Genomic DNA, 57,671 nt, shown 5'->3' on the forward strand with positions numbered 1-57,671 from the left:
TAGAGTGCCCAAAATTGTGACCCATTGAGTGGCTATGTGTTGACATGTGGTGAGAAGAAGTAAGAGGGGTGTTGTCTTTACTCGAATCTCTTTGTGTATGCTCCTCTCGAGATAATGTAGAAAGGTTATCGGGATTCGACAGGGCTTCTACTTTTTTATGCGAATGATCTATATCCGTTGGTTCGCTTGAATCGTCATTGGTATGAGGAACTAAATCTTGTATCGCGCTCGCTTGTGTGTCTGATGGCTTAAAAAGCAAAGAAGGGAGAATTAGCATTGGGTTGTTAGGTAAAAGTGTTCTAACCCTAGATATAGAGAACAGCTTTATATTTTTTTTCTTACTCTTACTTGGTTTGTGATCTGTTTTAAACTTAGTTGACTGCTTGTCATCAAGAGCCTTTTTATTAATCATTTTCTTTTCCATAAACCTAACCTAACCATCCACATATCTTTTTGATTAAAGTACAGGAATCGTGATTTTTCTACTTTAAGCTAGCTTTTTGAAAGGTATTTAGAACTTCACCAAATTTTGCTGAAAATGCCAAAGATAAATATTCAAAAAAGGGAGGGTTCTACGTTTCTCATGCAGACTTTAGCGTGCAATGTTATAGCGATTAGCAGTTGATATATTCTCTGAATTTAGTCTTTTTTGGGTTGGTTTTTCGTCTGCGGGTACATTCGAAATTAGTAATGATTAATATCGATAGCATCTTTAGATTTGAATTCACCATTTATCAGACAGTAAACGACTTGGTGAATCACACTCGGCTCAGATCCTAGTTGGTGGTGAGAGATATTTACTTCCCAATAAGTATCCATCGTTGATATTTTTGTTGAATCTACGTTGACGAGAGCATCGTTCGTTTTATCGAAGTACTTATGTGTCCAACGGTAGGTTTTGGTACCAGCAACAACAGCGATAGGATAGTTCGGCACATTAAGATTTTGCGCCACTCCGGTGTCATCTGTCGTTAGAGATTTAGGAACTTCTCCAAGCCATCTAGCCCAGAACTTTTTACTGTAGTGATCGGCAACTTCTCTGCCTGATTAGGAGTTCATATCATTACAACTCTGCCTAACCTTCCTTCTCGTTCTAATACATCGTCTGTTTCAAGGTGATGACGGAAGAGCAATCTGTCTAGTGAGTTCCCACTTGGTGCACCTTTGGCTAAGCCGTGAACAATCACAACCAAATCGGATTTCGTGTTGTTGGAGTACTATATTGATGTGATGGAGCATGCTGTTATCAAGGCAATAGACCTCATAGACAAACAATGTATTCCAGCTTTCATCGTTGCTCATTCTAAATCAAATTAAGGAGTATCGATGGCTACTTTTGCATGGGTTCAACTAAACACAACACCATATTTTTGTTGGATTTTTATCTTATAGGTGTTGGTCTCATAAATGATATTGTGATTATTTTATAATTTAGATCTGTATCACAAAAAGTGGTCAGTCCAACCTTTGGCTAGTTTTAATTTTAGTCCTATTCAATAGTCAACTTGCTGCATTTTAACTGTTGATGTTGGTCACATTTTCTATTTTATTTACATAAATTTACACGTTGGGGTTATTGTGGCGTGGATTTATCGGTATGAGTAACTGGTTAGATATTCATTTTAGTTATTAATGAGATGACTATTTTTTTCGTATGACGACTCGCCATAAGCGGTTACTAGCAGATTTTCAACAGCCTGGGTGACTAAATATTCACTTTTGTGTTTTTTTATGCAAAGTAAGGGCCGGGAGGAATCGTAAATTTATGTCAACAATACTAAGGTCAACAACCATTTTGATTCATTTGTTTTTGTAATCGATTTCATTAACACATAAATGGTGTTAATGCTCTATTATTTATCGAGATAGCCACTGTTTACACGCTTGGTTTCATGCCAGTCCATTGATATTAGTACTTTGGAACGGTATGTTCTGCTTTTGTTTTCTTACTTGAGTATGACGTATGGATATTGAAACCATCCCACTTTCTCCAATTACAACCGGCGTGACAGCGATTATTCTTGGTGTTGTCATCATCGCGACTCTCTACAATGCTCGCCAAAGTAAGAAGCATAATTACGCACTGAACCGATTAGAGCGCGAGAAACATAAATTAGAACAAGCTCGGTTCATATGCGAAGAGAGTAACATTCCTAATATTAATTATATTCAACAAAAAATGGCGAACCTTGAGGCCAAAAAAGGTGAAGTGTACTACACCGCTCATGTTATCTGCGTAGGGCGTAACGGAGATTTCTATCAATATTTTGATCAACAGACGTCGATGAAGATTAAGCAAAAGCTACATAGTCAATTAAGCGGTGACTTAAAGCCTAGCTTGATTGGACTCTATGATGATCGATATATCGTGATGATCTTTGTATCTGATGCTCCCCTGAACAACAAGCTTCAGGTCGAACATCAACAGAAAGTGAGGGCTGCATTGCCGAACCAAATGGTTATTAATGGTAAGAAAATGCCGTTTGACTACTCGGTAACGACGCTACACTTTTCCAGTGCTTATGATATCGCTAAACCAGATCGTTTGTTTAGACGCATTAGCTATGGGATCTTACGTGCCATTCAGAACCAGGATGGATTGTACATCCACAGTGAAAAGGATTATCAAAAGAATTTACGTAAACGCCATATGCTTCAAGACTTACAAAGAGATATTCGTGATGGTGGGGCTAACTTCGAGCTCGCTTATCAACCTATTGTACATAGTATGAATCATAACAAAGAGTGTATTCGCGAAGTTTTGCTGGTATGGCGTAAACGTGGACATATTGAGCCAGAAAACTATATGTCGTTGCTCAGTGATACCCCACATATTCATTACTCTTTGACTCTTATGATTATTAGGAAAGTCATTGAATTAGCGAAAAAAGATAATGAAGGGCAAGGGGATTTTAGTATCAACATTGCTATGTCTGACCTTGCGATGACCTCATTTTATAACGATATTTTCAGCTTAACTAAACGTTGCCCAGAAGTTCGTAAAAAGTTGATTTTTGAGTTGGTTGAACATAGTGAAGCGATTTTGCAGAAGCATGTACTAGACAACCTTCAAAGTTTGAAACGCTTGGGCTGTCGCTTCGCGATAGATGATTTTGGCTCAGGCTATACGAACTATGAACTTTTAAATAAAGGGCTTTTTGATGTAGTAAAGCTGGACGGAAGTTTTGCTATGAATATGGGGAAGAACCCTGTCAGCTATGAATTTTTGAGATTTATGTTTCGCTTGTCTGAGCAAGTTAATTTTACGTTAGTGGTATGCGGCATAGAAGAAAAATTACAGGCTAAATACGTGCCTAAAAAGTCTCATGTATGTTTGCAAGGTTTACATTTTTCGCATCCCAAAAAGCTGGTTAATACATTAAGAGTTTCATAAAACTATTATAATTTTTGAGTACTTGAAGCAAGATAAGGTATTAATATCTCGCTTCGGACTGTGAGAGTAAGTTGTTTAGACTATATTCATTCCTTATCAAATCCATCAACAATAATAGCGCCCATTGATGCTGGCATAGCGATGACAATGACGCGCTTTAACGCGACCAACGGAGAATCAAGCACTGGTAACTTGTCAATGCACAGCAAAACTAAAGCAACGACCATTATTGTTAATACGTAAGCAATCGCGATACGCGATATAAACTCCGTCACTCTACCGCTGATATTCCTTTGGTAAACGCTCTCAAAGGCATAAATTGACAAAAACACACACGACAGAAGAAAAAGTAAAGTGAGGTTCGTTGTTGGCAAACTTTCACCCAACAACCAAGCCTCTTCAGAAAATGAAATTGGCACGGCGAGAGCAAAGGCGCCAACAAAAATCTGCCCTGCATCCTCAAGGTTGAAGCTCTTTGACACGAGGCCTCCTAGCCAATATTACGTGCATTGGTCGAATTAATAGTCTAATACGGTGTCGCTACATTTTTGAGAGTATATAGCAGAAAAACTAACTATGTTTAGTATACAGTAAGAATCTGTTAGTGCTTCTGTAACTGCCTAAAACTGATGAATTTTCATTCTTAACGAGGATAAACATGTCTCAATTTGGCTATGCAAAAAATGCTCCTAAGGGCCTTATACATGCAATGGTGTTAGATGGTGCCGGAGGTGGTGATTTAATCGATTGGGAGCAGGTTAATGACTTTGAAAGTGACCAATCGGGGCTATGGTTGCATTTTGATTATAGTGAACCTGAAGCTCAACAATGGATTCAAAACTGTAGTGGTTTGAATGAAATTGCTGTTGACGGTTTGATCAATCCAGACAATCGTCCGCATGTTCTTACTCGGGTAAATAATTTGCTTCTTATCTTAAGAGGAGTGAATTTGAACGAAGGAGCGAATCCCGAAGATATGGTGTCCGTTAGAATTTGGACTAATGGCAAAATATTGATTAGCACGAGGAAGAGAGTTCTAACCTCAACACAAGATATTTTGGCGAGTCTAGAAAACCATTCGGGTCCCTTATCTGCAGGAGAGTTGCTAGTTCAGTGGACTGACCGAGTGGTCGCGAGGATGAACGATACGATTAACTTCTTAGAAGACAATGCATCAGAGATTGAAGAAGCGCTGTTCGTTGATGAGCCGAGTCAATTACGTTCGAAACTACTCAAGAATAGGCAGCAGTGCATTGGTATTAGACGATATATCGCTCCACAAAGAGAAGCATTAAACAAGCTCGCCACCGAACCATTACATTGGTTGAGTGATATTGATCGTATGGCGTTACGTAGCATCGCGGATAGGCAGATCCGTTATGTGGAAGACATCGATACTATTAAAGAACGCACCAATATGGTCAAGGAGGAGCTTCTGAGTAGGGTGTCTGAAGAGCTTAATAATCGCAGTTTTGTTTTAACCGTTGTGGCAGCCATTTTTCTTCCATTAGGCTTTTTCACTGGCTTGATGGGAGTTAATGTCGGAGGAATGCCAGGTATCGAAAATGAACTCGCTTTTTGGTTTGTTGTGGGTATTTGTATTGGCTGCACGGGCCTACTGGGAGCTTACTTCTACTTTAAGAAATGGTTTTAGGTGCGCGAGTATTTTCAAGTGCCCATTTTGAACTGCGAACGATCAAGTTTTCTTTAACCGCTTTCATTGAAAGCTAACAGGGAGTCGTAAGTAGTATAATGCATTATAACTAAATTTCTATATTCCAATTGAGCTATCCAAAGACAAAGTGAATCATTCTGGCAAAGGATAATCGTCACCAATTTTACACACTAGGCTCCCCACAATAGCTTTTTCAAATCGAATGGTACCTTCGGCATCTGAATCAGCCATATTCATCTCACCATCAATCATGTGGTTGATTTCCTGAGCCGCTCCGAGTGGTACTAACCAGATACAAGCCGCTAATGAACATGCCTCAGATGAAGGTTGGCAGCCCGTTTCAGAGCTTCCTCTCACCCATGAGCTGTCTTTTTCTTTTAGCAAGATCTGTGTCGCGATATAGTCAGGATGACTAATGTACTGGTCCCCCCCGATCCAAGTATCTTCGAAGGGTAGGTATGGACCTTGCCACGTGGATAATCCTGGGTTCTCGATAAGGTTGTTGATATTCAAATAACCAAAGTTAGCGTCAGTATCTAAAGTGATAGGTGGCAAACCACCATTGTCGACGGCATATTGGTGCGTTGCATCTAATACTTGGTCAAGGTAGTGGATGATGAGCTTTGTTTCTTCAGTCTCAGACGCATTGGAACTGAACGCTTGGCAACCGAGTAGACTAGCCACGATCAAAGCAGTGCTGGCTACTGCTATTTTCAATTTTGTCATTCGAACTAAAGGCACAATTAAAATCCTGGTATTTGTAAAGCTGTGGCGAAAGAGGGAGAGATATTCAGAGCGGTGAATTTATATCAGAACATACTTAAAATTGTCACAAATTTGTAATTAAACGGCGTATTTGCACTTAGTTTACTTTGCCAGTAAGTTATTCATCATTGGTAAACAAGGTACTCAGGGCTGATGGATAAGATAGAGGTATTTTTAGTAAACGCGTTTACAAAGGACGGAGGTGGGGGAAATCCGGCTGGTGTCGTTTTGAATGGCGGTCGTCTCAACGATGAGGATAAGCTACACATCGCTCAGATTATCGGTTACTCAGAGACAGCGTTTGTAAGTAGAGATGTAGAAGTGGACTTTGAAGTCTCTTTCTTTACTACCACTGGCGAGGTGGATTTTTGTGGACATGCGACGTTGGCTACATTTTCTGTATTACATCAGAAAGGTTTTATCGCCGACGGTCAATATCGCCAGAGAACCAAATCAGGGGTATTACCTGTATCGGTCAACGCTCTGGGTGAGGTCACCATGGATCAGGCTTTACCAACGTTTGGGCGTATTTTTTCTAATTCCGAAATGTCTGGTTTAATTCGCCTCGAAGAACAAGCATTGGAGTCTATAAGCTTTCCAGCGCAGGTGGTATCGACCGGTTTACCTGACCTTATTATTCAAGTGCCTAAAGGATATCAAGACAAGTTAAACATAGACGAAGCCAAGTTGATTGAATTCTCTAAAGAGTACGAGTTAGTTGGCGCTCATGTGTTTGAGTTATCCGAGGACACCGAAGTAACCGCAAGTTGTCGCAACTTTGCACCTTTGTTTGGTATCTCAGAAGAGTCTGCGACGGGAAGCGCAAGTGGCGCTCTTGCTTGTTATCTAGATAAGTATTTGGCGCTCGAACATTCACGTTCATTTGTTTTTGAGCAAGGCCGAGCCATGGGTAGCTTGTCTCAGATCTTCGCTTCAGTAGAATCAAACGAACATGGCGTTCAACGAGTTAAAGTTAGCGGTGTCGCGAATGTCATGGGCTCAAAGATTGTTAGTCTATAAGGCTTAGAATCACGACGTTTTGCTTGGATAGATAATGTAAAAATGTTGCTGTTCAAGAATGCTCAGCATTCGCTGAACAACAACATTTATGGTTATTATCTATTTTATGGTAAATAAGCACTTTGGTTAAATAACTTCAATATCACGTAGTAAGACTAAGATTGAAGTAAGGCAGGGTATTTAGATAAAACTCTGCCTTATTTATAACGCCTTTGATTTAACATAATGTACGTAATACGAAGTCGGCCTGTTATAACAAAGCGAAAATGTCCTAATATCATCGAAGTTAAAATGGCGCTTTATCTAGCTTTGAATTATTGTGGTTTGTGCTAAAGAACAGTTAAATATGCCAGTTAACAACGAATAATATAGAAACCTGTCGCTGTATTTATATTAGATAAAGACTCGTGCTCTCACACCGAACACCCATGTACTGCTCTCACTAGAGAACGCTGGGTCTTTGATATATTGAATATCTGGTGTTATTTGCAGATGATCACCAAACTGCATGTTGTAGTAGATCTCCGCAGTCCACTGTTCGGTGTTACCGCTAATGGCTTTGGCTCCGGCTTCAAAAGATTCACCATTCACTTCAGCCCAGTTAACCGCGACGCCAAGGTTATTTGTCGCCTTGCCTAATCCAAAGTAACCCAAACCAACCGAAAGTGATTTATCGTAGAGAGCAACATCACCTTCAGAGAACCCACCACGGACAAATGGCATTACTTGTGAAGTCATAAACTGACTCCAAGAGAAGTTGATACCTTTTCCTCCTTCAGCAGAAGCACTGTTACTATGCCTAGTATCGTCGCCAAAGTTCCACAAAGTAACATGGAAGTTATCCGTATAAATCTGCTCTTGTGACTTTGTCCAACCCAGTTCTAATGTCGTGAAATAGGAAGCATCGCTGCCAAACGCAGTATCGAATCCATCAAAGATATCATCTGACTTACCGTTTGCATCGGCAATGCCACCCACCACATAAAAGTTCTCACCAAGCATGTGACCCGCTGACAAGGCTAACACACCATCATCTGGAAGACCCATCGCCCCTGAGCCTGTTGAGAACGCTAAATTAGTAAAGCCAGACCACGGGCTAGCCAAAGCATAAACATCAGCATAGTTTGTGACATCTTGCCAGCCTACAATAATCGTACCCTTACCATCATTGATTTTTTGCTTCCAGTTTAGGTCTGTGACTCGAAAGCCTTGGTCGCTAAAAGCAGGACCAATCATTCCTACATATCCGATTTGGTCCGTTCCAATAAAACCAAATTCTTTAGGAGAAGTATCGCTATATGAATGACGATGCTCTATTTTCCATACCAAACTACCTGAGTTCTGAGTGTCCTTACCTAGTAGGTTCCACGATCCGTATAAACGAGCAACGCCTGATGAGGCATCGACGCTATCACCATTAGCCCCATCGTTTGAGGTTAGCCCTAAAGCGAAATAATCGGCACCAAATGTAAAACCATCCTCGGCGAGTTTTTCACGCCAATCTAGCTGCTGCTCTTTTTGTTGAGCAATGGTATTTTCTACTGAATCTGGGCTATCGAAATTGGCTGCCATAATTGGAGTTGCCAACATTGAGCTAATAACCGCAAGGCTAATCGTGGATAGTTTTGTATTCATTAATGATACTCTCATTCATCTGATTCCTTTCGATGATTTTAATGATCTAAACTTTGAAAAATGGCCATTTAACGACACTCGGAACAAGTTGTACTTTATGAACTGTCGTATGTTTTTGATTTAGTGTCCAATCTATTGGAAGCGCTAGATGAGCTAAAGGTAATCCTCTACTATCGTCGCTTTCATTGTGTAACCCATAGTGACATTGGTTTCACCATCAACTAAATACACATCATCCGAATGAAGCGATGAGTTGAACTTCCCTTCAACCCAAACAGGGTACTGAACCGTTTCAACCTTGAAACCTTCTGGGTAACTAACCCGAATAATCTGATTAGCAGGCGGAGGAGGCATATGGATACATGCTCCAGCAACTGGAACTAACAAAAATTCGGAAGCCACTAAGGGGCTAGAAAACTCTAGAGGCACTAAATACCCCGGAATACGAACATACTTTTCATCATAATCAGAAGTGGTTGTTTCAGCCGCTTTTTGTTCTTGTTGCATGTATTCAGTACGTAGTTCAAACAACTGCTCGAGATCGATGCCTTGTGCTTTGAACTGTGAATATATTTCCGAAATCCGAACTGAATTTTTTTCGTTAGTAACATTCATTAAGGTGTAAGCTTCTTGTACCGCAGCCCTCTGGTTATAATCTAGTATCGGCAGCTCGACTGTTCTAGGTACATGTGGTCTCAATTGCTTCCAATCTAACTCGATAACCTCATAGGCCGAGCTAGTTGAAGATATTAAACTGAGAAGAATTAAAAGTAGACGTGACAAACTTACTCTCCGGCGTACATCTAAATTAGGGGTGACAACGTTGAACGTTGAACACCCCACTCGTTGACTTAAATTACAGAATATTCTTGTAGATCACGCCATCCTTCATGATCAATACAATTGATTCTGGGCTTTCAGGACGTTTATCGGCACCAAACCACTTATCACCTGTTCCAACAACAGAGAAATCTTTAAGTGGATTGCCATCCAACAATAAGATATCTGCATATGCACCCACCTCAATCACTCCGAGTTTCGCCTCTGGGTAAGGGTTAGTAAAATCACCTGTCAGTTCTGCAATTTCACCACCAACGGACGTCATTGCTTTTAATGACTCAAACGCACCAAAAAAGTCGTAGTTCAGTTTCTTTTCATAGGCAATTTGTATATTACAAGCATCTACCGTACCTACGCAGTCAGTATGGAAACCGCGTTTAACTGGACACTTCTTCATATTAGGGATGTAGTCCTTGAAAGCCTCTGTAGCGGACTGAGCTTTACGTAAACTTGCAGGGACACTTTTAATCGCAGGAATGTCGAAAAGATTTGGATCAAATGCCGTTAAGTTGGTTGTGATAAATGCACCTTTCTCATTCATCTCGTCGGCAATTTCACAATCGAACATAAAACCATGTTCAATTGACATCACCCCAGCATCTAGCGCACTCATAATAGCTTCTTTTCGGTAAGAGTGAGCCATTACGTAACTTCCATAAGTATCAGCAACTTGAACTGCAGCTGCTACCTCTTCCGGTGAGCCAGATAGCAGTTGCCACGGGTCGAATGCCGAAACCACCCCACCAGACTGCATGTATTTCAACTGAGTTGCACCCATTCGAAAGTTGTTGCGCGAAAACTTCTTAACGTCAGCCACATCGTCCGCCTCTTGAGCCATATTGAGACGACTAAAGTTGGTTTCTACCCCAGGAGGCGCAGTATAATTTGCGAAATCAGCATGTCCGCCGCGCGCGCTTATAAACGCTCCCGATGGATAAAAACGAGGGCCTGCAATATTGCCAGAATCGATAGCTCTTCTTAGCCCGCCATTCGCTCCGCCAGCATCACGCACCGTAGTGAATCCTTGCATCAGATACATTTCTGCCATTTGAGTACCATGGATAGCAAAGTCTTCCCACGTAACATCGGCTTCCATCTTAGGTAGACTTGGCCCCATTAACATGAGGTGTGCATGGTTCTCTATAAAACCTGGCGTTAACGTTTTCCCATTTCCATCGATAACCGTCGCGTCGCCTGCTTCGATTGGCTGTGCTGAAATCTTGGTAATAAGATTGTTTTCAACCAATACATGGTGGTTTTCATAAAGTTTGTCTTCTGTACCGTTAAACACATCTACATTAGTAAAAAGTGTTGATGCTGCCGAAACAGAAAAAGCCGTGCTGACTGACACCGCTATCGTAGCCAACTTAATTGATTTCGCCATACTTTGTTCCTTTGTATGTTGTGATAATCCATATCCATCCAGAAAATTGTTCAATCAATTAATCAGCAATTAGTAGATTTGAACAATTAATTAGACCCAATCAATAAGTTAGTTGTGTTTTTTTATTTTATCCAGTATTGAGACTTGCCATTTGGCGACATAAAAATCAGCTATTCCAAACTTAAGTTTTTTAACGGTGTTTTCGTCGGTAATTGGACGGTGAACACCCAAAAATGCGCTTAAAAGAACGTGTGAAGTGCGCCGCATCTGAATATCCATAACGGTTGGCTATTTCAGTAATTGACTCTTTAGAATTGACAATGTGTTCTGAAGCCTGTTCAAAAACTAACTTTTCTACAAACTGCTTATAAATAATATTCTCGGCGCTTAGCTTACGTTGCAGAGTTCTTACATTCATTCTTAAGATATCAGCAGCAATTTTTATCGGCAGTTTACCCATAGAAAGGTATGGCTTAATTGCTAACGTAAACTGCTCAGTAAAACTTAACGACTCTAACTCTTCGGCAGTAAGTGGATGGGTAAAGGCCTTAATTGGCGCTGATATTTGAACTGGATCTAACAGAATGGCTTCTGGGATCTCTACGGCAGTTACCGGTCGTTCAATAAAGAACTGGGCTAATTCCAATGAAGGTAATTTACGGAACTCTTCAATATTGGGACTCTGAATGCCGATTCTCGCCGGTTTCCATTTGTCATTGCTCAACGCTCTCAGAAGTTCCGTCATAAAGAGCACAGAAAACATTTCTGCATATTTAAACCACGTTTCGTCCAAACCGGATTTTTGTCGCACTAACCACCATGTATTGCCAGCGTGTTCAAGGTACACATTCGCGCCAGTCGACTCGTGTTTTAATATCACACAGAACTGTTCTAATGCATCTTTGACTGTGGTTCGCTCTGATATCAACGATAAGAAACGAGGTATATAGGTTTCCTTACAGTTCCTAAGAAATAACCAGCCTAAAGAATCGTCAGAAAGGTGTTCGGACAACACCTCTAAGAAGTTCTTGAGGCTTGACTCCGGTAGATACTCATACTCAACATCTGTATGAATGTCATTGGGGATCGTCGCAGAACGCAATAATGCATAAGTTTTGCCATCGATTTCTTTAAACATTGAGGCGAAAAACTCAACGTTTTCACGAGAAACTAATGCGATGTCCTTATCTTGTTTTTTACTCATAAGTACTTCTAATCGTTGAAAACCCTAATGAGTGTTAGCAATTTGTGTTACTTGGTCAAATTATTTATACGCTTCGTTATCCGGTTCAAAAACAAAGAGTCCGGCTAAGTAAGCCGGACTTTGACTAATTTAGACCCGTTGCGTAAGACGCTCAAAGCGTATTCTTAAAGATCTTACCGTCTTTCATCACTAGGTCCATTTCTGTTAAGTGAGAACCATCTTTTTTGGCATCGTTCGCTTCACCAAACCAAGTATCGCGACCACCAATCAGAGTGATATCTTCCAATGGGTTACCGTCAATCAATACGATGTCAGCGTAAGCACCGACTTCGATAACACCCAGTTTTGCGTCTGAGTAAGGGTCGATCCACGGCTGCATAAGCTCTGCTGAGATACGGCCTGAAGTCGAAGTCATTGCACGTAGTGCCGAGAAGTTACCGAACATATCAGCGTTCAACCAAATCTCATGAGCAATCTGCTTAGCACAGATATCAGCAGTACCTACACAGTCCACATTGAAGGCACGACGGTCAAAACCTGCATCTTCAGCTGCTTTCATCTCTTTTTGATAAGTACCAAATGCCGCTTGTGCAGATGCAAGTTTTTTCTGAATCAGTGGGTCTTGTACCACTGGGATTGTCGCAATATCTGGTGAGAATGCCGTTAAGTTGGTCGCGATGAATGCACCTTCTTGGTTGAACTTCTCTGCCATATCCGCTTTAAACATAAAGCCATGCTCAATCGATTTGATACCTTGGTCAAGCGCTTGATGCATGCCCTCTTCAGAATATACGTGAGTTGCAACATAACTGCCGTACGACTCTGCAACAGCGACCGCTGCACGCACTTCCTCATCTAGGTATGAGTTATACTGCCAAGGGTCAAATTTCGACGATACACCACCCGATTGGAATACCTTAGTAAACTGACCACCTTGACGGTAGTTATATCTTGCCTGTGCTTTAATTTGATCAACACCGTTTGCGTTGCTCATGATATTTAGTAGCTCAAGGTTCTGGGGCGAATCTGTTAGACGGCGCGATTGCAAACCAACATCCGCATGAGAACCGATTGGAGCAACCGGTGCACCTGAAGCATAGATACGCGGCACTTCTTTCAAGCGTCTATCACGTTCCATGTCTGTCCAAGCACCATCAGCACCACCCACATCACGAATAGTTCCGAAGCCCATGTCTAGGTACATTTCAGCAAACTCTTGACCATGAATCGCGATTTCTGACCAGCGCATATCATTGGTACCCAATAAACCCTTAGGCAAGGTTAAGTGCATGTGCGCATCGATAAGGGCTGGCATCAACGTTCGGCCTTCGCCATCAATCACTTCCGCGTCTGTAGGGATATCTGCATTGCCCTTCGTGATAGCAGTAATTTTGTTGCCTGTTACCACAACCGAGTGGTTGTCATACAGTTTATTTTCAGTTCCGTTGAAAACATTCACATTCTTAAATACAACAACTTGAGGCGCTTCAACTGCCGTTGGTGCAGTTGCTGGAACAGGTGCTGGCGCTGCGAATGAATAAGTGGCGGTCATAGCTAATGAAGCAGCAATCAGTGTTTTCTTGAACATAAAATACTCTCTTAGTTAGTAGTGGTGCCCTGAAATCTGGCGCCATAATACCCACCCACTAAGAAGCTGAATTGCCATTTGATGACACTCAAGATAGAAGAGTTCATCTTATTAAAAGCGTTAAAAATGAAAAAAGGCACCTCGACGAGATGCCTTGTAGCTCATGTTCAACTTTAACTGCTGAAATCAGCAATAGCGTTCTATTGTAAACTCAATAAGTCTCTAACTTTGGTATTACGCTTGTGACCAAAGAAATATAATGAGGGGCTCATTAAAGTCCCGTTGCTAATTTACTTTTCGATTAGATACCAACTTCAAGTTCTTTTCGAACGATGGCGGCTCCGGCACTTAAAGCGTCCAACTTGGCATTGGCCACAGTGCGAGATAATGGTGCCATACCGCAGTTAGTGCATGGGTAAAGCTTGTCAGCGTCGACGTATTTGAGTGCAGTTCGTAAGGTCTCTGCTACTTCTTCTGGCGTCTCAATTTCATCGGTCGCTACATCGATTGCACCAACCATGACTTTCTTGCCGCGAATCAATTCAAGTAGTTCTACTGGAACATGCGAGTTGTGGCATTCCAAAGAGATGATGTCGATCTTCGACTTCTGTAACTTTGGAAATACCTCTTCATATTGGCGCCACTCTGAACCAAGTGTTTTTTTCCAATCAGTGTTCGCTTTAATACCGTAGCCGTAACAGATGTGGACAGCTGTTTCACACTTAAGGCCTTCAATCGCTCTTTCTAAGCAAGCAATACCCCAGTCATTCACCTCATCAAAGAATACGTTAAATGCCGGTTCGTCAAACTGGATAATGTCCACACCAGCCGCTTCTAACTCTTTCGCTTCTTGGTTCAAGATTTTAGCGAATTCCCACGCCAGTTTTTCACGGCTCTTGTAATGATCATCGTAAAGCGTGTCGATCATCGTCATTGGGCCGGGAAGCGCCCACTTGATCGGTTGTTTAGTCTGAGAGCGTAAGAATTTCGCATCTTCAACAAAAACAGGTTTTTGACGCGAAACCGGACCTACTACTGTAGGCACACTTGCATCATAACGATCGCGGATTTTAACGGTTTTTCTATTTTCGAAGTCAACACCACTTAAGTGCTCAATGAAAGTCGTCACAAAGTGTTGTCTTGTTTGTTCACCATCACTGACGATATCGACGCCGGCAAGTTCTTGAGATTGCAATGAGACACGTAAAGCATCTTGTTTGCCATCGTCCAGTTCGTTACCTTGTAACTTCCACGGTGACCACAACTTTTCTGGTTCAGCTAGCCATGAAGGTTTCGGTAGACTGCCTGCGGTAGAGGTTGGTAGTAGTTTTGACATATATACAATCCCCTAGCCTTAAGCGAAACTTGCAGACCATTGGTCTAACGTGTGTTGGAACGGTTTGATAAAGTGCTCTTCCGCGAATTTACCTTGCTTGATTGCTAGTTTGCTACGCTCTTCACGGTCGTACACAATTTGTGTTAGTGAGTGATCTGAGTTCTTTAAGTTTGGTTGGTAACGATTACCCGCAACCGCATTCGCGTTGTAGATTTCTGGGCGGTATATCTTCTGGAAAGTTTCCATCGTACTAATTGTGCTGATCAGCTCAAGGTTTGAGTAATCGTTAAGTAGGTCACCAAAGAAGTAGAATGCCAACGGAGCAACACTATTTGGTGGCATGAAGTAACGCACTTCTAGGCCCATTTTCTTAAAGTATTGCTCAGTTAAAGATGATTCGTTTGGCTGATATTCGAAACCTAAAACTGGGTGTTGGTTGTCTGTGCGTTGGTATATTTTATTATCTGATACGCTTAGGCAGATAACAGGTAGTTTTTTAAAGTTCGCTTTGTATGTGTCAGACTTAATGAACGATTTGAATAAATTACCGTGCAGTTCACCAAAATTATTAGGAACGCTAAAGCCAGGCTTATCTTTATTATGCTCTAACAACAAAACACTAAAATCATAATCTCGCACGTATGAAGAGAAGTTATTCCCCACTATACCTTCAATGCGTTCATTAGTCGCGTGATCGACAATGTTAGTTTTCAATACTTCGATAGATGGGAAGTTTTCGCCTTTGCCTTCAATGTCGATATCAACAGACACGATCTCTAATTCAACAGAGTAGCGGTCTCGATTTGGGTTGTCCCAGCTTGCTAAAGCATTGAAATTGTTGTTAATCATGTTCAATGCATTACGAAGATTTCTCTGACGGTTTTCACCACGCGCCAAGTTGGCAAAGTTGGTTGTAATACGCGTACTGTCTGAAGGGTGGTAATTTTCATCAAGTCCGATGCTTTTAATCGTAAAGTTGAAATCAGTAGTCATGTTGAGCGGTATCCTATTTCCTGAGTTGAAAGCTAATTTCCTTACTCTCTCTAGGCTTTCTGGATTATTTTTATAGTCCCAGTCATTAGTCACCACAGCTTTATTTAATAATTGAATAACTTCAAATGCCAATATAACTGTAAGTTGTCGCTAGATTTAGAGAAGAGTTTATTTTATAGCGCGAATCAAGAGTCAAAAAACAGTGGTATTCCTTCACATTGATTATGAGAAATATTCATGTAGTTATAGGGTGGCATTGATGTGCTACTCAGTTATATTACTTCATCACATTTTGATGATTTGCTTTGTATGGAATGCAAACCCTAATATTTAATAGGAGAGTAAGGGTGAGTGAAATAGTACTGATATTGTGTTGTGCTGTGTTAGGTAGCGGCGTTGGCTTTTTAGCTGGGCTATTGGGTATTGGTGGCGGTCTAGTTATCGTCCCAATCTTAAGCATTATTTTGTTGCAGTTCGGCGTGTTGCCTTCGGAGCAAGTGGTAGTCGTCGCTATTGCAACCTCTTTAGCGTCAATACTCTTCACTTCGACTTCTTCTGCTATCGCTCACCACAAAAATGGCAATGTACCGTGGGATATCGCACCTTGGATTATGGTTGGTGTTGCTTCGGGCGCGCTGATCAGTGGGTTTATGGCCGCGCAATTGCCAGACCAAGTCGTTAGAACCATTTTTGCTGTGAGTGTATTTCTTATCGCAATTAAAATGTTCCTTAGTAGCAAAACTGACAACGTACCTGAACGTACCTTACCTAATAAAGGTGTACTTACCGCTCTTACCACCATCACTGGCGCATTGTCTGCGATGATCGGTATCGGTGGCGGTGCTCTTTTGGTTCCTTTGTTGTCTTTCTTTTCTGTTAACGTCAAAAAGGCTATCGGTTGTGCATCGGCATGTGGGATCATCATCGCGCTGTTTGGGTCTGTCGGTTACGTGAGCTCTGGCCTTCCCTATTTTTCGTTGAGTGATGGTTTTGCCGGTTTTGTTTATTTACCAGCCTTGCTTGGTATTGTTTCGACCTCTTGGTTTACTGCACCATTGGGAGCAAAGGCAACTAACCATCTTCCTGTTGCCACGATTAAGAAAATTTTTGCCGTTCTTTTGGTGGTGATGGCTGCAAATATGGCGTTTAATTAGTTCCTAACGTTTTAGTTATACACGAGGAGTTCTTCTTGGAATTTAAATAAATTGAACCCTGCCAGGTTCCGTTTGATTTGCTGTTAGAAGCGGATCCATCCGAGGCGAGTATTTCCTCGTATCTATATGATTCTTGGTGCTTTATTGCTTGTGATAATAATGAAGTACTAGGAGCTTGTATTGCTAAACCAGTCACTTCTACCACTGTTGAGATTTTTAATGTCTCAGTACTGCCCAGTCTCCAACGTCTTGGTATTGGTACAAAACTTTTAAAGTCGGTGCTTGCAGAGTTACCAAACAAAGGTATCACTCGCCTAGAGTTAGGGACTGGTACCTTTGGCTATCAATTAACGTACTATCAGAAGTTGGGGTTTCGTGTTGATTCGGTATCTAAAGACTATTTCCTTATCAATTACAGCGAGCCAATATTCGAAAACGGTATCCAGCATAAAGACATGCTTAGGCTGTATATTAATCTCTGATCATCATCTTAATTTCCCATTTAGGCTCATTGTCTAATTAACAGACGAAACTCACCTCGTTTGATGGAGTTTTTTATGTCGACCGTCGCCCTAATTACATAGTGTGATATAATTACAGTTATATCACACTATATTGTTAAAATAGAAACAATGACGAACTCGAACTTCCCAACGAAACGACAAAGCCAAGTGACGCTGTCACCTGAGCGTTCTCATCAAGAAACTGTCCAGCAGTGGGAGAAGCAAAAAGAAAAGCTCAGCCGCTTTAAACTTAACTTTCCCAACCTTAATGAGAGTTTTGATCCTAATTGGACTGAGTTACCTCTAGTGCGAAAGCACTTAGACGAGTTCGAAGAAAACCGCGGCGGCTTGAGTATTCACACTTTAAAGATGTTAGCGTTCGTTGTGCGTAAATGGGATGACTACTGCAAAGAACAAAACGTTTATAGTTTTCCAATATACGCCCCTGTCCTATTAACTTGGTTCAAGTCGCTTAAGCTAGAGTTCGATGTGAAGATTAATACGCTTAAGCAATATCGAGCGCAGCTTAGCCTGTTCCACAAAATTATGAATACGGATGACGTCACTAAACTGCCGGCCATCTCCACGTTCTTTAAATCACTGCCAAAAGATGAGATGGAAATTACCGGCTCGCAAGTTATCGAGCTGCAAGCTAAGCCATTTCGAAAGCACCATTTGCTAAGATTGATGGATTTATGGGGCAATGAAAAGCGCGCGGTTCCTTATCGAGATCTCGCTGTTCTTACCGTTGCTTATGGCACCCTACTTCGAGAGGGCGAAATTGGTAAGATACGAAAAAAACACATTAAGTTTCTTGAAAATGGCGACATCAACATCGAACGTGTTACATCTAAAACCACAATCAGTCCAGAGCCGAAGCGATTAACAGGCCGGTTTTCAGCGATTGTAAAACGCTATATCCAAACCTATTGTCAGCCGTTGGATGAAGATGATTTTATCTTTTGTTGGTTAACCGTCAAAGGTGGACGACCTGCAGGCTATCGACAGACTCCGATGTCGGGAATGACTATCGACCGCATTTATCAGCGTGCTCACGATCTACTCGTTGAATTGGGTGACGTTGTCACACCAACAGAAGCTCACCGAAATGTATGGAGCGGTCACTCTAGCCGTGTCGGCGCACTACAAGATGGTTATCATGCAGGTTTAAATTTAACCCAGCTCATCCAACTCGGTGATTGGAAAAGTAATGAAATGGTACTGCGCTACTTGAGAGGTTTGAATAACCAAGACAGTCCAAACCTCATGCTCCAGGGCTAAAAACGAACCCCTTTAACCTGAATTAAAGCATTAATTTACACAGAATGCGTGCAAGTCTTTTATTCCAAGCTCCGCCACTGCGATAATCATCTCTGGCGACACATCATCCATAGAGTGAACTGATAAACCATTGAGAAACGTGGCCATGAAATGGGTCATCACTTGTGGATCAGCAGATTCAATTAACTGGCCTTCATTTTGAGCCTTGGTGAACCTTGCTAGCAGTATTTCACCCATCTCTTTTCGACAATCGATCATCGCCTGTTTGATCGGGCTAGCATCAGCGCTACATGCCAAGGCACCTTGGATCATCAAACAACCTTTTGGCTTATCTTTACAGCTGTGTGCTTCTGCACACCCAATAATGATGTCCGTGATCACCTTTCGTATGTCAGCCTGTTCTAATGCCTGATAAAAATATTCTGATTCACGGGCTTTGTACATTTCGACCGCTTTAAGAAACAGTTGTTCTTTATTACCAAAGGCGGAATACATACTGGGTTTATTGATACCCATTGCCTTGGTTAAGTCAGAAAGAGAAGTCCCTTCAAACCCTTGTTCCCAAAACACTTTTAATGCTTCTTCTAGCGCCTTTTCTTGGTCAAAACTGCGTGGTCGACCTGCTGTACCGACTACCATAATCTCACTACCACTTATTCGTTCAATCCCCTAAATGGTAATGCGGCAGGCATACGTTGTCCATATGTTGTAACCATTCATTCTATAAATTTTACTTGATCAATATCAAAAGTCAGGATTATTATACCGATCGGTACAAAAATAACATAAGGATAGCGAGATGGTAGGCAAACACCTTAAAACGCCTCTTCTACTAATCTCATTTGCAGCGCCATTGGTGTTGTCTGGATGTCAAGATTCACACGCCGAAGCTCCTGCATCAGCGCCACCACCGCCAACAGTTGAAGTGGCACAAGTACTTGTAGAACAGGTTACCGAGCTTGATCAATACACTGGCCGATTAGAATCACCTCAAACCGTAACCGTGATGCCACGAGTGTCGGGCTACGTTGATCGTGTTCACTTCCGAGAAGGTCATCTCGTGGAAGCTGGAGAAGTGCTTTTCTCAATCGACAATCGTTTGTTTGTTGCTGAAGTTAACCGTTTGAAAGCGGAACTTAGCAGTGCTCAAACAAGCTTGAATCAAGCAATCAAAGATTATGAACGCGCTCAAAGACTGAGCAAAACCAAAGCGATTTCCCAAGAGACCGTTGATGCACGTTTTGCAGATAAACAGCGCAGTGTGGCAAGTGTTTCAGCTCTTAAAGCTGCTTTGGCAAAAGCTGAATTAGACCTTGAGTTCACTCTAGTACGTGCTCCAATTACAGGTAAAGTTTCTTTTGCAGAAGTGACCAAAGGTAACTATGTAACTACAGGTCAAACGGTACTTACGTCCTTAGTGTCTACTTCGAAAATGTATGCTTACTTCGACATTGACGAGCGCAACTTCCTTAAATATCAAGAAATTAACAACCTCATCTCAGCGGATGGCGAAATTGAAAATGTCGTTCAAATGGCGCTAGCTAACGATACTGACTTCCCTCATATCGGCTACATCGATTTTGTAGACAATGCGATTGATGAATCAACAGGAACCATTCAAGTTCGCGCCGTTTTTGATAACGCGGATAAGCAATTTTTGCCGGGTATGTTCGCAAAAATGCGCATCGCGGGCTCTGATAGCTACCAAGGCGTGTTGATTGATAACAAAGCGATTGGTACGGATTTGAACAACAAGTATGTTTTGGTTTTAGGCGATGACAATATTGTCCAATACCGAGCGATCGCTCTTGGTGAAGGTCTTAACGGATTGCGTATTGTGTTAGATGGTCTAAAAGGCGATGAAAAGATCGTCGTGAATGGCTTACAACGCGTTCGCGCTAACATGCCTGTTACCCCTGACGAAGTTGCTATGGCTGATGAAAAGACCCTTGCCAATATTCGCCAGCAACAAGCATTAAGAGATCAGCAGCGCACTGAACTACTGACTCTGCAAGTGAAGCAATAAAGGAACCATTGCAATGTTTTCCCAGTTCTTTATTCGTCGGCCGATCTTTGCATCCGTGCTGTCGATACTCATATTCATCGGTGGTGCATTGTCTGTATGGCAACTGCCTATCACTGAATACCCTGAGGTAGTTCCTCCGACTGTCGTTGTAACAGCGACCTACCCGGGCGCGAACCCGAAAGTCATAGCTGACACCGTCGCGTCGCCCCTTGAAGAAGAGATCAACGGGGTTGAAGACATGCTGTATATGTCTTCTCAAGCGACTTCGGATGGGGTAATGACGCTCACCGTCACGTTTGCCATTGGTGCCGACGTAGACAAAGCGCAAACTCTAGTTCAGAGCCGTGTTGATCGTGCCCTACCTCGTTTGCCTGAAACCGTTCAGCGACTTGGTGTTGTGACGGAAAAGTCATCGCCAGATTTGACCATGGTAGTTCACTTAGTGTCTCCAGATGAGCGCTATGACCTGCTGTATCTTGCGAACTACGCAGCGCTTAACGTTAAGGATGAACTTGCCCGAATTGAAGGTGTGGGTGCCGTTCGCCTGTTTGGTGGCGGCGAATACAGCATGCGTATTTGGCTTGATCCAAACAAAGTCGCAAGCTTGAACCTAAACCCTAGTGAAGTCATTTCTGCGATTCGCGAGCAGAACCAACAAGCTGCAGCAGGTAGCTTGGGAGCTCAACCAAGTGGTTCGTCAGACTTCCAACTGCTTATCAATGTTAAAGGTCGTTTAAGCGAAGTTGAAGAGTTCGAGAATATCATCATCAAGGTTGGTGAAGATGGCCAAATCAACCGCTTGAAAGATGTCGCTCGTATTGAATTAGGTGCCGAAACCTACTCGCTTCGTTCACTACTTGATAACCAAGACGCGGTTGCAATTCCAATCTTCCAAGCTTCTGGTTCAAACGCCATTCAGATTTCTGATGACGTAAGAGCTAAAATGGAAGAACTGTCAGCTAGCTTCCCACAAGGTGTGAGCTACGAGATTGTGTATGACCCAACGGTATTCGTTCGTGGTTCTATTGAAGCAGTCGTGCAAACTCTGCTTGAAGCGGTATTGCTTGTTGTACTGGTTGTTGTTCTGTTTTTGCAAACTTGGCGCGCATCGATCATTCCATTAGTCGCGGTTCCAGTTTCGCTAGTCGGTACATTCGCTTTCATGTACTTAATGGGCTTTTCATTAAACGCCCTGTCATTGTTCGGCTTGGTACTTGCTATTGGTATCGTTGTTGATGATGCGATCGTGGTGGTTGAAAACGTTGAGCGAAACATCGAAGAAGGTCTCGCACCTATCGCGGCAACTGAAAAAGCGATGCGAGAAGTGACAGGCCCAATTGTTGCGACTACTTTGGTACTCGCTGCGGTATTCATCCCAACGGCGTTTATGTCTGGCTTAACGGGTCAGTTCTATAAACAGTTTGCATTGACTATCACGATTTCGACATTCATTTCTGCAATCAACTCACTGACGTTGAGCCCAGCTCTATCGGCCTTGTTGTTACGTGGTCATGACCAACCTAAAGACTGGCTAACGCGTACAATGGATGGATTGTTTGGGCGCTTCGTATTTACCCCATTCAATAAGCTATTTAACAAAGGTTCTGTCGCTTACGGTTACGCAGTCAAGAAGACCATTCGACTTGGAGCTTTGATTGGTGTGATGTATATCGGCCTACTTGGCTTAACGGCGTACCAATTCGATCAAACTCCAACAGGATATGTTCCAGGTCAAGACAAGCAGTATTTGGTTGCGTTCGCTCAATTGCCAGACGCGGCTTCACTTGAGCGTACTGATGCCGTTATCCGTGAAATGTCTGAGATTGCGTTGGCACAACCTGGTGTCGAACACTCCGTTGCATTCCCAGGGCTGAGCATTAACGGGTTCACTAATAGTCCAAACAGCGGCATTGTGTTTACTCCGTTAGCCGATTTCGACGAACGTCAAGACCCGAGTTTAAGTGCCAATGCGATTGCCGGTCAACTGAACCAAAAATTTGCCTCTATCCCTGATGCATTCATTGCGATCTTCCCACCACCACCAGTCCAAGGTCTGGGTACGATTGGCGGTTTCCGTTTGCAGATCCAAGATAGAGCGAACCATGGTTATGAAGCCTTATATGGTGTGACTCAACAAGTGATCATGAAAGCATGGGCTCACCCGGCACTAACTGGCGTGTTTTCAAGCTATCAAGTGAATGTTCCACAGTTAGATCTGGATGTTGACCGTACGAAAGCACTCAAGCAAGACCTATCATTAGACGATGTTTTCTCTACCCTACAATCGTATATGGGGAGCACTTACGTCAATGATATCAACCGCTTTGGTCGCACATACCAAGTGAACGTTCAGGCCGACGAAGAGTTCCGCCAAACACCAGAGCAGATTCGCCAGCTAGAGGTTCGAAACGCGAACGGTGAAATGATTCCTTTGGGCGCATTTGTAGATGTGAATTACAGTGCTGGTCCTGATCGTGTGATGCACTACAACGCCTACACTACAGCAGAAATCAATGGTAGCCCGATGCCAGGTTTCAGCTCAGGTGAAGCACAAGCTGCGATTGAACAGATCCTTGCTGAGGCACTACCAATTGGCATGACTTACGAATGGACAGAACTGACCTACCAACAGAAGTTAGCCGGTGATACAGCCATGTTGATCTACCCATTGGTTATCTTGTTGGTATTCCTGGTACTTGCTGCGCAATACGAAAGTGTACGTCTGCCAATGGCGATCATCCTAATCATCCCAATGACGCTTTTATCAGCGATCAGTGGCGTGATTCTATGGGGTAGTGACAACAATATCTTCACCCAAATTGGCCTAATCGTGCTGGTTGGTTTGGCGACCAAAAACGCCATTCTAATCGTCGAGTTTGCCAAGGAGTTGCAAGACAAAGGTCATACTGTAATGGAAGCGGTTCTTGAAGCATCGCGCTTACGTCTTCGCCCAATCTTAATGACCTCGATCGCCTTCATCATGGGTGTAGTACCAATGGTGTTCTCAACGGGTGCTGGTGCTGAGATGAGACAAGCAATGGGCATCGCTGTGTTCTCTGGCATGATTGGTGTAACCATCTTTGGATTGCTACTCACGCCACTGTTCTACTATGTGCTGGCTAAACGTACCCCAAAAGAGCAAAGTGATAAAACAGCGCAAGTATCATTAAAGCCAATTAACGAATCCACTGTCTAATCCTTTATTCAAGTGATTAGAAAGGCAGCCCGTGCTATTTGGGGCTGCCTTTTTTTTGAACTACGAGTTGCGTTTATTAAAGCTCAACAACAGATACGCTTTAACCCAATGGTTATGTACGTAAACATCTGTCGCTTCATATGCTTAGTTCGTTATTGGCTTACCGACAGCTTCGGTTACCTTTTTACCAGGTTTAACTATCAGCCCTATTCCGATAAGGAAAAGAACACAGGCAACAACTTGCGCAGTACTTAGTATTTCATCATACATGTAATACCCTGATATCAATGCGAAAACAGGTACTAGCAGAGTCATTGGTGCAGTCGTACTCAGCGGGTATCGAATCAACAACCTATTCCATACCCAGTAACCAAATAGCGTGGTTGGATAAGCTTGGAACAGCACAGCAATCGTCGTATTCATATCCCATACTTCAAATGCTTCTGTCACGATGTTTGGCCCGTAAATACTCACCGCAAACATAACCAATGGAATTGGCGCAAACAGCATTCCCCATACGTTGAACGCGAACGCTTGAGTTGTTTTAGAAGCCTTGACGATCATCCCCATAATTGTCCAACAAGTCGCCGCTATCATGATGAAGATACCACCTTGCAACGTCACATTTCCGTTGGTCGCTGAAACAAGGACCATTAATGCAATGAGTGCTGTCATAGCACCAATAACTTTCCTTTTTGAAGCCAACTCTTTATGAATGAATACCCCTACAGCCATGCTGATAAGCGCATTTGACGATAGCAACACCGAAGACATACCTGAAGATAAGCCCGCGGTAATCGACCACGATGCCATTCCCCATATACCGACACCAAAAACCAACCCGTAGCTGAACAGATAACGCCAAGCGACGTTTGGCCTACGAATGAAAAAAATTGCAGGAATCACCGCCAAAGTGAATCGTGCGGCTGTCGCCAATAATGGGTGAACCTCTGTAATGCCCATTTTGATCATCGAAAAATTAAAGCCCCAAATAGCCATTACAAAAACAGCCAAAAATAAATCGTTTCTAACCATAAACTGCCCTCCTTCTGCTTTGAAAAAGAGTATCAATCAAGTACAGTTTCCAGTACAGATACAGTTTTTAACAAAAAAATAAGTACAGTTGGCATCTATGAGTCTTTACAAAACATTGGCAAATCAGTTTGTTCAAGAAATTGAAGATGGAAAATTAAGCGAAGGAACTCGTATGCCTTCCCTGCGGCAGTTAGCAAAACAGCAAGCTGTAAGCATGTCGACGGCGGTCAGCTGTTATCAAGAGCTGGAATCTCAAGGTTGGATCCATTCACGCCCACAGGCTGGTTACTATATTTCTGCAAGAAGCAAAAAACACAACACGCCGGAATGGACGCAGTTTGTAAGTACAGTGTCTCAAGTTCATCAAAGTTTCTCTATTCACTCGCCTCACAACGGCCCACTTGGTGTATCTAGCACGACTATCGATGACACCGCACTGCTCGAACTTGAACGTAGTTTCCGTCGCTCAAGTAAGCGATTAGGAAACCGACTGAATCATTACCCTAACACGCAGGGCGATCCATCATTGTGTGACGCTTTAAGTGTTCATTTTTCGAAATTGGGCATCCATATCAATCCACAAGACCTTGTGATCACATCGGGGTGCATGCCTGCTATTAAAGCAGCCCTAGAATCTTGTACTCAAGTCGGCGACGCCATAGCCATCAGTTCTCCATGCTTTAGTGGGATCTTAGATCTACTGGGAAAAATGGGGAGGAACATTGTCGAGATCCCGTCAATCGATGAAGGGATAGACCTTTCCCAGTTAGAACTACATTTGCAACAAGGGAGTGTAAAGGCTGGTATATTTTGTACGTCACATATGAACCCGCAAGGTATCACTATGTCTGCTCAGCAAAAACAAAAACTCGCCGAGCTTGCCAATCATTACCAAGTACCAATGATTGAGGACGACGTATATTTAGAATTATCGTATTCAGAACACACCCCGTTACCGGCCAAGTATTATGATTCAAATGGCTACATACTCTGGTGCGGTTCGATATCTAAAAGTTTATCGCCGAGCTATCGTCTTGGTTGGTGTTTACCTGGCCGGTTTGCTGACAATTATCGCCAACATCACTCTGCTTCATGCTTCGGAGTTTCGCTACCTATTCAACTGGCCGTAGCCGACTTCATTGAATCGGGTAACTATGCCAAGCAGTTGAAGCGTCGAAGAACCAAGCTACTGAGTTTACGACAGTCTTATCTCAACTACTTATCCGAACGTTTACCAAGCGGGGTTAACATCAGCCAACCGCAAGGCGGGATGGTACTGTGGTTACAAGTGCCAAAACTGGACCTCGAAAAGTTCACCGCATTAATTGAAAAGCATCAAATCGATATTCGATTGGGGCAGCTGTTTAGTACGCTGCCGCTCTACAATGATTGTTTTAGGATCAATATTGGTTTTGATCTTACTGAAGACGTGAAAAGAGAAATAGACTTGTTGGCGGAAGCAATAAGCAGCTCGCTTTAATCATCTACGAATCAATAATTTGCTGTAAGTAACGCAGTAACGGACTGACACCAAGAGAAATTAACGCCTTTATCCGAATCCCCTCAATACTAAAGTTATTGCCTAACATATGACCTGCAGATAACACTAGAAAATCACATTAATTCTTATGCAGGTCGTATTATCACTTGAGATTTTCTACTGACTTTCAATTTTTCTGGCTCACATCTCAAAATTAACTGATTAACAAAGAGTTAGATATCACACGCTGTTCTATACTTATCACAAGCATCTAATTATTTAGATTCTAACACCCTAAGCAACATACTCAACATTACACATAATGGATAAAGGATTACCATGCGTAAATTACTACTTGCGACGACCATTGCCTCGCTCTCTACAGCGGCAACTGCGTCTATTGAAACCAAAGACTGGCATGAGTTTGCATCTAAAGACGCTCAAAAGTATGTCGCCGATAACATCGTGCTCGACTTTTACGCTTCACCAAGCGGTACAGGGTTTAGCAAAGATTCTGAAGTGGCGAACTATATTGATTTGGCTCATGAGCGTGGCATCACTGGCGCATCGGTGACTCTTGGCGCACCACATACACCTAACCTGCTTGCGTTTAAATCCGAGCATGGAAAGTGGACCAAAGCGTCTTCTTCAGCCAATACACCGATTCGTTACGTTAAGAGCGTCGATGATTTTCAAAAAGCGCATGACAATGGCGAGTACGCCATTATGTGGGCAAGCCAAACAACCATGCCTTTAGATGGCGACGCAGCCAATGTGGCAGTTATGGCTGAGTATGGCGTAAAAACGATGCAGCTTACGTACAATGAAACAGAACTGACTGGTTCTGGTGTTATTTCAATGATCAATGGCGATACCAGTGGTTTAACTGACTTTGGTAAAGAGGTGCTTGATGAAATGGTGAAACACGGTATTACCGTCGATTTGTCTCACACATCTCACTACACGACCAAGGGCATTACGGACTACATGCAGAAGCACCACAAAGGTGTGCCTGTTATCTACTCTCACTCTCCTATCGCCTCAACTTATGGTTGTGAACCACACGAAACCCTGACGGAAACAGAAAAGCGCATGGCGAAGAAGAACCTCAAAAAAGGTGATCCAGATTTTCGTCTAGCGGCTTGTTACCGACTACTTTCTGATGAACAAGCGAAAACGGTTGCTGATATGGGCGGTGTTATCGCGGTAACCGCAACGGAGTGGATGATGGATGGTGTTTGGCCTGAAGACATTACACCTAAGCAGTTTGCAGAGATGATTGATGGAGCAGTCAAAGTTGTCGGTATTGATCATGTCGGTATCGCAACCGATGATATGATGACAACAGCAAAAGTGGTTCCTTTCACCATCGCTAACCCAGACAAGTATGCAGACAACGGCTACATGGTTAGTGCTTTCAACAAAGGGGCGACGGGTTGTGCCGAGTTGTCAAAACACATCGCAGGCGTTGTCGATAGCTTATGGGCAATGGGGTACTCAAATGACGACCTAGCTAAGCTATTCGGTGGCAACCTATTGCGCGTTTATGAGCAAACTTGGAAATAGAGTCTAATCGCTCTTTTTCGTAACGAGACTTAACGCTCACAACCAAACCTTGTGAGCGTTTTTTGTATACCAATAATCATTTACATACAACCAGTGACAACAATCCACAATAATTGAGACAGGAGAGTGCGAGTTGATCCCTCTGATCCATAAATACGCGGTCATTACTTTTATTGAGTCTCTCAAAAGTGAAGTAAAAGACGTTTGGCCATTAATACAAAGCGCCAACATGCCTATTTATTTAGAGACCAGTTCCGCCCAATTTACGTCATTTTCAGCCTTCGCAAAGCTACTTGCAGAGGCGCATGATAAGTTACCCTCCTCTGTATTCATCTCACTATTGCAGCAGTCTGCAGAAAGGTTCATTGAACAAATTCAACCGACCAACAGCCCAAAAGCACCATTACTACAACACCTCGTAGAGCACATACCTGTCCATTCGATTACCTTAAATAAAAGCGTCAGTTTTTGCTCTGTAGAGCTTGAGTTACCACAACAAAACTCGTTTCCATTATTGGCTGAACTTTATTTGTTAGTCACCACTCACAGTTACTCTAAAAGGATAGATACCCATTTAGGTGCTCCGATTAAATACCACTTAAAGCACAGACATGCCTCTGACCTTAACCAACTCAGCATAGACAGTCGCACGCCTCAGTTCTTGGGTCAGCATTCGACGGCTCTTTTCTACGAGCAGGCCGCTACACTTGAATCAAATCACAATGACTATTATCCCGTGACTATTTACCGCAACGAGCGCACTTATTCAGAGCAGATCTCCGCAGTGCTTGAAGGCTACATTGGGCGAGAGAACCTCTCCATTGAACGACTGAGCCAAATCATTGAGGTCAATGAACGCACTATCCAACGATATTTAAAGACCGAGGGTTATACGTTTAGAAGAATCAAAGAGTCATTAAACATTGCTTTTGCAAAACGAGTCTTGGTTGAGCGCAACGCCTCAATTTCCGATGTGGCAGAGCACCTTGGCTATGCTGACACCTCTCAATTTATTCGAGCCTTTAGAAAATCTGAAAACACAACGCCACTGCAATGGCTTAAACAGACTCGACAACCCTAACAATTCAATGCGCTGTTTTACATTGTCGTAAATTGCACATTTTCCCAGTTTCAAATCGATATATTTGCACTCGTAAACTAATTCGAGGGCAAACAGATGAAAAAGCTACTTATCGCAACGTTAATCTCCGCAGCGACCTTTCATGCACACGCATCAATTGAGACCAAAGATTGGCACCAATTTGCATCCAAAGAAGCCAAGCAATACGTTGCTGACAATATTGTGCTCGATTTCTACGCCTCACCAAGCGGTACAGGGTTTAGCAAAGATTCTGAAGTAGCGAATTACATTGACTTGGCTCATGAGCGCGGAATTACTGGCGCATCAGTGACCCTTGGTGCACCACATACACCTAGTCTACTTGCTTTTAAATCCGAGCATGGAAAATGGACCAGAGCGTCTTCTTCCGCAAAAACACCAATTCGTTACGTTAAGAGTGTCGATGATTTTCAAAAAGCGCACGAAAACGGTGAATACGCGATTATGTGGGCAAGCCAAACCACCATGCCGTTAGAGGGCGACGCAGCAAACGTGGCAGTCATGGCTGAGTATGGCGTAAAAACAATGCAGCTAACCTACAACGAAACGGAACTGACAGGATCTGGTGTGATTTCAATGATCAACGGTGACACCAGTGGTTTGACTGAATTTGGTAAAGAGGTACTCGATGAGATGGTGAAACACGGCATTACCGTAGACCTTTCGCATACATCTCACTATACGACCAAAGACATTACGGACTACATGCAAGAGCATCACAAAGGTGTGCCTGTCATCTACTCACATTCGCCTATCGCCTCAACTTATGGATGTGGGCCGCACGAGACCTTAACGGAAACAGAAAAGCGCATGGCGAAAAAGAAACTAAAAAAAGGTGACCCCGATTTTCGTTTAGCGGCTTGCTACCGCCTGATTTCTGATGAGCAAGCAAAAACGGTTGCCGATATGGGTGGGGTTATCGCAGTGACCGCAACCGAGTGGATGATGGATGGTGTTTGGCCTGAAGATATTACGCCTAAACAGTTTGCAGAGATGATTGATGGCGCAGTAGAAATCGCGGGGATTGATCATGTGGGTATCGCAACCGATGATATGATGACAACAGCGAAAGTCGTACCTTTCACCATTGCCAACCCAGACAAGTATGCGGATAACGGCTACATGGTTAATGCTTTTAATAAAGGCTCTACCGGCTGTGCGGAGCTATCTAAACACATGGCAGGTGTCGTAGACAGTTTATGGGAAATGGGTTACACAAATGACGATTTAGCCAAGCTATTCGGCGGCAACCTAATGCGAGTTTATGAGCAAACATGGAAGTAATCTTTTTGCTAATGAGCTATTCGAATCAATAAAATACTTTGGGCGACTTAGGTTGCCCAAAAGTACTCTTTTCCACATAAAAAAGTCTCACCAAACACCCCATCACTTTCTACCTACTTTAATTCAAACAAAGAGTTGAGGAATTTTATCGACTTATCAATCCTTTGCTATCACACTAAGAAAGGTATTAATCAAATCACATAATAACGAAGGCGTAACCCGCTCTATGACGCTAAAAGAAATCCTTCAAATACGTAACGTTCGCTATTTCCTCATGTTTAGAAGTAGTTACTTTGCTCGGTTTTACTACCCAGTATTTACGTTGCTCTACTTGGATTACGGCTTAACACTGTCTCAATTTGCCATGCTTAACGTAGTTTGGGCGGCGACCATCGTACTGGCTGAAGTCCCATCGGGCGCTTTTGCGGACACTCTCGGTCGCAAGAAGTTGGTGGTACTTTCATCGATTGTAATGTTTATCGAAATCGCCATGATCGCCTTTGTGCCTACAGGTAATCCTAGCCTTGTGTTTGCCGTCTTTTTGATAAACCGAGTGTTAAGTGGGCTTGCAATGGCCCTTGCGAGTGGCGCCGATGAAGCTTTAGCTTACGACACCTTAAAAGAACAAGGTCATGAGGAATTGTGGCCTAGGGTGCTACAAATCCAACTGAGAATCGCTTCAACGGTCGGTATTTTTGTCACCCTAGTCGGCGCGGCAATGTACGACGTTAACTTCATGGGTAGTGTTTATCAGGTTCTTGGGTTCGATGCACCGCAGAACACCCAAGATATTATGCGTATCCCTGTTTACGCCACGCTTATCGTCGCCCTGATCGCAATCTATGCTGCCATTAGCATGGAAGAAGAAAGCAAGCCTACCCCACAAGGTAGCAACAAGTTAACCAGCACAGTCGAGAGTATGAAACTCACATTAAATACAGGGAAGTGGGTATTATCGACGCCATATGTGTTGTTCATCATGCTCTATTACAGCTTGTTTGAGCATACATCTCGCATGTTCCTGACCATGAACAGCCAATATTACACGGCCATCGATATTCCCATTATCTATTTTGGTTTGATTGGTGCAGGGGTCAGTCTGTTGAAAATCATTATGGCGGGTCAAAGTCGACGTTTAGCTGAGAGCATGGCACCTAGAGCGTTTATTTTAATCATGGGTGTGGCGAGTATGGCAACCTATTACTGGATCAGTTTAGGTTGGTCCATCTATGGTGTGATTCCCGCGTTGGTACTTATCTTCATCATCATGACAATGAATATATTTATCAGCTACCACTTAAACAAACAGACCGAGTCTAATAACCGAGCAACGGTTCTTAGTTTTAAGGGGCTCATGTTTAACGTGGGTTATGGCTCGATTGGTGTTCTCTACGCCTACTATTACAAGCTGCTATCTCAGAACTACACTGACGAAGAGGTTGAGCAACACTTAGACTTCATCGCTTCGCTCTCGTCGTTTTTCTATTACTTCACTTTCCTATTCATCGTCATTAGCGTCGCCTTCTATCTAAAAGACAGAAAGCGAGCCATTTTTTAGGTCGACTATTCAGGCAAGCGTAATTCGATCTGTTTCAATAGCTCTTGAATGCCTTTTTTGTCGTAGGTTTGATGTGTTTTGGGATGACTGCTTTTGCGTACAATCAGCTCTACTGGTATACGAGTTTGCTTGAATGGAATCGGCGTATTGGAGGTTTGCTTTTTCAAATCAACCGCTTGAATGACACACTGTTCGCCAATAGCCGTAAAGTCTTGTTTCACTGTCGTCAGAGGCGGATTGAAATATGCGCTGTCCGTGATGCCATCAAAACCAACAACGGCAACTTGATCAGGAACCTTGATATTAAACTCATCCAGTGCGCGTAATACGCCTAGCGCCATTTGATCACTGGCGACCACCACGGCATCAAAACTCATCTGCTTTCCGATCGCTTCACTGATCGCAAGGTAACCACTGTGGGCTTGCCAATCACCTCGATAGCAATCCACTGCTTTGGTTCCTGAGTCCGCAATTTCAGCTAACCATGATTGCAGACGGATATTTGCAGCGGTAGACGCCTCCGGTCCTGCAACCAATAGAAATTGGGTTCGTCCTGTGTCTACGAGATGCTTGATCACTTCAGAGGCACCGACAGCATGCTCCCCATGAACGAAGTGTACAGGGGTCCCATCTGGTACATCGATAAAAATCAGGTGTAGGCTTGGGAATTTTTCTGCCAACACAACGGCATCATCTTTACTCAACGGTACATTGAGAATAATACAATCAACTTGTTGCGCTATAAGCTCCCTCATCGCACCTTGAATGCTTGATAAACTGGGCTCAGACACGACCGAAAACGCCGTTCCAAAGTTCAACTCATGAGCTTTTCTTCTTACGCCATTGGCAATTAAAGCCGCTCCATGTAAAGCCATGTCTAGAGTCACTAGTCCAATATTGGTCGACTTTGCTCGGCTCAACATTTGTGCACCTTTATTAGGTACATAACCCAGCTGCTTGATCGCATTATTCACTTTGATGCGTGTCGATTCAGCAACACTCTCCGACCCATTTGTGACTCGAGATACAGTTTGCGTTGATACGCCCGCTAATTTGGCGACATCTTTGAAGGTTACATTCATCGTCTTTTCTTGTTCTCAAAATGGTCTTACGTCAACTCTAACAAATGGGTTTGATAAATAACGCTACACACCTCAAAAATGTTTGCGAAAACATTACTTTTTTGTTCCCGAAAACAGTCGATCCAGCCCAAACTTATTCAATCTCTAAGCCATCTGAGATCACACTTAAGCGCTATTTGAGTTCTAAAAGTCACGTATAAGAGCAATATATCTCTCAGATAAAATGTTCACGCAAACAAATAGCAGAGCGAGCAAGTAATGAGTGAGTTTGTCCATTTACAAAGCAAGAATCACAGTCTAATTATCAAAACAGAACGAGTACCAGAGATCCTTCACTGGGGAGCAAAAATAGCCCAGATAGATGAAGACTTGCTGCTTTCAACAGAGCGTCCTATTTCTCAAGCTCGTTTAGATGTCGATGTGCCATTATCATTGTGTCCAGAGTTAGGGAGCGGTCACTTCAATGCTCCCGGGATTGAAGGACATCGCGACGGCTACGATTGGGCGCCCGTATTCAAGCTGACATCGACACAACTTGAGGATAACCAAGTCACATTTGTGATGCTTGATGATGTTGCAAGCCTTGAGCTGACGGTCGAGCTTAAACTTGACTTCGATACCGATGTTGTTCAAAAACGAGTTAGTGTAAAAAACCTAGGCAATAGTAAATATTACCTTGGCAAACTCTCTTCAACTTTGCCTTTGCCAAACCACGCTAATGAGCTGATGACTTTCCACGGTCGTTGGTGCCACGAGTTCCAAACACAACGACAACGTTTCGAGCATGGCGGATTCATGCAAGAAAACCGTCGTGGTCGCACTTCTCATGAAAACTTCCCTGGCCTATTTGTAGGTACTAACGGATTCAGCGAGCAGCTTGGTCAAGTGTGGGGCTTCCACCTTGGCTGGAGTGGTAACCACCAAATGCGTGCAGATGTGCGCAGTGATGGCCGCCGCTTCGTGCAGGCTGGTGAGCTTTTGCTTGCTGGAGAGTCGATTCTTGAAGCTCAAGGCCAATATCAAACGCCATGGTTGTATGGGTGTTACAGCAATACTGGTCTCAACGGCATTTCTCAACGCTTCCAACAATTTGTTCGCGATAATATTGTTAAGTTCCCAGTAAGCAAGCCACGCCCTGTACATCTGAACACTTGGGAAGGTATCTATTTCGACCATAAACCTGAATACATCATGCAAATGGCCACAGAAGCGGCTGAAATGGGCGTCGAACGTTTCATCATTGATGATGGTTGGTTCATCGGTCGTGATGGCGAACGAGCAGCTTTGGGTGACTGGTATCTAGATGAAAAGAAATATCCTGATGGTCTAGAGCCGGTGATCAATCATGTAAATCAACAAGGAATGGAATTTGGTCTTTGGGTAGAACCTGAAATGGTAAGCCAAGATTCAAATCTGTATCGCAATCACCCTGATTGGGTTCTCGGTCTACAGGGCTATCACCAGCCTTCTGGCCGTTGGCAATACGTGCTCAATCTACAGAATGAAGATTGCTTCAACTATCTTTTTGAACGCCTAAATGATCTACTCACACGCTACAACATTACTTACTTGAAATGGGACATGAACCGCGAACTGGTTCAGCCCGGCCACCAAGGTCGCCCTGCAGTAAATGGCCAAACACAAGCGCTATATCGCCTTGTCGATGAGCTAAACAAAGCCCATCCAGAAGTAGAGATTGAATCTTGCTCTTCTGGCGGTGGCCGTATCGATTTTGAAATTCTTAAGCGTACCCAACGATTTTGGGCCTCTGATTGTAATGATGCTCTTGAGCGCCAAGCTATTCAAAAAGGCATGAGCTATTTCTTCCCGCCGGAAGTGATGGGTGCGCACATTGGCCCTTACGAGTGTCACTCAACCAATCGTCGCCACGGCATAAACATGCGCGGTGTTACCGCCTTGGGTGGTCATATGGGTGTTGAACTCGATCCAGTCAAAGAATCAAAAGAAGAGAAAGAAGCCTTCTCTCGCTATATCGCACTACACAAAGAGTATCGTCACCTACTTCATGGTGGCCGTAGTTTCCGTATTGATGCTGCAGACAAGAACCAAAACATTTACGGCGTCGAGAGTGACGATGAAATGTTGATTACTGTCTGCCAACTAGCGATGCCGGATCATGCCCTGCCCTCTCCACTGAGAATCAGTTGCGCCGATATCAACGCTAAGTATCAAGTGAAATTGGTTGAGATGCCTCAAACAAGTTTCCAACTGATGAAACAACGTCCGAAGTGGCTAGATAAAACGCTCACACTAAGTGGCGATAATCTGAAAGAGATCGGCGTGACATTGCCAATCCTCGACCCAGAGTCAGCACTGATCGTACACCTACAAAAAATCTAATTCGTCGTCAGTCAAAACAAAATATCGGGCAAAGGCTGTTGTGAAAATCATCATGACGCCTCTGCCTGACAGGATAACTACATCCAAAATTCCAATAATTTAAGGACAAAACTATGCCAATGACAATCCTACTGTCATTCTTTTTCTTCACTGGCTTGGTGGTATTTTACACCTGGTCACGTGTTAAGAATCAGAAAAATGACTCCAAAGATGGCTTCTTCCTCGGTGGTCGAAGCCTAACCGGTGGCCTTATCGCGAGCTCACTTATTCTAACTAACCTTTCCGCGACCAGTTTCGTTGGTATGAGTGCCCTATCATTTAAAGGCAACATGTCAGTGATGGGATATGAAGTTGCTTCAGGTATCACACTGATCATTATCGCGCTCTTTTTGGTGCCTCGTTACCTGAAACAAGGGATTACCACGATTCCTGATTTCTTAGAGTCTCGCTATGACTTATCAGTAAAGCAATTCGTAACCGTATTGTTCCTATTGAGTTACATCATCAACCTTCTACCAAACACGCTATACGCAGGTGCAATGGTTATCGGTGGTATTTTTGACATCGAAAGCATGCTCGGAATCAGCCGCTTCCAAGCGATTCTACTTATCGCATCAATTATCGGTTTCCTTGGTCTGTTCTACGCTATCTACGGTGGTCTGAAAGCGGTGGTAATCGCAGACACGTTAAACGGTGTGGGTTTGATTGTTGGTGGCTTGATGATCCCAGTCTTCGGCCTGATCGTTCTGGGTGACGGTAGTTTCATGGAAGGTATAGACGTTATTACAACCAACGCAACCGACAAATTACAGGCAGTCGGTGCAGAAGACGATCCTAACGTACCCTTCTCAACAATGTTCACTGGTCTGCTACTCGTTAACCTTTACTACTGGGGTACCGACCAAGCTATTATCCAACGTGCACTTGGTGCTAAGAACCTAAAAGAAGGTCAGAAGGGTGTTATCCTTGCGGGTGCAATTAAAGTTGTAACACCTCTGTTCCTAATTATCCCAGGCATCATTGCTTACCATATGTTTGGTACGGTAGATGCGACAGGTCAAAGCTACGAAGCAGATACGATGTACACGCGTTTAGTTAACGAAGTACTGCCTAAACCGCTTGTTGGTTTCTTCTTAGCGGCAATGTTCGGTGCAATCCTGTCAACCTTCAACGGTGTATTAAACTCATCAACGACGCTATTTACACTTAACGTCTACAAACCAATCTTTGATAAAGAGAACAAACTCTCTGATGAACAGTTAGTTAACAAAGGTCGTTCATTCGGTCTGTTCATTGCAATCCTATCTGTGGGCATTGCACCGTTCATCATGTTCGCACCGAATGGCCTGTTCGACTTGCTACAACGTTTAGCTGGCCTATTTAGTGTACCAATCTTCACTATCGTGTTTATGGGTTACATCACTAAGCGTGTACCAGCGATGGCGGCGAAAGTTTCATTGGCAGTATTTGTTGCGGCTTACGGTATTGTACAGTTCACACCAGCTTCAATGCACGATTACTTAGGTCCACTTAAGCCATTGGCTGAACTGCACTTCTTCCACCAGCTAGCAGTATTGTTCGTGTTATGTTGCGGCATTATGTTTGCAATCGGTAAAGTGCGTCCACGTGATACGGACTACGTGCTTCCAGTTAACGAAGCGATGGACATCAAGCCTTGGGAGTTCCGTTTTGAAGCCTCTGCTGTAATTCTATACATGGTGCTTGGCGCTTACATCACCTTCTCTGACTTAGGCTTAGTCGCAGGTGACACGTCATTCATGGTGACCTACGCACTTTGTGGCATCGTAATTCTAGGCGGCCTATTTGCCCGTATCAGAAAAAAGAAAGCTCAAACAGCGCAGCTTAATGCTCAGAACGCACAGTAACTAATTCAATCCCCAAAAGTGAAGCAGAGCCTATTATCGGCTCTGCTTTTTTGTGTATGCTCAAAAAACAAGCTCAGCGAGCGAGTTCAACTGTCGTTGGAGCATATGGTTTTTTGTTCCGAATAAAGTTTGACTGTATTTGATCGTTGTTAATGAGTATTGTGCGGACAAACCGAAATACCAATGTCCCTTTATTGGCTTCATAACAAGCTTGCGTCTGCGGACAAGTTAATTTCCCTTCCTAATAACTAATCTGACACCAAAAATCGTAAGTTATATAAATATCACTGTACTGCCATGGGCTCATGATAAAACTGATAATGTATGCCTTGTTAAAATTTCAAATTCTTCATTAGTGGTGTTTGATACATAGAGAAGACCAGTATTGATATTAGAAATGCTAGATATAGAAATAGAGTTAAAACAATAGTCTTTACCGTTGACGATAAAAATGGTTATATCTATCTGACGTCAGTGGTAATTAAACAAATAACATTGGGAAAAGAGGGGTTATTTTGCCCCTATTTGAAAAGAAAATGAATATACTTCTCACAGAAACTTCGGCTTTGTCAGTTGGCTGCAAGTTACTTAGTGAAAACACGTTGAATTGTGACTCATTAGCGTCCGATGAACGCTACCTTCTCTGCTCTTATATTGAGAACGCAAAAAATAACGGATTCTTCGGCTGGTACTTATTTGAAGATATCCATAGTTTTCGAGCTTGGTCATCGATCGCTGCTTATCTAATGTTTATTGATTCAAAGGATCAGCAGACAGATAGTATGCTCGAAGTGTTATGTTTTGCCTTACTTGGGAAAAATAAATATCTTATCGATCTCGTATTAAATTATGATTATCGATTTTTAGACGAATCTTTTCTTGTCAGTGTTTATGACAGAGGGGAGAGTTTTCACCTACACAAGTTCGCACTGTTGCAGCAGTGGGCGGCACTGCAAAATCACATCCAATTACTAGAAAAAAGCTATACAGAAGAGCGCTATAAAAATGTGATGACGGATAGCGTTATCAAAACTCCGTTTGATTTGAAAATGGAAATGGATTTCTACACAGCACTATTGGCTAAAGACCAAAAAGCAATGCAAACGGTGATCGATGCACTTGCTAAAATGCATAAAGCTAACCAATTAAGCTCAAATGCAAGCGAACGAGATCAATATTTGTTTTCTTTTACATCTTTTTTATTGAACACCGTTGCCATAAAAAACGGATTTGCGCTTGATGTGTCTGAAGATGTAGTTCCAAATGCTTGGTTAGATAATGTCAATTATGATATTCAACCGACGCCCTGGCGAATGATGATTGAGCTGCAAGAGTCGTACTCTTTCTTTGAACATTCCAATATTAATATTGACTATAGTTCGAGTAAAGAACCTAAGGTGTTAGAAAATGTCTGGACTGTATTGCGTTTATCACAACTGCTAAATCTCGACTCACAAAATTCAGACCTTACTTGGACTCACGTTCTTAAGAATAGAGATATTAATCCGTCTGTTATCAGCAGTTTTGCAGCCTCGCTTTACTCAATTGATAAGAATGTAGATATATTAAAGTTCGTAGCGGTAGGAGTTAAAAACCATTGGCGCAATAAGGTCACTGCCATGGCAATTTATGATAACTTGGCTTGGAGTGATGTAGTCTGTGGTCAAATTTGGTTACCTATTTTAGGAAGAAAAAAATCTATTATTCAATCAATTAGTACTTTCCCTAATGTTGATGAAGATTCTCTTTCTCACCAAGATCGAAAGTCGCACCAAACGTTCCTAGAGGACAGGTTAAAGATAGGTTCGAAAGTTCATCGCTTTTGGTTATTCCAATTAGCTTTAGCCAACGATGTTGATACGCTAAAGAGCCATGCTGAACAGGTATTGGAGTCAAACGTCACCAAAGAAGCAAAAACGGAAGCCGAGTTTTTTGTCAGTTTGTTAGATGGAAAAATAGTGGATATGACAGCATCAATTAACCAAATGCTAGTTGAGTACGAATCAGGCCGTAGAAGTAATAACTATTTCGGGATGTCTAACTTTATCGCTGTTGATGCACTAGTTTGCTCATTGGTCGCTAAACAAAATGGTTTTGTCATCGACATTCAATCCCCATATGTGCCTCAAGCGTTGCTGGAACAAGGGCAACCGAGTGATGTTAGTGGACTTATCACTTATAACAAAATCTTAGATGGGGTAAAAAATGCTATCAATGAATTGAAGGCTTCGTTTGATATTTGCTGACGCCTATTCGCTTAATCTATAGCAAGTTACCTATGGTGAACGTGAATACTCGATAAACTGTTGCAATTAGGCTGGACACTAAATTAAGGCTACTCTTTCCAACTTTACTGTCGAAGATAATGGCGCTGAACATCGTGCTTTTATCGTTGGTGGCCATAGCATAAATGACAACGATAAGAATACAACCTGCTAAATGGTAAATTGGCAAAGCCACTGACAAGTTTCTGCACTAAAACGAACTAGGAAGTAGATCCATATATAACTCAAGCTTTCATATTTGCAAGGATATCAAACGAAGTTGTCTATTTTTGAGCTTTAGAGTATTTCGTAGAATAGCGCCATCAACTTGCTAATACATAATGAAGGTTTGCTATGAGCACATCACAACTAATTCTTGAGTTATCTCTTATCGGCACGATGCTACTCGTTACGGGTATTTTTTTGGTTCGTAGCTATGACAAAACCGACAGCGTAGGAACAAAAGTTCAAAAGATCCTAACCGGTCTTCTTGGTGCTTTTATGGTGATGGCGGGAACGGTAAAATTCTTTGACCCGTTTACGACTATGTTCGCAAAACAAATCGCACTGAGTGAACTGCCTTTCCCGACTCTGTCTCGTTGGGCGGGTCAATTAGGTGAGATTTTTGCAGGTTTACTGCTACTGATGGTGATGATTGGTAATAAGGCGCTCGCAGCACCGATTAAAGATAAAGCGATGCAATTATCAACACTATTAACGACCGCAATTATGATTGTCGCAGTGTATGTTCACCTATTGCCAAGTGTACCGGCAGAAGTGCTACCGCTTCAGTCTAAACCACCGGTAATGACACTGATTATTCTTGGGTTGGCTTGGTTAAATGCATTCTTATATTTTCGCAAAAAGTAATCGTTAAAGTCATAAAATAAACGCCAGATTAGTTCGTCTAGTCTGGCGCATTTCATTTATAAATAGGCATTTCATAAATACAATAACTACGAATCTCGCTCTGAATTAATCGAAGCCAAAAATTCCGCCGATTGCCCAAACCGTTCAAAAATCATGTCCCTAAAGGCGACCACTCTGGTTGCTATCAATTTTCTGTCTGCCCACACCAAGAATGCCTTACCCGTTGGGCATTCAACCTCTGGTAATACCTCTACTAACTCATTTCTTGCTGCATGCTTTTCAAAGGCTGCTCTTGGCATCATGCAGATCCCAGCTCCTGTTATTGTCGCATCAATATTTAAACGCAGACTACTTATTGAGTAACGAGGCTGATAGGGAATACGGATCGCCTTGCCATCTTCTTTGAGCTCCCAATATGGCATGTTGTTACCTGAGAGTAGCTGATGATTAATCAACTCTTCAGCTCGTTCTGGCTGACCATATTTTTCGATATAGCTTGGTGAGGCCGATAGCATTAATGGTGATTCAAACAACTGACGCTGTATTAAATGATTGGCATGAGGTGGTGTCGTCACAATCGCAAGGTCAATCTGCTCATCAAAGAAGCGCTCAGTGCCTGCACTAAATTGAATGGTTACCGACACTTCTGGGTGAGTCTGCATAAACTCGATCGCCATCTTTTGCAGGAAGTTGTCCGCAAATGGCTCAGGACAAGAGACTCGGATTTCACCCGTTAATACTGGCTGACTATTCGAAAGCTGTTTCCACTCATCATTCAACTGCATAAAGAGAGCAGCGAAGCGTTGGTAGTATTCGTCACCTGCGTTGGTGAGTTGGAACTGTTTTGCATTACGGTGTACCAGCTTTTCACCCAGTTTATCCTCAAGACTTGCCACCGCCCTTGACAACGTTGGGGCTGAAACGTGTGTTTTAAGACTCGCTGCTGCAAAGCCACCGCACTCGACAGATTGGCAAAACAGATAGAGATTGGAGATGTCTTTTGCTTTCATAATTGATCGCTCTTTAGGATTGCATTCTGAGTTAATCATTCAAATATGAAAGATTCAAGTTCAATGTTGTCTATTTTTGATCAAGAAGTTCAGGGCTAATATAACCCCATCAGTTAGCCAATCGAAGTTAGGCATAAGAGAGTCAATCATGAAAAAGTTTTCACGTAAGTTCCAGTACCCACTAATGGTTTCTATGGTTTTACCTACTATGCTTCTTAGCATGCCAGCCATCATGGTAGCTAAAACACTGCCAGAGAACGGCGTATTTTTTGATGCATGGTTAAACGCAGTTTCACAAATGGTGCCATCTACACTGTTAGTACTCGCCCTTGTTGCACCAACGGTACGTCTATTCGTAACCAAAGTGCTGCTAGAGCCAGAGATAAAATAAGTAAACGTTAATAAGTCCGTAAAGTTAATAAGTTAGATAATAGGAAAGAGAAAATGAGCGAATTTAAACTACACACTGTTGAATCAGCACCTGAGAAAAGCAAAGCAATCCTTGAAGGCGCACAAAAGCAAATGGGGATGGTACCAGGTCTTTACGCGGTCATGGCTGAGTCTCCTCAAATCCTAACGGCTTACACGCAACTGCATCAGCAATTCACCAACACATCGTTTGATGCTGAAGAGCTAACAGTAGTATGGCAAACCATCAACGTTGAACACGAGTGTCACTACTGCGTCCCTGCACATACTGGGATCGCGCACTCAATGAAGGTTGATCCTGCATTGACTGAAGCACTGCGTAACGATGAAGCAATGCCAACTGAAAAGCTTCAAGCACTGAAAGACTTCACTCTTGCTGTAGTGCGTGAGCGTGGCAATGTATCAGAAGTAGATCTAGCGGCATTTTTTGAAGCGGGTTATGGCCAGCAGCAGGTTCTAGAAGTGATACTTGGTCTATCGCAGAAAGTGATCAGTAACTATGTAAACCACGTTGCTCACACACCAGTAGACAAAGTATTTGAGAAGTTTGCTTGGTCTAAAAAATAGTCCCACGAGCAAGATGTTATAGAGCGAACGAGTATGTTCGCTTTTTTTTCACAAAACTTCATGTTTAGATGTCTGTTAACAACAGTACAACGAGGGAACATATGGAGTGCAAGAAAAAGACAGGCAATGACGTATAAAGTGGATGAACTTTAGAGATTCGAGGTCATCCAAATGAGTTGTGGCACTCAATGTTTCAGCGAGATTCATACCCCACCACACCTCCATCAATTGATGTACAATACACGTGCTTGAAATATCAGATCCAATAACTCCCCATCGCACAAGGTGAATCTTGCGTTTAACTAGCTTCAAATACAAAACTCGTAAAGGCCCGGACTATCGTCATGGGGAGCAAGTGTCGTTTATCGACATACGAGATACCTTTGGCATTGGTAGCATTCGTGTTGGTAAATGGGTCAACCAAGAAGAGAAAGACCTAGCCGCCAATCTGATCTTCGATTCATTTGCTGATCTTGCTTATATACTGGCGCTACCGCCAAAAGCCATTGGGTTACGAGGTAGTTTAAATCTGGCTTTTGGTAGCGGTGGACAAAAAGGTGTTCAGGCCCATTACGCACCAAATCAAAGAGAACTCGCGCTCGCGAAAAATGCCGGAGCTGGCGCTTTAGCGCATGAGTTTTGGCATGCTTTTGACCACTATATTGCAGAAAAAGCGTTTGACATCGGCGACCGATCAGGGCCACAAAAACGAACAATCTTTGCGAGCGACTGTTGGTTAAAAAACGCTAGGCACTTTCCACACCCGTTGAATGACAGATTACTGAAGATCTTTGACGCGACGTTGCTCACTGATGATCAACAAGACAGACACGACTATGTGTCACGAAGTGTTTTAGCTGACAAAGCGATGGGAAGTCATTATTTCTCTCTTCCTACAGAGATGATGGCGAGAGCCTTTGAGTCGGTTGTCGAATCGTGTTCTGGAATTGAAAATAGCTACTTAGTGTCCGGGACGACCAAACCTGAACACATCAAGACTTACCCAGACGTAGAACATCGGATGAAGATTCATAAAGCACTACAAGCCTACTTTAAACCTCTGGGGGAAGCCTTGAGTAGCTTGCAATAAAAGACTTAACTGTCGTATAACGAAATGGAACGCTTTCTATATCAACTAAGTGCTATCACCTGATTCAATCTGCTGTCAAATGGATGGATATCGCAATGCAGCCCACTCTCAGTATCAGAGCCTACACTAAGAAGCTAAACAGTCATTCACATGATGACTACCACCAGCTTGTACTGCCTGTTCAAGGCAACATCAACATTCAGATGGATAACTTCTCTGGAAAAGTGACTGTGGGTGAGTGTGTTGTGATTCCTGCAGGTACTACCCATGGTTTTCAAGCCGATGAAGCCGCTCGATTTATTGTTGCTGACTTGCCAGCACTTCCAGACCATCTTCTCGAGAGTGATGTGCACGTGTTTTCTACCACAACGCCACTACTGAGCTTTATCTACTTTGTAGAAAAACAGTTACAACATCAAGTAGATAAAGCGATAGAGTCTTCGATTCTCGATGTCTTTACTATGCTACTCACCCAGCAACCGATAACTTCAAAAATTGACCCTCGGATACGTGCTGCACAGAGTGAGATTTTTGACAATTTAGCGAACCCTCTTTCAATTGCCGAGTTATCGAAAGTGGCTTGTCTTAGTCCGACTCAATTTAAAGTGCTTTTTAAAACTAACCTTGGTATGAGCGTCCAACAATACGTTACTCACCATAGAATGGAAAAAGCCAAAGCGCTTCTTACCCATACTGATTTACCCGTTCAAATTATCGCTGAAAGAGTTGGCTACAACGATCTTTCTGCTTTTAGCCGACGCTTCTCTCTTCATTTCGGCCTACCCCCACGCCAGTTCACACGCAATTAAAAGCGTCTTTTCAAAATACAATTTCGTCTTTTCAGCAAAGTACGACCTTTATTCATCGCTTATCCTTTCAACATCAAATGGATGTTCGGATTAAGAAATGATTACAGCACGCTTTCAGTTAGCCCCCCATCAGCATGGGTCTATTTTTATATTACTGGCTTCGATCCTCTGGGGAACAACAGGTGCAGCGGCTACCTTGGTTCCGGAGGTGAGCCCATTGGCTATTGGTGCTTTCTCTATGGGCGTAGGTGGTGTGATACAGGCCTTGTTAGCAAATACGGCCTTGAAAAAAGATGCTTCGTTACTAAAGCGCCACAGAAAAGACGTAGTGATTGGCGCGCTTACATTAATGATCTATCCAATGGCTTTTTATACTTCAATGAGAATGGCTGGTATTGCGACTGGCACCGTGGTCTCTATAGCCTCCGCCCCACTGTTCACTCTTCTTTTCGAGTGTCTATTTAGCACAAATAAGAATGCAAATATTCGTAAACTTTTTAGCTTAGTCCTAGGAATTATTGGCATTGTTCTTCTCGTCAATGCTGAGACCACTCACAGTCACTCTGAACCGCAGCTTAAACTTTGGGGAATCTTACTAGGACTCGTCGCAGGCTTGAGTTACGCCACCTATTCCATAATGGCGAAAGAGCTTATTAATAAGGGGGTTCAATCACAGGCCGCTATGGGTGCCATCTTTGGGCTGGGAGCATGTTTACTTCTACCCACCCTGCTGGCATCAGGAGACAACCTATTTGCATCTCAAACCAATAGCCTGGTGCTCATATATATGGCTGTGATTCCAATGGGCGTTGGCTACATCATGTTTGGGGTGGGATTAAGACACATCAATGCGAGCACAGCCAATATCCTAACGCTTTTCGAGCCTGTTGTTGCTGCAGTCATCGCTGTCTTAATACTCGAAGAGCACATTCCTGCTATGGGGTGGTTTGGAATTGCTTTAATCATGGTTTGCTTGTTTTTTCAGTCAACACATAACGAGCAATCCGAAAATAAGCTGATCGATCCCTAACGATTGCACCAACACTGAACAAGGCTGGCAACTTTTAGTGCAACACAATCATGGTTTTATATCTGACTCCCCAATAAATGGGCACTTCATCATTGGTACGTATATTGCTCACTATGTAGATTAAGGATTGTATACAATAATAAATACATTAAGGAAATCACATGGAACAACGTAACAGTGAATTGATCTACGGACTGGATGATCGCCCATCAGTCAAAGCCGCAAGTTATGCGGCGCTTCAACATGTTCTGGCTAGCTTTGTTGGCATTATCACACCCACTCTTATCATTGGTGGTGTACTTGGCTTAGGGGAACATATCCCCTATCTAATCAGTATGGCCTTGATGGTTTCTGGTGTTGGTACCTTTATTCAGGCGAAGCGAGTTGGCCCTGTTGGAGCAGGGATGATCTGTGTACAAGGCACCAGTTTCGCCTTCTTAGGCTCTGTCTTGGGCGCTGGCTTTCTCGTTAAAGCCAATGGTGGCGGTCCAGATGAAATGTTAGCGACTATTTTTGGCGTCTGCTTTTTTGGTGCCTTCATTGAAATTCTGCTTTCTCGCTTTATCGATAAGCTAAAAGTCGTCATCACGCCGGTCGTGACTGGTATTGTTATTACCACCATAGGTATCTCTTTAATTAAGGTTGGAGTCACCGATATCGCAGGTGGGTTCGGTGCTGAAGACTTCGGGGCTCCAAGTAACCTCATGCTTGGCGCGATCGTTCTTGGAATCATCGTCGCTTTAAACCTTAGTCAGAACATCATGGTAAGGCTGTCGTCGATCTTGATAGGTTTAAGCATTGGGTGGGCAATAGCGATTACCATGGGTAAAGCATCTATGCCTGACTTCGCTTCGCAGCCGTTGTTGAGTATTCCTGTACCGTTCAAATACGGCTTTGCTTTCGACTGGCAAGCGTTCTTACCAATTGCGTTCATTTACTTAATTACGGCTATCGAGTCGACAGGTGATTTGACGGCAAACAGTATGTTCTCAGGCCAACCTATCCAAGGACCTAAATACATCAAACGTCTTAAGGCTGGCGTACTAGGTGATGGCGTTAACTCACTCATTGCTGCCGTATTCAACACCTTCCCAAATACTACGTTCAGCCAGAATAACGGTGTGATTCACTTTACCGGTATCGCGAGTCGATACATCGGTTACTTTATCGCGGGCATTCTGTTCTTATTGGGGATGTTTCCAGTGTTGGGAGCAGTATTAATGACCATTCCAAAACCAGTATTGGGTGGCGCGACTCTAGTTATGTTCGGTACTGTCGCTGCGGCAGGTATTAAGATCATTGCTAATGAGGAGTTAGACCGCCGCCGTATTATGACTATCGCCATCTCTTTTGGCTTAGGTCTTGGCGTTATGCTCGTGCCAGATTTGCTAAAAGAAGCGCCTAAATTAGTTCAAAGTATCTTCGGCTCTCCGGTTACTATGTCGGGTATCGCTGCGTTAATCATTACTGGGTTAATGGCGTTCATCCCTGAAAAAATCAATAAACCTTTACCAAGCAATACGCAAGCGAGTGAAGCTTAGTCCAAGCATCAATAGTGATATGAACATACTTCGGTTAGTTGACCAGGCCCAGCTAACCGAAGTATTTCAACAATCGAGATGTCACCTAACTTCAATCATACAACCTTCGAAACTTGGCGAGCCCAACGCCGAATCATATCCCAATTACGATAATCTCCATCCTCTACCCCTTTGACTATTGCAATTAACTTAAGTGGGTATCGGTAATACCAAGGCATCAGCTTTGGTTGCAATGTACCTGAAAAACCAGCAACCATGATGGGCTCAACGTTGGGATTCATCTTAATCAATGTGTGATCGTAAACCTGTGGCGAATTGAATGAATTCGATGGCTGTTTTGCGAGCGCCAAACAGGTATAGAAATATGCCACAGATGTCGATGACAGTTCATTTTGATACGTTCGGACATAATCTCGGACTTCAATTAGCCATCTGTCATAGCGGATTGGAGCGCCAATAATAACCGCTTCATCTGCATAGGGGGCTCTTGCACTCTCGACGGGCAACACTTCCGTTGTCATACCCAGTTCTTGTAACTCCTGAGCGATGGCATATGCAATTTCTGCTGTCGAACCAAAACCCGAACCGTACACAATCAATACTCTTTTTCTAGCCATGTAAACCTCCCATATTTTGCGAAAAATACAGCCCAAACAAACTACCGCATGAGCAATGCTTGTTGAGTTTGTTTATTACATCTAATTAAGCGATGATTTGATTGACAGGAAATCGTCGAAGATTTGCAGGAAATACATTTATGGAAGACAAAGCCAGGCTAGCATTATCAAAGTTTGATACGAAGAAACGGAAGAAGAATGGTGCTAGCTCTCCCTTAAGTGAACTGAAAATGAGTAGCGTGTTTTACACTCACTCAACGATGAAGCAACCGTGGGGCATCAAAATGCCATCCATTCCATCGAGCACCATGTTCCACTTAGTCCTTGAAGGCGAAGCGATTGTCATTGTCGATGGAACACAGATTAAGCTGAATGCCGGCGATTTTATTTTGCTTCCACGCGGGACTGGACATGACATCGTCGATATAAATAAGTCAGCTGCCACCGATTTATTTGAGAATGACATAGAAGAGATTACAGAGCACTATGAGCGGCTAACCACCAAAGGGACTGGCGACACGACAACAACTCTATGTGGCACGGTTTTGTTTGAAAACGAGGTCACGACTTCGGTCATTACATCTATGCCTGAATTCGTATTAATTGACTCACAATCACAGGCCCACGACACGATTAAGAGTGTCGTTCAAGCCATACACAGAGAAACGAAAAATGAAGAGTATGGCTCGGAATTGGTGGTATCTAAATTGGCCGACGTGCTGATTCTACAGTGTATTCGAACCTGGATAGACCAAGTATCTGACGATAATCAAGGTTGGATAATGGCGCATACCGACAAACGCTTATCTCGCGCAATGAAGAGAATCCACAGCGACAGTGCTGCCAATATCGATATTGAAACACTGGCTGATATTTCAGGGATGTCTCGTACCAGCTTCATTGAGTACTTCAAGAGAACTGTAGGGGAAACGCCCAAGAAATACATAACCGATTGGCGACTATCTCTCGCCAGAGAAAAGCTGCTACATGGTAAGGCTCATATTCTTAATATCGCTCTCGACATCGGCTATCAATCTGAGGCCGCATTCAGCCGAGCCTATAAAAACAAATATGGTGAATCTCCATCGACCACTAAAAAGAATAGCCTAACCCCAAAATCTTAGGCATTTACGAAAACAGCCCGAATAAGCATTCAGGCTGTTGTTTCACTTTTTACTCCCGCTCAAAGCAGCTAAATCTAATAAACGACAATTAAGTCCAATGGCCGACAGCTAATCCCAGTAACCGGCGGCGATCGTTTTAGATACATAGTCTGCGAACTTAGTCGGCTTACGTCCCGTCGCTTCTTCAACGCCATGAGTAAGATTTGAATTACGTCCATCGAAAACTACGGTGAACAACTCATTCAGCAACCATTGATAATCTTCTGGTAAGTTTTGGCTCTCTAGAATACCTAAATACGCTTCGATGCTCACAGAGGTAAACTTGATCTCCTTCCCGAGCTGTTTTGAAATCTCATCAACACAATCTTGAAACGTCATCAACTCCGGGCCTGTCACTTCATAGAGGCGATTGCGCTTACTTGGATCAACCAATGCCGCCACCGCAACTTCTGCAATATCATCAGTGTCAATAAATGGCTCTGGGGTATCGCCTGCGGGTAACACAAGTTCGCCTTCTAAAATACCCTGAGCCATAAAGCTCTCGCTAAAGTTTTGCGCGAACCACGAGGCTCTAACAATGTTCCAATCTAAACCACTATCGATAAGTATTCGCTCTGCTTTTTCTGCGCCCTCTTCGCCACGGCCAGACAGCAATACGATGTGCTCTACACCTTGCGCTTTAGCAACCTCCACGAATGCGCTGATGTCTCCCTCAGCGTTAGGCACTGCCAAGTCAGGTTGATAGGTAACATAAGCTGAGCGTGCACCGGCTAAAGCAGTAGGCCATGAGCTTCGCGCTCCCCAATCAAAATACGTAGCAGCACTACGAGAAACTTGGCGCGTTTCAATACCAAGTTCACACAGTAGCTTGTTAACTCGAACACCCGTTTTGGCATTTTTGCCGATAATCACAATGGGTCTTACTGAATTGATGTCTGACATGATCGTTCTCCTACTGATATCACTTAATGCTTAATTGCTGCACTATGATGACTTAGGAGAACCGTGGTTGATTGATGTGAAATTCGGATTTGTTTACTGAAAGTTCGTGATGTCGCTTTTAACTACCAGCAAAGAATAGTAAGAAAGTTCGTCCTCAAAACATGTTATTTTTCCGTCACTTGTATTGAAAAATGAAACAATAAACTGCTAAAAAACCTATCTGTCCTCACAAAATGTATGGTTAAGTTATTCATTCGAAAAATAAATCTATAAAGTGCAACTCATCTTATCAATAGCATAACTAACGAGAGCAATCGAGGGCCACAATGCATCTCTACACATGGAAAAAAGAATACAACTTAGATGTAGAAGAGCTCGATCTTCAGCATAAAAACTTACTCGCAATGATCAACAAGCTGATCATGTTTCAGAACGAGTCTAAAGCGATCGTACGCCGTCTAATTGATGAAGTGATAGCCTACGCAGAGTTCCACTTTTTGAGCGAAGACAACATCATGATGATCACTCATTATGACGGATTCGAACAGCACCAAAAAGTACATAAAATGCTGCTCAAAAAACTGAGAAATCAATACACACATTACGTTAATGGTCAGATTGAACTTAAAGAAATCATTGTTTTTATGGCACGCTGGCTCATCGACCATATCATTGCAGAACAGAATGATCGTGCGTTAGCCAGATACTTACGCTCTTCAGATAAATACCGAAACCTACTGACGTTAGAAAACAGTAACTAGCTCCAGAGTCGACCATGTGAAACCAGTTTATAAACGACTCTTACCGAAGTGATGTGCCCCACCTCATTTACACAACAATTATCTGAGACAATGGGCGTTGTTGTGTTCAAGAAAAGGGCATATCTACACCATAGGCAATTCCCTTTACCTATAGTTTGCTTGTGTTTGATCAAGCAATCAGTTTGGCTAAGTTAGCAGTAGTATCGACATTGCAGTAACCGAAGCTGAGAGCCGACATGAACGCTGCATGGACATGGCTAGACGGTACCATCACGCCATTAAATTCAAGTGCCAAGGTTGTACACGCGTCATGAGCCACGTTGCACTCATAACCGAGGTCCGTTGCAGCACGAGTCACAGCATCAATACACATGTGGCTCATAGCCCCAACAATAACCAACTTTTCAATCGAATTTTGACGTAAGATTTCATCAAGCTTTGTGCTTTTGAAACTATTGATTTCGTGCTTAACAATAACAGGCTCATCATCAATCGGAGCAACACATGAGTGAATTTCTGCTCCCTCAGAATTAGGCAAAAAAAACGGGGCGTCATCTGTGAGTGACTCATGCCGAACATGGATCACAAGTCCCTTCTTTTCTCTAAACAGGGAAAGCAGTTTTGCACCATTATTCGCCGCATTTTCAGTTTCAGATAGTGGCCATTTAGCTTCACTGTAAGTAGGAAAATAGTCATTTTGATAATCGATAAGCAGTAATGCTGTGTTGCCCATAATTAACTCCAAATATTAATTGCTATGTTAATGCGCTTTAACGCAAACCTAATCCGCCATCAGCACCAATCACCTGCCCTGTTACCCAAGCACTTTCTGGCTCAGCCAATTTAACAATCCAACGGCTGATATCTTCCGGGTTTCCTCGCCTCCCCATAGGAATCATTGATGCTTCTTTCTTCTCAACTTCTTTCGCTTGCTCTTTTGACAACCCCATCATTCCAGTTAACGCACCGGAATAAGTCGGCCCAGGAGCCACCGCATTCACGCGAATGTCTGGCGCAAGTTCCAAAGCCCACGACTGAGTTAAATACTCAACGGCGGCTTTACTTGCTCCATAATGAGAAAGATTCGGAGCAGGCATATGACCAATGGTGCTTGAGATATTGATGATATTGCCTTGGCTCTTTCTTAGGTATGGGAGACACGCCTTCGTCAGCAAGCTTGTTGCGACGACATTGATCGAGAACATTTGATCAATTCTCTCTGAGCTTATCTCGTCTAAGCTCGCATTAGCTCCCGCACCGGCATTATTTACCAGCACATCAATGCGTCCCCATTTTTCGATTGCGGCATCTACGATCAGCTGAGCGCTGGTTTGTTCTTCACTATCTGCAACTATCGTTTCAATGTTTCGATGTAGTGAAGCCACTTCCGCTAAGGCGCATGCTCTTCGCCCTGTTATCAATACATTGGCGCCTAAATGAGCAAACTCTAAAGCCGCTGCTTTGCCAATCCCATCACTGCCACCGGTAATGATGACAACTTTATTGTTCATAATGCTTCCCCTACGTCACCATTACGCTTCAATCAAAGGGCGAAGAAAGATTTGCTCACGCAGAACTTGCCAACGCTCATCTTCAAATCGCAATTCGATGTTGCACAACAACATCATCTCTTCACCATTCATGCCACTGTGCTTACGAGTTAATACACACACCGCTGAGTCACCCAGAATGTGGAAATCATGCCATTCTGCCCATGTGTTGAGTTGGTTTTTCCCTTCTTGAGCTTGCTTAGCGAAATGCGCTTTGAACTCCGCTTTGTTAAAGGTTTGCACTGTGCTATCAGGCATGATCAGCGTGGTGTGAAAGTCTTGGTGGTAAATCGTGTCTAGGGCTTCAATATCAAAGTTTGTAGCACGATCAATCAGGTGATCCATAGCTTCACGAATGGCTTGTTTGGTATGAGTCGGTTTCATCATTTTTCTCTCTTCTATCGAATGTTTGGTTGACGAAGAAGATATTAACCACACTGGATTTGTTATAGAACCAAGCTAGAATGAACAGCATCTATTCCAAAATCGAATACATATATGGACCAACTCGGGGCAATGCGCGTATTTCTTCGCGTAATACAAACAGGAAGCTTCTCGGCCGCAGCCAGAGAGCAAAACACTTCTCAAGCAACCATTAGCAAAAAAGTCGCCGCACTCGAAGATAAATTGGGGGTAAAGCTGCTCACACGTACAAGCCGCGAGCTATCACTAACTCAAGCGGGGCAAGAATATTACGAACACTGCTTGAACATTGTGCAAGAGATTGATGAAGTAGAAGCCAGTGTTCGCTCCCAAGTCAGTTCACCCAAGGGAACGTTACGCATTGCGGCCGCGGCGCCATTAGCGAGGATTCTCCTTGCACCGTTAATTGCGGAATTTTTAGAGGAATACCCAGACATAGAGGTGGATATGGTGATCGATGAGCGCCATATCGACCTTGTCGCTGAAGGCATCGATGTCGCCATTCGTGCGAGAAAACTGGAAGATTCATCATTAATCGCAAGGCCACTTTTCAATAACCCATTGCTATTAGTAGCTGCGCCTGACTACCTAGAGAAACATGGTGTGCCTACACAACCAAAGGATCTCAAATCTCATCAATGTATTGTTTACACCTTTAATCGCTCCCTCAACAACTGGCATTTTGTCGACAATGGCCAAGATGTTTCTATCCCTGTTCGAGGCACTTTTCGTAGTAATAGTGGTGAAACCAATCTAGAGATGGCGCTTGCTGGTTTAGGTATTACCCAACTCCCTATTTGGATGATGGATGAGCATTTGCAATCAGGAAAACTAGTAAGAGTGCTGGAAGAGTATCCAAGCGATACCGTTCCGATCAATGCTATTTACCCGCAAAGCAGACACGTTCCTTTGAAGGTGCGTTGCTTCGTTAACTTTATCCAAGAACAACTGCGTGGTAGGTACCCATAACCCTACAAGATCAGAAAATTTTACAGGAGAAGATCAATGCTCCCTTATCTCATATCTTTGAGGGCAATGAGTGTTTTGGGGGTTAAACTGGAAGTCTTGAGGGGAAAATGAAGTCATAGTGCAATTTTGGTCTAAAACGCGCGTTAAAGCTAAGGTCTAACGCGCTTGATAAAGCTCTTTCTCGATATTGTCCATGACGTTTTATTGAGTGTATTACGCCAAATTACAATGTGAGCAACGAACGTAGTGGTCAGTTCACCATTCGAAGCTACTTCGAATAGTAATCTGTTAACCTTTGGATAAACAGCTGCTTATCTTCTTCGAATAAAGCATTTATGCCTGCAGCCGCTTTACGCCCGCCCCCCGTCGGAAAGCTTGAACACACCTCATCAGCGCCAGTTCTATTCGACAAAGGTGCACGTAAACTCACTGTGTAAGATTCGCCATCTGGGTTTCTTGTTAGCACAGCCTGAGCACGGCTTGGATCTTGGTTAACGATCTCGTTCCCAAATACCCCACTAATCCTTCTCGCCCAAGTTTCACTCGGTAATTCGAAGACTCGCACTGAATGGTTCTCATAGGTTGGAGCAAGGATAGAGACTTGCTGCTTGTCACTTTGGTAAGCCGAACGTAAATGGTAGAACACCGACTCTTCGTCACTCAAGAGATCAAACGGATTTGGATATTGATAAAGCGTTTGGTAAAGCTCAACAGGCGTGAAGTGGAGATCACTGAGTGATGCTCCATAGCCGTTGTAGTTGACTAAAGTGCCCAGCTCTTCCAAAAACACAATTTGTGAATCATCGAAACCATTTTCTATTGCCAGCTTAGTCGCAACTGTTTTTAAGTTGTCGCCAAAAGCTGCTGCGATTGCCCATGCGACATGCTGACCGTTGAGTTTTTGGTTAATCAACAAACTAGTACAACACTCTGGCGTAGTATCGACTAAGGTTTCAAGGTGAGCAGAACTAGGTACTTCACCCGTACGATGGTGGTCGCAATAGAACACATCGACCTTTGCATCCAACAGCGAATGTAACGCATCTTGATTTTTCTCCATCGATACATCAAGTACCGTAACAGAAGAAATATCCTTTTGAGCCACAACTTGAGAGAGCAACTTAATATCACGCTTAACGCCCGTAATAAGTACACTCTCTTTTGGTTCACTCAAGCGCAGTTGCAACAACGCAATAATGCCGTCCGCGTCTCCATTGAATACATCGTAATGCATTGGGGGTTCCCTTCGTTCTCTAAATCGAATTGGTCAAAACATATAGTTGTATTTTTACAGGCGACTTCATTTCATATCAATATCAAGTTGTTAGGTGATATAACACGATTGAACAATATTGCAGACAACAAGTTCTCATGAGCGATGCAAATATCGACAATGCTCCTTAAGAGAATAAGCCCTGTAGGTTCGGTATTAGGGTTGTTGTTCTGCTAAGAGTACTTTCTTTAACAAATGCGCCAGCTGATCTTGTTCTTGTTTACTCAGGACGTTTAGCATTTTATCCATATTGGCGACATGTGAATCCAAAACTTTATCTACAAATTCAACACCTTCTTGAGTCAAGACGACTTTGCAACTTCGTCTATCATGCTCACTAGCAATTCGCTGGACCCAATTACGTTTCACCAACTGTTCAATACGAGTACTCACTGCGCCTGAAGAAAGCATCAGAGTTTGATACAACTCTGTTGGAGTGACGGCAGCATCACAACGACGCAACGTGGCAAGAATATCGAATTCGATACTGCTAAGCCCGTATTCTTGGAACACCGGATCTAGCTTCTTCTTCCACACACCACTGGTGCGACGCAATCGCCCGACCACTCCCATCGCTGAACAGTCAAGATCCGGTCTCACTTCATCCCATTGAGCAAGAATCCTATCGACTTTATCTGATGCCATTTTTATCTCTCCAATAAATATCTTTTCAAAAAGATACTTGACTAAAAAATAAACCTCAATTACTTTTTTAAAAGTATCTTTTGCAAAAGATACTTTTAAAAAACAAACTACCGATTCAGAAAGGTGAGGTATGAATAGATTTCAACAGATGAAAACCGTCGCACTAACGGCTGTTGCACCAATTGTCTGGGGCAGCACTTACATTGTGACAACAGAAGCACTACCACCAGAAAGTCCTTTAATTGCGTCTACTATTCGTGCGCTGCCAGCAGGTCTCCTATTAGTGCTCTTAAGTCGTACCTTGCCTTCTGGGTTATGGTGGTCTCGTATGGTAGTGCTTGGGTTTCTAAACATCGGACTGTTTTTCTACTGCCTATTTTTCGCGGCGACTTACTTACCAGGCGGATTGGCTTCCGTCGTGATGTCGGTTCAACCGATCATTGTGATGATCATAAGCTGGTACTTATTAGGGGCGCATTTTTCTTCAAAACAGATGGCAGCATGTGGACTTGGGGTTATTGGGGTCACGCTTTTGGTTCTTAATAACTCGACGCAACTCGATATACGAGGCGTACTAATCGCCATACTTGGCACATTAAGCATGGCTTCAGGGGTGGTATTAACGAAAAAGTGGGGGCGCCCTTCAGGCATGACCATGCTTGGCTTCACTGGTTGGCAGTTGTTGTTTGGTGGAGTGGCATTACTGCCTGTCGCGCTTTGGCTAGAAGGTATTCCAGCTCAACTTACACCAACTAACTACTTGGGTTACGCCTACCTAAGTTTGATTGGAGCCATTTTGGGATACTTTTTATGGTTTCGCGGCATTGAAAAGCTCGCACCAGTAACGGTCTCATTTTTAGGCTTTCTCAGCAGTGTTTCTGCCTGCTTTCTTGGCTACCTCGTTCTAGATCAGAGCCTTACTTGGCTCCAATCACTCGGTGCTGTTGCGGTTGTCGTCTCGATTTTCCTCTCAACACCTCGCTCAACTAAAACACAACCATCAATCACAACTTCAGATCTTAAAAAGGGATTATTATGAAAATCACCATCGTATCCGGAAGTCAGAGAGCACAATCTCAAAGCTTAAATGTCGCTAATTATCTGCAAAAATTAGCTTCGTCCTACTTTGATGACACAACTGTTCTTGACTTACACCAACTCAATTTGCCGTTTTGGAATGAGGGCGTATGGCAAGGCAGTGAAGAATGGGACTGCTGGAAACCAATCGCTCAAACCCTCAAGCAATCAGACGCATTCATCTTTATCACACCCGAATGGCATGGAATGGCAACACCAGCACTCAAAAATTTTTTGATGCTGACCTCTGATGATGAACTTGCTCACAAAGCCGCGTTGTTAGTGAGCGTGTCAGCCAGCATAAATGGTGTTTACCCGATAAGTGAACTCCGATTGACGGGCAGTAAAAATAACCACGTATGCTTTTTGCCTGACCATTTGATATTTAGAAATTGTGAAAACACCCTAACTGCTCATCATGAATGTACAGACCAGCAACTCCACGAGCGTAGTCAATACACCGTCGAGTTACTCGCCGCTTACGCCAATGCGTTAGCCCCTATTCATCGTGATATGGTCAAAGTTGGCAAAGCTTTCCGCTATGGGATGTAAGCAATAGATAACTAAGAACCACCTTCCCAAAACAGGTGGTTCTTAGTCGACATAAACTTAAGAGATTAAATAGCTTTTTCGAGCCCTGAACAACTTAAAGTGATAGGAATTACAAGCACATCAAACTCCTCACTACTCAAATTAGATCATTTGAGAAACCCTAAATCTTTCACTGAGAAGTTCGTCAGGTTAGGAAAAATATAGTCCATCGCGCTATCGGTATTTACTCCCATCCACTTCGCGATAGTCGCACCGATTTGCTCAACGGATGTCGTTGGAATCATACGCCCTTTGTTGAAGTCATTATCTCCATCAAGGATCAGAGATGGCCATTGCCCGTATAGTTGCCCACCATTCAAAGCTCCGCCCATCACAAGGTGATTACTCGCCCAGCCGTGATCGGTACCAGTACCATTACTTGCCAAACGGCGGCCAAAATCAGACATGGTCATGGTGGTCACCTTGTCACCCAAACCCGATGCTTCCATGGATTGGTTGAACGCAGCTAAAGACTGGCTTAAAGCACTCATCAGCTCCGCATGGTCGTTCAATTGATTTGCGTGGGTGTCAAAGCCACCAAAACCGACAAAGTAAACTTGCCTTTGATGACCCAGCTGATCGCTTGATTTAATTAAACGAGCAACTGTATGCAGCTGCTTACTTAAAGATAAATCGGGAAAATGCCCTTCTTCAGGTATCGAACCAATCGCGTTTGCGAGCGTATCTCTTATCGAAACCGAATCATTTTTCACGCGATCAAAT

51 protein-coding genes (2 of these 51 cut by a window edge) are annotated in these 57,671 nt (G+C 43.1%); 28 read left to right on the forward strand and 23 right to left on the reverse strand.

Going from position 1 to position 57,671, the window contains the following annotated elements:
- Nucleotides 1-412 carry the 5' end (the start) of a VCBS domain-containing protein gene (locus OCV50_RS22130; protein ID WP_261905400.1) on the reverse strand. Its footprint begins 14,819 nt before the window's first position, so 412 of the gene's 15,231 nt are visible here — the first part of the coding sequence; the start codon lies at nt 410-412; its stop codon lies beyond the left edge, outside the window.
- Between the two features lie 272 nt (nt 413-684).
- Nucleotides 685-954, reverse strand: a complete 270-nt coding sequence (locus OCV50_RS22135) for a hypothetical protein (protein ID WP_261905401.1) — start codon at nt 952-954, stop codon at nt 685-687.
- A 1,009-nt stretch (nt 955-1,963) separates the two neighbouring features.
- Here OCV50_RS22135 and OCV50_RS22140 point away from each other — a divergent pair.
- Nucleotides 1,964-3,394, forward strand: coding sequence for an EAL domain-containing protein (locus OCV50_RS22140; protein WP_261905402.1), 1,431 nt, complete (start codon nt 1,964-1,966; stop codon nt 3,392-3,394).
- Between the two features lie 86 nt (nt 3,395-3,480).
- Here the strand turns inward: OCV50_RS22140 and OCV50_RS22145 are convergent, their stop codons facing one another.
- Nucleotides 3,481-3,876, reverse strand: a complete 396-nt coding sequence (locus OCV50_RS22145) for a DUF2391 family protein (RefSeq protein WP_261905403.1) — start codon at nt 3,874-3,876, stop codon at nt 3,481-3,483.
- Between the two features lie 176 nt (nt 3,877-4,052).
- Between OCV50_RS22145 and OCV50_RS22150 the strand changes: the two genes are divergently transcribed.
- Nucleotides 4,053-5,048: a zinc transporter ZntB gene (locus OCV50_RS22150; RefSeq protein WP_261905404.1), complete on the forward strand. Its 996-nt coding sequence runs from the start codon at nt 4,053-4,055 to the stop codon at nt 5,046-5,048.
- A 153-nt stretch (nt 5,049-5,201) separates the two neighbouring features.
- On the opposite strand, the gene OCV50_RS22155 is transcribed toward OCV50_RS22150, so the two are convergent.
- Nucleotides 5,202-5,795: a type II secretion system protein gene (locus OCV50_RS22155; protein ID WP_261905405.1), complete on the reverse strand. Its 594-nt coding sequence runs from the start codon at nt 5,793-5,795 to the stop codon at nt 5,202-5,204.
- A gap of 192 nt (nt 5,796-5,987) precedes the next feature.
- Here OCV50_RS22155 and OCV50_RS22160 point away from each other — a divergent pair, with 192 nt between their 5' ends.
- A complete protein-coding gene (locus tag OCV50_RS22160) occupies nt 5,988-6,854 on the forward strand; it encodes a PhzF family phenazine biosynthesis protein (protein ID WP_261905406.1) in 867 nt (288 codons plus the stop codon).
- Nucleotides 6,855-7,247: 393 nt separating this feature from the next.
- Here OCV50_RS22160 and OCV50_RS22165 read toward each other — a convergent pair whose 3' ends face one another.
- The 7 genes from OCV50_RS22165 to OCV50_RS22195 all read right to left on the reverse strand — a co-directional run bounded on the left by OCV50_RS22165 (nt 7,248) and on the right by OCV50_RS22195 (nt 15,834).
- Nucleotides 7,248-8,444 carry a carbohydrate porin gene (locus OCV50_RS22165; protein WP_390905183.1) on the reverse strand — a complete coding sequence of 399 codons (1,197 nt, stop codon included), beginning with the start codon at nt 8,442-8,444 and terminating at the stop codon, nt 7,248-7,250.
- 198 nt (nt 8,445-8,642) lie between these two features.
- A complete protein-coding gene (locus tag OCV50_RS22170; RefSeq protein WP_261905408.1) occupies nt 8,643-9,188 on the reverse strand; it encodes a DUF3299 domain-containing protein in 546 nt (181 codons plus the stop codon).
- A 157-nt stretch (nt 9,189-9,345) separates the two neighbouring features.
- Nucleotides 9,346-10,713, reverse strand: a complete 1,368-nt coding sequence (locus OCV50_RS22175) for a metal-dependent hydrolase family protein (RefSeq protein ID WP_261905409.1) — start codon at nt 10,711-10,713, stop codon at nt 9,346-9,348.
- 190 nt (nt 10,714-10,903) lie between these two features.
- Nucleotides 10,904-11,917, reverse strand: coding sequence for a helix-turn-helix domain-containing protein (locus tag OCV50_RS22180; protein WP_261905410.1), 1,014 nt, complete (start codon nt 11,915-11,917; stop codon nt 10,904-10,906).
- A gap of 151 nt (nt 11,918-12,068) precedes the next feature.
- Nucleotides 12,069-13,505 (reverse strand): amidohydrolase family protein, encoded by a 1,437-nt coding sequence (locus tag OCV50_RS22185; RefSeq protein WP_261905411.1) that lies wholly within the window; start codon nt 13,503-13,505, stop codon nt 12,069-12,071.
- A 301-nt stretch (nt 13,506-13,806) separates the two neighbouring features.
- A complete protein-coding gene (locus OCV50_RS22190; RefSeq protein ID WP_261905412.1) occupies nt 13,807-14,841 on the reverse strand; it encodes a methionine synthase in 1,035 nt (344 codons plus the stop codon).
- Nucleotides 14,842-14,859: 18 nt separating this feature from the next.
- Nucleotides 14,860-15,834, reverse strand: a complete 975-nt coding sequence (locus OCV50_RS22195) for a DUF1852 domain-containing protein (RefSeq protein WP_261905413.1) — start codon at nt 15,832-15,834, stop codon at nt 14,860-14,862.
- Nucleotides 15,835-16,148: 314 nt separating this feature from the next.
- Between OCV50_RS22195 and OCV50_RS22200 the strand changes: the two genes are divergently transcribed.
- From OCV50_RS22200 to OCV50_RS22210, 3 genes are all read left to right on the forward strand, one after another.
- Nucleotides 16,149-16,988: a sulfite exporter TauE/SafE family protein gene (locus tag OCV50_RS22200; protein WP_390905182.1), complete on the forward strand. Its 840-nt coding sequence runs from the start codon at nt 16,149-16,151 to the stop codon at nt 16,986-16,988.
- A gap of 50 nt (nt 16,989-17,038) precedes the next feature.
- Complete coding sequence (locus OCV50_RS22205) at nt 17,039-17,470, forward strand: GNAT family N-acetyltransferase (protein WP_261905493.1); 432 nt, start codon at nt 17,039-17,041, stop codon at nt 17,468-17,470.
- A 150-nt stretch (nt 17,471-17,620) separates the two neighbouring features.
- On the forward strand, nt 17,621-18,772 hold the full coding sequence (locus tag OCV50_RS22210; RefSeq protein ID WP_261905415.1) for a tyrosine-type recombinase/integrase: 1,152 nt from the start codon (nt 17,621-17,623) through the stop codon (nt 18,770-18,772).
- 30 nt (nt 18,773-18,802) lie between these two features.
- On the opposite strand, the gene OCV50_RS22215 is transcribed toward OCV50_RS22210, so the two are convergent.
- Nucleotides 18,803-19,411, reverse strand: a complete 609-nt coding sequence (locus OCV50_RS22215) for a TetR/AcrR family transcriptional regulator (RefSeq protein WP_261905416.1) — start codon at nt 19,409-19,411, stop codon at nt 18,803-18,805.
- Between the two features lie 160 nt (nt 19,412-19,571).
- Here OCV50_RS22215 and OCV50_RS22220 point away from each other — a divergent pair, with 160 nt between their 5' ends.
- Nucleotides 19,572-20,798 (forward strand): efflux RND transporter periplasmic adaptor subunit, encoded by a 1,227-nt coding sequence (locus tag OCV50_RS22220; protein ID WP_261905417.1) that lies wholly within the window; start codon nt 19,572-19,574, stop codon nt 20,796-20,798.
- A gap of 13 nt (nt 20,799-20,811) precedes the next feature.
- Nucleotides 20,812-23,994 (forward strand): efflux RND transporter permease subunit, encoded by a 3,183-nt coding sequence (locus OCV50_RS22225; protein ID WP_261905418.1) that lies wholly within the window; start codon nt 20,812-20,814, stop codon nt 23,992-23,994.
- A 144-nt stretch (nt 23,995-24,138) separates the two neighbouring features.
- On the opposite strand, the gene OCV50_RS22230 is transcribed toward OCV50_RS22225, so the two are convergent.
- On the reverse strand, nt 24,139-25,029 hold the full coding sequence (locus OCV50_RS22230) for an EamA family transporter (protein ID WP_261905419.1): 891 nt from the start codon (nt 25,027-25,029) through the stop codon (nt 24,139-24,141).
- 97 nt (nt 25,030-25,126) lie between these two features.
- On the opposite strand from OCV50_RS22230, the gene OCV50_RS22235 reads away from it, so the two are divergent.
- From OCV50_RS22235 to OCV50_RS22255, 5 genes are all read left to right on the forward strand, one after another.
- Complete coding sequence (locus OCV50_RS22235; protein WP_261905420.1) at nt 25,127-26,509, forward strand: aminotransferase-like domain-containing protein; 1,383 nt, start codon at nt 25,127-25,129, stop codon at nt 26,507-26,509.
- A gap of 339 nt (nt 26,510-26,848) precedes the next feature.
- Nucleotides 26,849-28,075 carry a dipeptidase gene (locus OCV50_RS22240; RefSeq protein ID WP_261905421.1) on the forward strand — a complete coding sequence of 409 codons (1,227 nt, stop codon included), beginning with the start codon at nt 26,849-26,851 and terminating at the stop codon, nt 28,073-28,075.
- 229 nt (nt 28,076-28,304) lie between these two features.
- Nucleotides 28,305-29,156 (forward strand): helix-turn-helix transcriptional regulator, encoded by an 852-nt coding sequence (locus OCV50_RS22245; protein ID WP_261905422.1) that lies wholly within the window; start codon nt 28,305-28,307, stop codon nt 29,154-29,156.
- Nucleotides 29,157-29,252: 96 nt separating this feature from the next.
- Entirely contained in the window at nt 29,253-30,479 is a 1,227-nt protein-coding gene (locus OCV50_RS22250; protein WP_261905423.1) for a dipeptidase, read from the forward strand.
- A 226-nt stretch (nt 30,480-30,705) separates the two neighbouring features.
- Nucleotides 30,706-32,037 carry an MFS transporter gene (locus OCV50_RS22255; RefSeq protein WP_261905424.1) on the forward strand — a complete coding sequence of 444 codons (1,332 nt, stop codon included), beginning with the start codon at nt 30,706-30,708 and terminating at the stop codon, nt 32,035-32,037.
- A gap of 5 nt (nt 32,038-32,042) precedes the next feature.
- Here the strand turns inward: OCV50_RS22255 and OCV50_RS22260 are convergent, their stop codons facing one another.
- Complete coding sequence (locus tag OCV50_RS22260; RefSeq protein ID WP_261905425.1) at nt 32,043-33,119, reverse strand: LacI family DNA-binding transcriptional regulator; 1,077 nt, start codon at nt 33,117-33,119, stop codon at nt 32,043-32,045.
- Between the two features lie 258 nt (nt 33,120-33,377).
- Here OCV50_RS22260 and OCV50_RS22265 point away from each other — a divergent pair, with 258 nt between their 5' ends.
- From OCV50_RS22265 to OCV50_RS22280, 4 genes are all read left to right on the forward strand, one after another.
- A complete protein-coding gene (locus OCV50_RS22265; protein ID WP_261905426.1) occupies nt 33,378-35,480 on the forward strand; it encodes an alpha-galactosidase in 2,103 nt (700 codons plus the stop codon).
- 113 nt (nt 35,481-35,593) lie between these two features.
- Nucleotides 35,594-37,366 carry a solute:sodium symporter family transporter gene (locus OCV50_RS22270; RefSeq protein ID WP_261905427.1) on the forward strand — a complete coding sequence of 591 codons (1,773 nt, stop codon included), beginning with the start codon at nt 35,594-35,596 and terminating at the stop codon, nt 37,364-37,366.
- 536 nt (nt 37,367-37,902) lie between these two features.
- Nucleotides 37,903-39,612 carry an immunity 49 family protein gene (locus OCV50_RS22275; RefSeq protein WP_261905428.1) on the forward strand — a complete coding sequence of 570 codons (1,710 nt, stop codon included), beginning with the start codon at nt 37,903-37,905 and terminating at the stop codon, nt 39,610-39,612.
- A gap of 372 nt (nt 39,613-39,984) precedes the next feature.
- On the forward strand, nt 39,985-40,500 hold the full coding sequence (locus OCV50_RS22280; protein WP_261905429.1) for a hypothetical protein: 516 nt from the start codon (nt 39,985-39,987) through the stop codon (nt 40,498-40,500).
- A gap of 86 nt (nt 40,501-40,586) precedes the next feature.
- On the opposite strand, the gene OCV50_RS22285 is transcribed toward OCV50_RS22280, so the two are convergent.
- A complete protein-coding gene (locus OCV50_RS22285; RefSeq protein ID WP_261905430.1) occupies nt 40,587-41,510 on the reverse strand; it encodes a LysR family transcriptional regulator in 924 nt (307 codons plus the stop codon).
- 148 nt (nt 41,511-41,658) lie between these two features.
- Between OCV50_RS22285 and OCV50_RS22290 the strand changes: the two genes are divergently transcribed.
- The 6 genes from OCV50_RS22290 to OCV50_RS22315 all read left to right on the forward strand — a co-directional run bounded on the left by OCV50_RS22290 (nt 41,659) and on the right by OCV50_RS22315 (nt 46,976).
- Nucleotides 41,659-41,901 (forward strand): DUF2798 domain-containing protein, encoded by a 243-nt coding sequence (locus tag OCV50_RS22290; RefSeq protein ID WP_261905431.1) that lies wholly within the window; start codon nt 41,659-41,661, stop codon nt 41,899-41,901.
- Between the two features lie 53 nt (nt 41,902-41,954).
- Nucleotides 41,955-42,506, forward strand: a complete 552-nt coding sequence (locus OCV50_RS22295) for a carboxymuconolactone decarboxylase family protein (RefSeq protein WP_261905432.1) — start codon at nt 41,955-41,957, stop codon at nt 42,504-42,506.
- 292 nt (nt 42,507-42,798) lie between these two features.
- Nucleotides 42,799-43,596: a CLCA_X family protein gene (locus OCV50_RS22300; RefSeq protein ID WP_261905433.1), complete on the forward strand. Its 798-nt coding sequence runs from the start codon at nt 42,799-42,801 to the stop codon at nt 43,594-43,596.
- A 95-nt stretch (nt 43,597-43,691) separates the two neighbouring features.
- Nucleotides 43,692-44,405, forward strand: coding sequence for a helix-turn-helix domain-containing protein (locus OCV50_RS22305; RefSeq protein WP_261905434.1), 714 nt, complete (start codon nt 43,692-43,694; stop codon nt 44,403-44,405).
- 97 nt (nt 44,406-44,502) lie between these two features.
- Entirely contained in the window at nt 44,503-45,435 is a 933-nt protein-coding gene (locus OCV50_RS22310) for a DMT family transporter (RefSeq protein WP_261905435.1), read from the forward strand.
- 161 nt (nt 45,436-45,596) lie between these two features.
- A complete protein-coding gene (locus OCV50_RS22315; RefSeq protein ID WP_261905436.1) occupies nt 45,597-46,976 on the forward strand; it encodes a nucleobase:cation symporter-2 family protein in 1,380 nt (459 codons plus the stop codon).
- A 95-nt stretch (nt 46,977-47,071) separates the two neighbouring features.
- Here OCV50_RS22315 and OCV50_RS22320 read toward each other — a convergent pair whose 3' ends face one another.
- Nucleotides 47,072-47,593 (reverse strand): flavodoxin domain-containing protein, encoded by a 522-nt coding sequence (locus tag OCV50_RS22320; RefSeq protein ID WP_261905437.1) that lies wholly within the window; start codon nt 47,591-47,593, stop codon nt 47,072-47,074.
- Nucleotides 47,594-47,733: 140 nt separating this feature from the next.
- Between OCV50_RS22320 and OCV50_RS22325 the strand changes: the two genes are divergently transcribed.
- A complete protein-coding gene (locus OCV50_RS22325) occupies nt 47,734-48,717 on the forward strand; it encodes an AraC family transcriptional regulator (protein WP_261905438.1) in 984 nt (327 codons plus the stop codon).
- 108 nt (nt 48,718-48,825) lie between these two features.
- Here the strand turns inward: OCV50_RS22325 and OCV50_RS22330 are convergent, their stop codons facing one another.
- Nucleotides 48,826-49,659, reverse strand: coding sequence for an NmrA family NAD(P)-binding protein (locus OCV50_RS22330; RefSeq protein WP_239842869.1), 834 nt, complete (start codon nt 49,657-49,659; stop codon nt 48,826-48,828).
- Nucleotides 49,660-49,985: 326 nt separating this feature from the next.
- On the opposite strand from OCV50_RS22330, the gene OCV50_RS22335 reads away from it, so the two are divergent.
- A complete protein-coding gene (locus OCV50_RS22335; protein ID WP_261905439.1) occupies nt 49,986-50,420 on the forward strand; it encodes a bacteriohemerythrin in 435 nt (144 codons plus the stop codon).
- A 169-nt stretch (nt 50,421-50,589) separates the two neighbouring features.
- Here OCV50_RS22335 and OCV50_RS22340 read toward each other — a convergent pair whose 3' ends face one another.
- Genes OCV50_RS22340 through OCV50_RS22350 form a run of 3 tightly spaced genes read right to left on the reverse strand, consistent with a single transcriptional unit; the run spans nt 50,590 to nt 52,357 of the window.
- Complete coding sequence (locus tag OCV50_RS22340) at nt 50,590-51,153, reverse strand: cysteine hydrolase family protein (RefSeq protein ID WP_261905440.1); 564 nt, start codon at nt 51,151-51,153, stop codon at nt 50,590-50,592.
- Nucleotides 51,154-51,190: 37 nt separating this feature from the next.
- Entirely contained in the window at nt 51,191-51,931 is a 741-nt protein-coding gene (locus OCV50_RS22345; protein ID WP_261905441.1) for an SDR family NAD(P)-dependent oxidoreductase, read from the reverse strand.
- Nucleotides 51,932-51,952: 21 nt separating this feature from the next.
- Nucleotides 51,953-52,357 carry a nuclear transport factor 2 family protein gene (locus OCV50_RS22350; protein ID WP_239842865.1) on the reverse strand — a complete coding sequence of 135 codons (405 nt, stop codon included), beginning with the start codon at nt 52,355-52,357 and terminating at the stop codon, nt 51,953-51,955.
- 111 nt (nt 52,358-52,468) lie between these two features.
- Here OCV50_RS22350 and OCV50_RS22355 point away from each other — a divergent pair, with 111 nt between their 5' ends.
- Complete coding sequence (locus tag OCV50_RS22355; RefSeq protein ID WP_261905442.1) at nt 52,469-53,362, forward strand: LysR family transcriptional regulator; 894 nt, start codon at nt 52,469-52,471, stop codon at nt 53,360-53,362.
- Between the two features lie 268 nt (nt 53,363-53,630).
- Here the strand turns inward: OCV50_RS22355 and OCV50_RS22360 are convergent, their stop codons facing one another.
- Nucleotides 53,631-54,596, reverse strand: a complete 966-nt coding sequence (locus OCV50_RS22360; protein WP_261905443.1) for a DHH family phosphoesterase — start codon at nt 54,594-54,596, stop codon at nt 53,631-53,633.
- A 195-nt stretch (nt 54,597-54,791) separates the two neighbouring features.
- On the reverse strand, nt 54,792-55,280 hold the full coding sequence (locus OCV50_RS22365) for a MarR family winged helix-turn-helix transcriptional regulator (protein WP_261905444.1): 489 nt from the start codon (nt 55,278-55,280) through the stop codon (nt 54,792-54,794).
- Between the two features lie 130 nt (nt 55,281-55,410).
- Between OCV50_RS22365 and OCV50_RS22370 the strand changes: the two genes are divergently transcribed.
- Nucleotides 55,411-56,319: an EamA family transporter gene (locus OCV50_RS22370; RefSeq protein WP_261905445.1), complete on the forward strand. Its 909-nt coding sequence runs from the start codon at nt 55,411-55,413 to the stop codon at nt 56,317-56,319.
- On the forward strand, nt 56,316-56,909 hold the full coding sequence (locus OCV50_RS22375) for an NADPH-dependent FMN reductase (RefSeq protein ID WP_261905446.1): 594 nt from the start codon (nt 56,316-56,318) through the stop codon (nt 56,907-56,909). Before OCV50_RS22370 ends, OCV50_RS22375 begins: the two co-directional genes overlap by 4 nt.
- A gap of 146 nt (nt 56,910-57,055) precedes the next feature.
- Here the strand turns inward: OCV50_RS22375 and OCV50_RS22380 are convergent, their stop codons facing one another.
- Nucleotides 57,056-57,671, reverse strand: the 3' end of a protein-coding gene (locus OCV50_RS22380) for a DUF1501 domain-containing protein (RefSeq protein ID WP_261905447.1). The gene runs 695 nt beyond the window's last position; only the last 616 of its 1,311 coding nucleotides appear in the window; its start codon lies beyond the right edge, outside the window; it ends in the stop codon at nt 57,056-57,058.

The sequence above is a fragment of the Vibrio fortis genome (genome assembly GCF_024347475.1).
GTDB classification, from domain to species: Bacteria; Pseudomonadota; Gammaproteobacteria; order Enterobacterales; family Vibrionaceae; genus Vibrio; species Vibrio fortis.

Excerpts from the sequence above, each read along its gene's own strand:
- OCV50_RS22325 (WP_261905438.1), top strand. The coding sequence starts at position 47,734 with ATGGAAGACAAAGCCAGGCTAGCATTATCAAAGTTTGATACGAAGAAA.
- OCV50_RS22375 (WP_261905446.1), top strand. The coding sequence starts at position 56,316 with ATGAAAATCACCATCGTATCCGGAAGTCAGAGAGCACAATCTCAAAGC.
- OCV50_RS22285 (WP_261905430.1), bottom strand. The coding sequence starts at position 41,510 with ATGAAAGCAAAAGACATCTCCAATCTCTATCTGTTTTGCCAATCTGTC.
- OCV50_RS22350 (WP_239842865.1), bottom strand. The coding sequence starts at position 52,357 with ATGATGAAACCGACTCATACCAAACAAGCCATTCGTGAAGCTATGGAT.
- OCV50_RS22180 (WP_261905410.1), bottom strand. The coding sequence starts at position 11,917 with ATGAGTAAAAAACAAGATAAGGACATCGCATTAGTTTCTCGTGAAAAC.
- OCV50_RS22175 (WP_261905409.1), bottom strand. The coding sequence starts at position 10,713 with ATGGCGAAATCAATTAAGTTGGCTACGATAGCGGTGTCAGTCAGCACG.
- OCV50_RS22330 (WP_239842869.1), bottom strand. The coding sequence starts at position 49,659 with ATGTCAGACATCAATTCAGTAAGACCCATTGTGATTATCGGCAAAAAT.
- OCV50_RS22230 (WP_261905419.1), bottom strand. The coding sequence starts at position 25,029 with ATGGTTAGAAACGATTTATTTTTGGCTGTTTTTGTAATGGCTATTTGG.
- OCV50_RS22365 (WP_261905444.1), bottom strand. The coding sequence starts at position 55,280 with ATGGCATCAGATAAAGTCGATAGGATTCTTGCTCAATGGGATGAAGTG.
- OCV50_RS22260 (WP_261905425.1), bottom strand. The coding sequence starts at position 33,119 with ATGAATGTAACCTTCAAAGATGTCGCCAAATTAGCGGGCGTATCAACG.
- OCV50_RS22150 (WP_261905404.1), top strand. The coding sequence starts at position 4,053 with ATGTCTCAATTTGGCTATGCAAAAAATGCTCCTAAGGGCCTTATACAT.
- OCV50_RS22340 (WP_261905440.1), bottom strand. The coding sequence starts at position 51,153 with ATGGGCAACACAGCATTACTGCTTATCGATTATCAAAATGACTATTTT.
- OCV50_RS22255 (WP_261905424.1), top strand. The coding sequence starts at position 30,706 with ATGACGCTAAAAGAAATCCTTCAAATACGTAACGTTCGCTATTTCCTC.
- OCV50_RS22155 (WP_261905405.1), bottom strand. The coding sequence starts at position 5,795 with ATGACAAAATTGAAAATAGCAGTAGCCAGCACTGCTTTGATCGTGGCT.
- OCV50_RS22225 (WP_261905418.1), top strand. The coding sequence starts at position 20,812 with ATGTTTTCCCAGTTCTTTATTCGTCGGCCGATCTTTGCATCCGTGCTG.
- OCV50_RS22335 (WP_261905439.1), top strand. The coding sequence starts at position 49,986 with ATGCATCTCTACACATGGAAAAAAGAATACAACTTAGATGTAGAAGAG.
- OCV50_RS22165 (WP_390905183.1), bottom strand. The coding sequence starts at position 8,444 with ATGTTGGCAACTCCAATTATGGCAGCCAATTTCGATAGCCCAGATTCA.
- OCV50_RS22275 (WP_261905428.1), top strand. The coding sequence starts at position 37,903 with ATGAATATACTTCTCACAGAAACTTCGGCTTTGTCAGTTGGCTGCAAG.
- OCV50_RS22270 (WP_261905427.1), top strand. The coding sequence starts at position 35,594 with ATGCCAATGACAATCCTACTGTCATTCTTTTTCTTCACTGGCTTGGTG.
- OCV50_RS22250 (WP_261905423.1), top strand. The coding sequence starts at position 29,253 with ATGAAAAAGCTACTTATCGCAACGTTAATCTCCGCAGCGACCTTTCAT.
- OCV50_RS22220 (WP_261905417.1), top strand. The coding sequence starts at position 19,572 with ATGGTAGGCAAACACCTTAAAACGCCTCTTCTACTAATCTCATTTGCA.
- OCV50_RS22195 (WP_261905413.1), bottom strand. The coding sequence starts at position 15,834 with ATGACTACTGATTTCAACTTTACGATTAAAAGCATCGGACTTGATGAA.
- OCV50_RS22215 (WP_261905416.1), bottom strand. The coding sequence starts at position 19,411 with ATGGTAGTCGGTACAGCAGGTCGACCACGCAGTTTTGACCAAGAAAAG.
- OCV50_RS22370 (WP_261905445.1), top strand. The coding sequence starts at position 55,411 with ATGAATAGATTTCAACAGATGAAAACCGTCGCACTAACGGCTGTTGCA.
- OCV50_RS22140 (WP_261905402.1), top strand. The coding sequence starts at position 1,964 with ATGGATATTGAAACCATCCCACTTTCTCCAATTACAACCGGCGTGACA.
- OCV50_RS22310 (WP_261905435.1), top strand. The coding sequence starts at position 44,503 with ATGATTACAGCACGCTTTCAGTTAGCCCCCCATCAGCATGGGTCTATT.
- OCV50_RS22355 (WP_261905442.1), top strand. The coding sequence starts at position 52,469 with ATGGACCAACTCGGGGCAATGCGCGTATTTCTTCGCGTAATACAAACA.
- OCV50_RS22235 (WP_261905420.1), top strand. The coding sequence starts at position 25,127 with ATGAGTCTTTACAAAACATTGGCAAATCAGTTTGTTCAAGAAATTGAA.
- OCV50_RS22320 (WP_261905437.1), bottom strand. The coding sequence starts at position 47,593 with ATGGCTAGAAAAAGAGTATTGATTGTGTACGGTTCGGGTTTTGGTTCG.
- OCV50_RS22240 (WP_261905421.1), top strand. The coding sequence starts at position 26,849 with ATGCGTAAATTACTACTTGCGACGACCATTGCCTCGCTCTCTACAGCG.
- OCV50_RS22265 (WP_261905426.1), top strand. The coding sequence starts at position 33,378 with ATGAGTGAGTTTGTCCATTTACAAAGCAAGAATCACAGTCTAATTATC.
- OCV50_RS22305 (WP_261905434.1), top strand. The coding sequence starts at position 43,692 with ATGCAGCCCACTCTCAGTATCAGAGCCTACACTAAGAAGCTAAACAGT.
- OCV50_RS22190 (WP_261905412.1), bottom strand. The coding sequence starts at position 14,841 with ATGTCAAAACTACTACCAACCTCTACCGCAGGCAGTCTACCGAAACCT.
- OCV50_RS22185 (WP_261905411.1), bottom strand. The coding sequence starts at position 13,505 with ATGTTCAAGAAAACACTGATTGCTGCTTCATTAGCTATGACCGCCACT.
- OCV50_RS22245 (WP_261905422.1), top strand. The coding sequence starts at position 28,305 with ATGCCTATTTATTTAGAGACCAGTTCCGCCCAATTTACGTCATTTTCA.
- OCV50_RS22345 (WP_261905441.1), bottom strand. The coding sequence starts at position 51,931 with ATGAACAATAAAGTTGTCATCATTACCGGTGGCAGTGATGGGATTGGC.
- OCV50_RS22280 (WP_261905429.1), top strand. The coding sequence starts at position 39,985 with ATGAGCACATCACAACTAATTCTTGAGTTATCTCTTATCGGCACGATG.
- OCV50_RS22290 (WP_261905431.1), top strand. The coding sequence starts at position 41,659 with ATGAAAAAGTTTTCACGTAAGTTCCAGTACCCACTAATGGTTTCTATG.
- OCV50_RS22200 (WP_390905182.1), top strand. The coding sequence starts at position 16,149 with ATGCAAACCCTAATATTTAATAGGAGAGTAAGGGTGAGTGAAATAGTA.
- OCV50_RS22295 (WP_261905432.1), top strand. The coding sequence starts at position 41,955 with ATGAGCGAATTTAAACTACACACTGTTGAATCAGCACCTGAGAAAAGC.
- OCV50_RS22210 (WP_261905415.1), top strand. The coding sequence starts at position 17,621 with ATGACGAACTCGAACTTCCCAACGAAACGACAAAGCCAAGTGACGCTG.
- OCV50_RS22160 (WP_261905406.1), top strand. The coding sequence starts at position 5,988 with ATGGATAAGATAGAGGTATTTTTAGTAAACGCGTTTACAAAGGACGGA.
- OCV50_RS22315 (WP_261905436.1), top strand. The coding sequence starts at position 45,597 with ATGGAACAACGTAACAGTGAATTGATCTACGGACTGGATGATCGCCCA.
- OCV50_RS22360 (WP_261905443.1), bottom strand. The coding sequence starts at position 54,596 with ATGCATTACGATGTATTCAATGGAGACGCGGACGGCATTATTGCGTTG.